Consider the following 56314-nt stretch of genomic DNA (forward strand, 5'->3'; position numbering starts at 1 on the left):
GCGGCGGCCCGGCACCCGCGGCGGACTCTGCCGGATCCGGTCGTCCCCGTCAAGCCCGTTCACCCGGGCCGACGCCCCCGCATACGCTCCGAGTGGCCGCGATCGGCTGAGCGAGGGCCAGCAGCGGCGGCCGGAACGGATGCGAGATGACACTGACGACCACGGACGCAATCGACGAGCGCGCAGGCCGGCCGGCTCACGGCTTCGCCGAGCCGCCCTTCCACGCCCGCGGCCCGGTGAGCGCGCAGCTGCTCACGGCGCTGCGCCGGCCGATCGCCGAGGCGGGCGACACCCTGTCGGGGTTCGCCGACGCCGTCACCGCGGCGGTCGCGGAGTGCCAGGACATCGTCCGCGACGACGACCTGCAGCTCACCCTGCTGATCCTGCACGGCCTGCACTACGGCGGGGTGGTGGACGCAGACGAGGACTGGGAGTGGCACCCGGTGACGGTCGCCGCACGCGTCGAGATCGAGCGGGCCTTCGAGCAGCACCTGCGGGAGCAGATCGGCGAGGTGCCGCTGCCCGACGCGGACGCCGAGTCGGTGGCATCCGCTCTGTTCGAGCTCACCAAGCCCACGCCCGGGCCGAGCGTGTCGCGCTTCGTGGCGAAGAAGGCGACCGACGAGCAGGTGCGCGAGTACGTCGTGCTGCGCTCGGTCTACACCCTGAAGGAGGCCGATGCGCAGACGTGGAGCATCCCGCGCCTCGAGGGCCGCGCGAAGGCCGCCATGGTCGAGATCCAGGCCGACGAGTACGGCGGCGGCCGCCCCGACCGCATGCACTCGGCGATCTTCGCGCGCACCATGCGCGAGCTCGGTCTCGACGACACCTACGGCGCGTACCTCGACGCCGTCCCCGCCCTCACGATCGCGTCGTTCACGATGATGACCATGTTCGGGCTGAACCGGCGGTTGCGCGGCGCGAGCGCCGGTCACTACGCGGCGTACGAGATGACCTCGTCGATCCCGAACAAGTTCCTCGGCGACGGGTTCCGGCGCCTGGGCTATGGACCCGAGGTGACCGACTACTTCGACGAGCACGTCGAGGCGGACGCCGTGCACGAGCAGATCGCCGGCCGCGACCTCGCCGGCGGCATCGCCGAGCAGGAGCCCTCGCTGCTGGCGGACGTCATCTTCGGCGCCCGCGCGTCGATGCTCGTCGACGGCTGGGCGGCCGACCACACCCTCGAGGAGTGGACCGCCGGCCGGTCCGCCCTCCGCACCCCGATCGCAGCGGTCGGCGAGACGGGACTGCGCTGATGGGCGACACGCAGATCGTGGCCTGCACGGACGGGCCGCTGCTGGTGCGAGGCGACTTCGACCTGGTCTCGGCGACCGGTGAGCCGGTCGAGCGCACCCGCCGCACCGTGGCGCTCTGCCGGTGCGGGGTCTCGGCGATCAAGCCCTTCTGCGACGGCACCCACAAGCTGGTCGGGTTCCGCACCGGCTGACTGCGGCGCGTCCGCCCCCGGCCGTACGATGAGCGCATGAGCACGGCGTACCGGCGGTGGTTCGCATCGCTGCATCCGTCACTGCAGCTGGTGCTGCTGCAGCTGTGGATGCCGTTGTTCTTCATCGTGATGTTCTGCGTCTGCTACATCGCGGCGTTCCACGCCCCGGCTCCGCACGACGTCCCGATCGGCGTCGTGGGGGACGCCCCGCAGGCAGACGAGGCGATCGATCAGGCCATCGGCGGGTCGGCGGTGGTCACCCGCTTCGACGACGCCGACGACGCGCGCCGGGCCGTGCTGCGCGGCGACGTCGCAGCGGCGTACGACCCGGCCGAGCCCGCGCTTCTCGTCGCCACCGCGCACCAGGCGCAGGCGGGCGACGCTGCTGCAGCGGATGCTGCTGCCCGCACTCACCGTCGACGGCGAGGCACCAGCGGTGCAGGAGCTCGCCCCACTCCCGCCGCACGACGCTTTCGGGATGACCCCGATGTACCTCATGCTCGCGTGGTGCATCGGCGGCTACATGACGGCCATGTTCATCGGCCTGATGGGCGGCCCGCTCGGCCACCGCACCCGTCTCGCCGTCATCATCAGCCTCGGGCTCGGCATCTCGCTGGTCACCAACCTGCTCGCCGGACCTGTCATCGGCGCGGTCTCCGGGCATTTCTGGCCTCTCATGCTGATGGCGTGGGGATGGATCGTCGCCATCGGTCTCGCCGTGAATGGGCTCAGCTACTTCTTCGGACGCTTCATCGCACTGCCGTCCATGGTGATCTTCGTGTTCCTGTCCGTGCCGGCCTCCGGCGCGGCCTACCCGCCATGGATGATGCCGGAGCCGTTCGCCTGGCTGAATCACGTCGTGGTCGGCAGCGGCATCACCGAGATGATCAAGCACGAGGTGTACGCGGTCGGCCCCAGCCACAGCCGGGGGCTGATCATGATGGCCTGCTACGCCGTGGCCGGTCTGTTGCTCATGCTGATCGGCAAGCCGTACTGGGAGACGCGCCGAGCGCGCCGGGTCGTCGCGGGCCGCACCACGATGTTCATCGACGCGCAGAAGGCGAACCGCGACTTCCTCACGGCGGAGCGCAGCAGGATCCTCGCCCAGCACTCCCTGGAGGCCACCGAGACCGGCACGATCCGCCCCCTCGACCTGGAGGCCGAGGAACGGCGGGAGAACGCCCGTCGAGCTTTCGAGAACGAAACGGATGGCGGGGAGGCGGTGCTCGGAGCGCCCGGCGGCATCGAGCACAACGGCATCGACGACATCGACCCCCGGTTCGGCGATGAACGTCGTGACCGCCGCGACGGGCCCGACCGGTGAGTCAGCCGCGCGCCCTCGCCACGACGATCCCACGCTGCGAGGTGGGGAACCGGTCCAGCATGGCGCGCAGCTCGGCGGCATCCACGTCGGCGCCGAACGCCTCCGCGCCCGGCTCGAGCATGATGCCGGATGCCAGTGGCCCCGCCACCACCGGATCGAAGCCCAGATCGTCGACCAGTCGCGCGACGGCGGCCAGCGCATCAGGGTCGTCGCCGGCTATCGCGATCGCCTTGCGCCCCGGCGCGGCGTGCGGGCGCGCCTCGTCCTCGAGATCCTGATAGCCCATGTGGTTGAACGCCTTCACCACTCGCGACTGCGGCAGGAACCGCTGCACGAGCTCGCTGGTCGACGTGCGCGGATCGTCGAACTCGGGACGGATGCCGTCGGCCGCCCACCAGTAGTTCATCGCGTCGATCACGATCCGGCCGCGGAGCTGCTCCACGGGGATCTCGCGGTGTCGGCTCAGCGGGAGGGCCAGCAGCACGGCATCCGACCGCTCGGCGGCCTCCACGGCGCTCACCGCGATGCCGCCGACCGCGGCGACTCGCCGCGAGATCGGCGCCGGATCGCCGGAACGCGCGACGAACACCCGGTACCCCGCTTCGGCGGCGAGCCGCGCCAGCACGAGGCCCGCTCGCCCCGCCCCGAGGATGCCGAGGGTGCGGATGCGATCCGCCGAGTCGGTCACCACGCCCCCTCGCGCAGCTCGCGCTCGATCGCCGCGTGGATCGGCGGCTCCCTGGCGACCAGTCGCACCTCGGCGACGTCGGTGTCCGCCGCGAGAATCGTGCGCACGGCGGTCGCGATCGCGTCGTCCAGCGGCCACGCGTAGATGCCGGCGCTGATCAACGGGAACGCGATGCTGCGGGCGCCCAGCTCGTCGGCCACCTGCAGGGAGCGCCGGTAGCAGGACTCCAGCAGGCTCCTGACGCGCTCGCCGGCGGCGTGGTTCGGTCCCACGGTGTGGATCACCCACCGTGCGGGAAGGTCGCCGGCGGTGGTCCAGCCCGCGTCGCCGGTGGCGAGCCCGTCCGGGAAGCGGCGGATGCAGTCCGCGAGCACCTCGGGGCCGCCGACCCGGTGGATCGCACCGTCGACGCCACCACCACCGCGCATCCGGCGGTTCGCGGCATTGACGACGGCGTCCACCTCCTGCGCGGTGATGTCGCCGAGAACCGCGTGCACGACAGCCATCCCGCCATTCTGACCGCAGCACAGAAATCCCGCATCCCCCTGGCTTTCGGTGGGGAGGTGCGGGTATACCAGAGGACATCCGACCAGAAAGGAACCCCTCATGCCCCACCGCATCGGATACCTCGTCGGGAGTCTCGCCAGCGACTCCATCAACCGGGTCCTGGCGAACGCGCTCGTTCACCTCGCGCCCGACAGCCTCGAGCTGCAGGATCTCGATCCGCGAACTTCCGCTGTACAACCGCGATGACGAGATGTCGCCGGTGCCGGCGGTGACGGCGTTCAAACAGGCCGTGGAGCAGTCCGACGGGCTGCTGTTCGTGTCGCCGGAGTACAACCGGTCGATCCCCGGAGCGCTCAAGAACGCCATCGACTGGGGATCCCGCCCCTGGGGCCAGAACTCGTTCGCGCGCAAGCCCACCGGCATCATCGGAGCGTCGGTCGGCGCGATCGGCACCGCCGTCATGCAGTCGTCGATGCGCAGCGTGCTCAGCTTCCTCGACGCGCCGCAGCTGAACGCGCCCGAGGCGTACATCACGTTCAAGCCGGAGATCTACGGCGAGGACGGCTCGGTCAAGGACCCGAGCACCGAGAAGTTCCTGCGCCACTACATGGACGAGTACGCCGCGTTCGTGGAGCGCGTGCTCTCGGCCACGCTGCCGGGCCACATGGGTGACTCCGACCCGGACACCATGCACTGACGACATGGACCGGCCCGGCGCGCAGCAGTGGGTCCCCGAGGCCGGGGGCCTGCGCGCCCTGCGGGACGCGGCACAACGAGTGCCGCGGGTGCGAGCTGTGGCAGGACGCCACTCAAGTGGTGTTCTCCCGCGGCTCCCGCCGGGCTCGGCTCATGCTCGTCGGCGAGCAGCCCGGCGACAAGGAGGACCTCGCCGGCGAACCCTTCGTCGGGCCCGCCGGGCGGGTGCTCGCCGACGCCATGGACCGAGCCGGCATTCCGAGGGACGACGTCTACCTCACCAACGCCGTCAAGCACTTCCGCTTCGAGCGGCGCGGCAAGCGCCGCATCCACGAGAAGCCGGGCGTGGCGCACATCGAGGCGTGCCACCCCTGGTTGGACGCCGAACTGGCGCTCGTCCGCCCGCGGGTGATCGTGGCGCTCGGCGCGACCGCCGCACGCGCCGTGCTCGGCCGCACCGTGAAGATCGGCGAGGTGCGCGACGACGTGCTGGAGTCGCCCGACCCGTCGGGTGCGCCGGTGGTCGTGACCGTGCACCCCTCGAGTCTGTTGCGGATCCCCGACGAGGCGGACCGTGCGGACGCGCTCCAGAGGTTCACCGCCGACCTCCGCCGGGCAGGGCAGCTGGCGCACGCGCGATGATGGAGGCGTGACCACCGCACTGCTGCTGCTCGCCGACACGCACGTCCCGGCGCGTGCCCGCCGCCTTCCCGACGCCGTGCTGGATGCCGTGGATGCAGCCGACCTCGTCGTGCACGCCGGCGACTGGATCGATCTGGCCACACTCGACGTGCTCGAGGCGCGTGCGCGCCGGCTGGTGGGCGTACACGGCAACAACGACGGGACGGATCTGCGCGGCCGACTGCCGGAGGTCGCACGGCTGACGGTGGAAGGACTGCGGATGGCGGTCGTCCACGAGACCGGACCCGCCCGTGGCCGGGAACAGCGCATGGATGCCGCGTTCCCTGATACCGACGTCCTGGTGTTCGGGCATTCGCACATCCCGTGGGACTCGGTGACTCCGGCGGGGATGCGGTTGCTGAATCCGGGTTCGCCGACGGACCGGCGGCGCCAGCCCGTCTGCACGATGATGACCGTGACCGTCGACGGGAGGCGCATCGTGCCGCGGCTGATCCCGGTCGAACGCTGACGCCGGGCCTGGCGGGCGGATGCCGGCGGCGACGCGTCAGTGATCGCGGAGCATCTTGATCAGCTCGGCCTTCCGCTTGCCCGAATATCCTTCCAGACCGAGCTCCTTGGCGCGCTTGCGCAGCTCGTCGACCGTCCAGTCGTCGTAGGAGCCGGACTCGCCTCCGCGCTTGCCCACTTTCGAGCGTCCGTCGCGGGCGGCGGCGTTCGAGATGCGGGCGGCCTTCTCCTTGGACGCGCCCTCATCGCGCAGCTTCTCGTACAGCTTCTCGTCCTTCAACTCCGGCTGCGGCATGGTGACCTCCTCAGGAAACCCTGGCGGCGCGCCGGGCGCGCCGCACTTCCCGCACAGTACGTCCGTTCACCGCCGACGGTGGACGGCCTTGACAGGCCGCGCCCGCCCTCCTATGCGCGGGGATACGTCACCGAGCCGTCCGCGCCGAACGTCGCCTCGGGCGTCGGGGTGGCCGGGACGACCCTTCCTCCCGGCATGAGGTGCAGCACCTCCTCGCCGGCTGCCAGCAGGTGGTCGGCGATGATCCGCCGGTGGCAGCGCCACCACACGGCCTCCGCGCACATGATCGCTGTGCGTCGGCCCTTCCCGCCCTCGCGCAGCGCCGTCACGCCGGCGCGGAACTCGCCCGACAGCGCGTAGTCGGCGTAGTTATGGAAGCTGCGGTTGCGCCAGGCGCCGTTGACAGCGGGGTCGACTTCGACGGCGCGCCCGCGCAGCCCGCCCAGCTCTGCGATCCGCTCGTACTGCACCCCGGCGTCCGGCAGCTCGACCGACAGCACGGTGTCGTCGAACTGCGGATTCCTGCGCGATCCGGGCATCTTGCGCACGTCCACGAGGCGGTCCACCCCGGCATCCGTCAGCAGCGTCACGAACTCCGCCAGCGCGTGGTCCGAGTGCCCCACGGTGAGGAAGGTCATGTGCTCGGTCCGCCCTCCGGCATCCGCGCCCGCTCCCAGGATTCGATGGGGCCGGGCACCACGTGGAACAGCGGATGCGGGGTCGGCACGTCGAGCCGCCACCGCTCGGCGACGTCAGGGCTGCGGACCGCGAGCCGCGCACCGAGGTGGGCCCATTCCAGGGCGAGCTGGCCCTCGGTGACCGCGAGCTCGGCGGCGGACGTCCCGGGCCGGATCACGCGCGTGCGATCGAAGCGATAACCGCGCGCGTCGGCTTCGTCGGCCAGTGCGCTCAGATACGCGCCGATCGCGGCGACGGGATCCGGCTGCGCACGGAAGCGCTCCAGCTGCGGGTGATGCCGGTAGCCCCGGGTGCGCTCGGCGAGCACGGCCTGCGCGAGCAGGCTCTCGCGCCAGCAGGCGACCAGACCGATCCGGTCGAGCTGGCCGGGGTGCAGCGACCAGATCCTCATCGCTCGTCCCGTCGTGCCAGCGTCGACGGCCACCAGATCGCGCGTCCGATGTCGTAGGCCAGCGCCGGAACGAGCAGCGACCGCACCACGAAGGTGTCGAGCAGCACCCCGAGAGCGACGATGAACGCGATCTGCACGAGGAACAGGATCGGGATGACCGAGAGGGCGGCGAACGTCGCCGCCAGCACCAGGCCCGCCGAGGTGATCACCCCGCCGGTGACCGCGAGTCCGCGCAGCACGCCCTCGCGGGTGCCGTGCCGCAGCGACTCCTCGCGCACCCGGGTCATCAGGAAGATGTTGTAGTCGATGCCGAGGGCGACGAGGAACACGAACCCGAACAGCGGGACGGCCGGGTCGGCACCGGGAAAGCGGAACAGCCCGTTGAAAACGAGGGCGGAGATGCCCATCGCCGACCCGAACGACAGCACGGTGGTGAGGATCAGCAGCACCGGCGCCACGACGGCGCGCAGCAGCAGCATGAGGATGACGAGGATGACGCCGAGGATGACGGGGATGATCACCGTGCGGTCATGGATCGACGCCGCGTTCGTGTCGACGGCCGTCGCGGTGACGCCGCCGACCAGGGCGCCGGTCGGCTCGAGATCCGCGCGCAGCGCGACGACGGTGCGTTCGGCGGCCGCCGAGTCCGCGGCATCGGTCAGGGTTCCCTGCAGCAGCACCCGGCCGTCGATGACCTTCGGTTCGGGCGCCGGCGTCCCGGGCGGTCCGAACGCGGCCACGCCGTCCTCGGTCACCGGGGCGCTGCCGGACGGGGAATCGGATGCCGTCACCGCGACGGACTCCACGCCTCCCTCGGCGAGCAGCACGTCGGCGGCCTCCTGCAGGCGCGTTTCGTCGACGAGGACGTAGACCGGGCTGCCCGAGCCGCCGGGGAAGTGCTCGCCGAGCACCGCCTGCCCGTCGCGGGCCTCCGACTCGCCGAGCACCAGCTCGGACTGCGGCACCCCGCGGGCGTCGAGCTGGACCACGCCGATGGCTGCGATCCCGAGCGCCACCGCGGTCGCGATCCACGTGACACGGTGTCGCCGGCGCACGGCGCGGGCGAGCCGTGGCCACAGCCCGGGCCCGGCGAGCGGATCCTCATCCGCGACGCGCTGCGGCTCGAACGCTGGACGACGCGGCCAGAACGCCGCCCGCCCGCACACGCCGAGCAACGCGGGCAGCAGTGTGAGCGCCGCCAGCATGGCGAACACGATGCCGATGGCGGCCACGGGACCCAGTGTGCTGTTGGATTTCAGGTCGCTCAGCAGCAGGCAGAGCAGCCCGGCGATGACCGTGCCGCCCGAAGCGAGGATCGGCTCGACCGCACCCTTCCACGCACCGCGGACGGCCGCCCACCGATCCCGGGTTCCGCGCAACTCCTCACGGAACCGGGCGACCAGCAGCAGGGAGTAGTCGGTGGCCGCGCCGATCACCAGGATGAACAGGATGCCCTGGGTCTGACCACTGAGCAGCAGGATGCCGAGCTTCGCCGCCCACCACACCACCAGCAGCGCCACGCACAGCGCGAACAGGCTGGTGCTCAGCACCACGACCGGCAGCAGCACCGAGCGGTACACGACGACCAGGATCACCAGCACCGCCAGCAGCGCGACGAGCAGCAGGATGCCGTCGATCCCGGCGAACCCGGCGACGAGGTCGGCGGTGAACCCGGCGGGCCCCGTGACGTACACGTCGACGCCGTCCGGCACCGCCGCGCGCAGATCGGAGGAGAGCCCGGCGGACACGTCGCCGACGTCGGCATCCGTGTCGACCGGCACGAAGGCCTGTGCCGCTCGGCCGTCGTCGGAGACGATCACGGGGGAGGAGCCGTCCCGCACGCCCTCGGCGTCGGTCGCGGACATCAGGGCGTCGTCGAGCCGTTCCCGCAGCGAGTCGTCGATAGCCCGGTCCGCTTCGAAGACGACGACGGCCGGAATGGCATCCGAGCCGAGGAATTCGTCGAGGGCATGCTGCACGGTCGTGGCGGCGGCGGACTCCGGCAGGTAGGTGGTGCGATCGTTCGAGGAGACCTCGTCCACCTTGCCGAACAGGGGGCCGCCGAACGAGGCGCCGGCGAGCCACAGCAGAATGACCATGGCCGAGAGCAGCTCGCGCAGGACGCGGCGGGGCGTGCGGCGGCGGAGCTCGGCTCTCGTCGTCATCCGCACCCTCCCGTCCGTGTCTTCGACGCTAGCACCGGCCGCACGCGCCCGCTCCGCCGCGGAACACAGAGCCGGCCGCCCGTGCGCGGCCTAGAGTGAGTCCATGGAGAGAACGCTGGTCGTGGCGGCCTCCGCACCCGTTCCGCGCGGCAACCGGGTGGAGGTCACCGAGGTGCGCGCGGGCGAGACGGATGCCGGCCAGATCGTCGCCGTGCACGACCTCGACCGCGGCATCCGCTACCGCCTCCGCGAGGTTCCCCGTCAGCGGGTCGACGTGTGGCGGGCGCAGGTGCGCGAGTGCACCGTCGAGGACACCGCGGGCGGGCCGCGAACGACCCTGTCGGTCACCACCGGTGACCCGGCCGAGTCCGCCGCGGAGGCGCTGCGCGAGGCGGATGCCGCGGCGGCCGCGGCAAAGGCGGAGTCGGACCGCTGGGGCGGCGCGGACCGCCCGCCGGCGGAGGTGCCGGAACGGTTCTGGTGACCGTCGCGTCATCCGATCGGATGGTCGGATGACGACCGCACGGCCGATGCCGGCCTCGCGCAGCAGGGGCAGACTCGGAGCATGACATCGCGCCCGCTCGCCCTCCTCGCCGTGGTCGCCACCGCCCTCGCGCTGGTCGCCTGCGCACCGGCATCCGCCCCGCCGGCAGCGGACGAGCCGTCGGCCGGGCAGCAGGACCTGGACGCGCAGCTGCGCGACGCGGCCTGGGCCGACGACGTCGACGGTGCCGCCGAGCTCATCGCCCGCGGCGCCGACGTGAACGCCAAGGACGACACCCAGCAGTCGGCGTACCTGATCGCGACCAGCGAGGGACACCTCGAGCTGCTGCGGCTCACGCTCGCGCACGGCGCCCGCGTGGACGACAAGGACAGCTGGAACGGCACCGGCCTCATCCGCGCCGCCGAGCGCGGACACGGGCACGTCGTCGGCGAGCTGCTGCGCGCCGGCATCGACCGGGACCACGTCAACCGGATCGGCTACCAGGCCATCCACGAGGCGGTGATCTTCGGGGAGGACACCCCGGAGTACGCCACCACGGTCCGCGCGCTCATCGCCGGCGGCGTCGAACTGGACCGCCCGTCGGGGAACGAAGGGCGCACTCCGCTGCAGATGGCGGAGGATCGTGGGCTGGACGGGCTCCGCACCATCCTCGCCTTCGCGCGGGATGCCGAGGTGCCCGCCGATCCGGACGCGGCGCTGCGCGCCGCCGCCCGCGCGGGGGACGCGGATGCCTCGGCCGTCGCGCTGCGCGCTGGCGCGGCGATCGACGTACCCGACCCGGAGTCCGGGCGGACGCCGCTGCAGGATGCCGTCTCCGGCGGCCACGACGCGGTGGCGGACCTGCTCGTGGCGATGGGGGCGGACCGGGGCTGACGGCGGGCCGGGCCCTGTCAGCGGAAGTCCCGGGACCGGTGCGCCAGCCCGGTACGCAGGTCCTCGAACGCGTCGGCGAGCACGTTGGACACACCCTCGGGGGAGCGCTCCAGGATGCCGCGCACGATGAGCGCCGGCGAATCCCTGGCCACCCGGCGGTAGCGTGCCCACACGCCGGTGGAGCAGACCACGTTCACCAGCCCGTGCTCATCCTCCAGGTTGAGGAAGGTGACCCCGGCGGCGGTCGCCGGGCGCTGCCGGTGGGTCACGATCCCGGCGACCTCGATGCGCCGCCCCGCCTCGTGCGTGCGCAATCGGGCGGAGGTCAGCACGCCGCGCTCGTCGAGCTGCGCCCGGAAGTGCGCCATGGGGTGGTCGTCGGTGGAGATCCCGGTCGCCCACAGGTCGGCCGCCAGGCGTTCGTAGCCGGTCTGGTCGGCGAACAGCGGCGGCTGCACCGCGACGACCGTGCCGGGCAGGAAGCGGGCCCTGTCCTCGGCGGCCGCCCCCGCCATCCAGATCGCCTCCCGCCTGCTCAGGCCCAGGCACTCGAAGGCGCCGGCGGTGGCCAGCGCCTCCAGCTGCGCGGCGGTGGCGTCGGTCCTGCGGACGAGGTCGTGCAGATCCCGGAACGGCCCGTCCTGCTCCCTGGTCTCGACGATCCGCTCGGCCAGGGCCGTGCCGATGCCCCGGATGCCGGAGAACCCGAGCCGCACCGCGTACCCTCCGTCGCGGCGGTGCGCGGCCGACTCGTCGGGGGCGTCACGGTCGAACAGGCCGGGCGCCGGCTGATCGGGGCTCAGGCAGGAGTCCATCCCGGTCGGCCCGGCATCCGCGCCGATCCGCTCCAGGCCGTCGGTCGCGGCGGAGGCGTGCAGGTCGGGGCGCAGCACCCGCACCCCGTGATGGCGGGCGTCGGCGGTCAGCGACGAGGGGGAGTAGAAGCCCATCGGCTGTGCCCGCAGCAGACCGGCCAGGAACGCGGCCGGGTAGTGCAGCTTCACCCACGAGCTGGCGTACACCAGCAGCGCGAACGACAGGGAATGCGATTCGGCGAAGCCGAAGTTCGAGAACGCCTGGATCTGCGCGTAGATGCGGTCGGCAGCCTCGCCGGTCAGCCCGTGCCGGGCCATGCCGGAGTACAGCGACTCCCGGATGCGGTCGATCCTCTCCAGTCCGCGCTTGGAGCCCATCGCCCGGCGCAGCAGGTCGGCCTCGTCGGCGGTGCAGTCGCCGAGCACCGTGGCCATCTGGATCAGCTGCTCCTGGAACACCGGCACGCCCAGGGTGCGCTCCAGGACCGGCTTCAGAGCAGGGTGAGCGTAGGTCACCGGGTCGTGCCCGAGCTTGCGGCGCACGAACGGGTGCACCGCCCCGCCCTGGATGGGGCCGGGCCGGATCAGCGCGATCTGGATCACCAGCTCGTAGAACGCCCGCGGCTGCAGACGCGGCAGCAGTCCCATCTGCGCGCGCGACTCGACCTGGAACACCCCGATCGAGTCCGCCCGGCAGAGCATGTCGTACACAGCCGGCTCCTCCTTCGGCAGTGACTGCAGGGTCCAGCGCTCCCCGGTGGTCTCGGCGATGAGATCGAAGCTGTGCTGCAGCGCCGACAGCATCCCGAGCCCCAGCAGGTCGAACTTCACCAGGCCCATCCAGGCGGCGTCGTCCTTGTCCCACTGGATGACCGTACGCCCAGGCATCCGCGCGTGCTCGACCGGCACCACTTCGCCCACAGGGCGGGCGGTGAGCACCATCCCGCCGGAGTGGATGCCGAGGTGCCGCGGCGCCTTGAGCAGCTCGTCGGCGTAGCGGAGCACGTCCTCGGGGATGTCGTGCCCCTCGGCGGGGGCGAGCCCCGAACTCCACCCGTCCACCTGCTTCGACCAGGCGTCCTGCTGGCCGGGGGAGTGCCCGAGCGCCCTGGCCATGTCGCGGACGGCGTTCTTCGGCCGGTACTGGATGACGTTCGCCACCTGCGCGGCGCGCTCGCGGCCATACTGCTCGTACACCCACTGGATGATCTCCTCCCGCCGGTCGGAGTCGAAGTCCACGTCGATGTCGGGCTCCTCCTCGCGGGTGGTGGCGAGGAAGCGCTCGAACGGCAGGCGGTACAGGATCGGGTCGACGGCGGTGATGCCGAGCAGGTAGCACACTGCGCTCGCCGCGGCGGAGCCACGACCCTGACACAGGATGCCGCGCCGCCGCGCCTCCTCGACGATGCCGTGCACGATCAGGAAGTAGCCGGGGAAGTCCTTCTCCTCGATGACGTTCAGCTCGCGTTCGATCCGCGACCGGCCCTCATCGTCGAGGCGCGGGTACAGTCGGGGAACCGCCTCCCACACCAGGGCGCGCAGGTGGCTCATCGGAGTACGGCCCGCCGGCACGTCCGTCTGCGGCAGGGCGGGCTTGGCGCGCCGCAGCGGGAACGCGCACTCGGCGGCGATCCGCAGCCCGTTCTCGATCGCCCCCGGATAGCGGCGGAACCGGCGGGTCATCTCGGCACCGCTGCGCAGATGGGCGCTGCCGTGCGCGGGCAGCCAGCCGTCCAGCTCGTCCATGCTGCGGGTGGCGCGCACGGCGGCGACCGCCTCGGCCAGCCGGGCACGCTCGGGCGCGGCGTAGTGCACGTTGTTCGTGGCGACGACGGGCAGGTGCAGCCGTGCCGCGAGATCGGCGAGGGTGTCGTTGCGGCGGGTGTCGAGCGGATCGCCGTGGTCGATGAGCTCGACCGCCACCTGATCGGCGCCGAACAGGTCGACCAGGCGCCGGAGCGGGGTCTCCGCGTCGCCCTGGGCGAGGCCGCGCCGCACGCCGCCCTTGCGGCATCCGGTGAGGATCGTCCAGTGCCCGTCCGCGCTGGCCACCAGGTCGTCGAGGTCGTACCGCGGGCGGCCCTTCTCGCCGCCGCGCAGCTGCGCGCGGGTGATCGCCCCCGACAGCCGGTGGTAGCCCTCCACGCCGCGGGCGAGCACGAGCAGGTGATCGCCGAGCGGGTCGGGGGTGCCGGTGCGGGCGGGGCTCTTCGATCCCCACGCCCCACTCCGGCCGTCGCTTCGCGACGCCCGGAGCCTCTGGGGCGCGTGGGCCCGGCTCAGGGACCCATCGAATGTATCGGCGCCCAACGTGAGCTCGGCGCCGAAGACGGTCTGCACGCCGGTGAGCTCGGCGGCCTCGGCGAAGCGCGCCGCGCCGTAGAAGCCGTCATGGTCGGTGATGGCGAGGGCGGTGAGCCCCAGCGCCTCCGCCTCGGCGAGCAGCTCGTCGGGAGAGGAGGCGCCGTCGAGGAAGGAGTACGAGGTGTGTGCGTGCAGTTCCGCGTACGGCACCGCGTCCACCGGTCGCGCCGACGGGGGCGGCTCGGCCGGCGGACGGTGCCTGCTGAGCGGGCCGGGGTCGACCCGCGGCCCCTCCGGCTCCGCCGACGCGGGGACGGGGTCGGTCGGCGCGCTCAGCGTGCGCTCCAGATCCGACCAGCTCAGCCGCGGCTTGTTGTCCCATCCCATCAGCGGTACCTCCCCTCTGCCCACCAGTCGCCTCCGGAGTGGAACACCAGCCAGGCGCGGTGCCGGGCGTCCAGCAGCTGGAAGCGGTGCCCGTCGCGCGCCCGTTCGGCATCCCACCGGTGTTCGCGGACCGGCCACGGTCCCGCCCAGCCGATCACCTCCTGATCGTCGATGGATGTCGGAGGACACGACACCTCCCCGCGGGGGTCCACCCGCACCTCCGCCCCCTCCGGACCCCGCACCCGCACCGGTCGGGCGGGGTCGAACACCTCGGCCGGCAGCGGGCCGGGCAGGCTCCCCGGCCAGGGGCGGGACGGGTCGCGCTCCATCACGGGGCGCTCGCCCCACGGGGTGAGCACCTGCCGTTCGGCGAGCATGCGCCCTCCGGACACCGCGGCGGTGACGACGCCGCGGTGCCCCAGCAGCGTCTGCACGCGGGAGACGGCGTGGTGCAGGCGCTCGTCGGTTCCCGACCCGAACAGTCCTGGCTGATGGTGGGCGGCGTCGTCGACGGCGACGGGCACGATCCGCACCCCGACGATGCCGCGGAAGGAGTGCGCGGCGTCGGCGTCCTCCGGGACGTCCGCGACCAGGGACTCCAGCTGCCAGCGCACCCGGTCGACGAGGTCGCCGGCCTCGAAGCAGGTCGGGTGCAGCCAGGTGCGCGAGGACACCCCGCCGTCATCGTCGGTGAGGTCGATGCGCACCTCCGTGCACACCACCGACGCGTCGGCGAGGGCGAGCAGCACGGCATCCGCCGTCTGCCGCACCGCGAACGCGATCTGGTCGGACTGTCCGAGCGGCGTGTCGAACTCGATCTCCCTCGCCAGCTCCGGATCCGGCGGTCGCGGCGACAGCGGGCGGGAGTCCGCGCCGCGGGCGAGAGCGTGCAGCCGCGCGCCGTGCTCGCCGAGGCGGTCGCGCACCTCGAGGGCACCCAGGGCGGCGAACGCGCCGAGGGTGGACACGCCCAGCCGCTGCAGTAGGCCGGTCAGCTCCTCGTCGCCGAGCACAGCCACGGGAAGGGGAGCGAGGAAGGCGGCCGATCCGCCCGGCGGCACCACTGACCAGCCGTCACCGGCAGCCTCCGCCGCCTTGGCCGCCAACTCGGCGGTGAACACCCCGTCCGCCACGCCGACCCGCACCTCGGGGCAGCCGGCGTCGGCGAGGACCCGGCGCAGCGCCGCGGCCGCCTCGCCCTCGCCGCCGTGGTAGCGGGAGATGCCCCGGGAGCGCAGGGCGGCGAGGCCGGGACGGATCAGGTGCACCCCCGGGGCGTGCGCCTCGATCAGGCGCAGCATCGGCAGGAAGGCGCGCTCGTCCCTGGAGGAGTCGTGCGGCAGCATCCGCAGCGACGGCAGCCGGCCCTGCGCGAGCCGCCGCCGTTGCCCCACCCGCACGCCGTGCTCGCGCGCCGACGCCGTGCACGCCACGACGTGGTTGCCGTGCACGAGCGCGGTGGGGGGATGCGGGGGAGCGGTGCCGAGCACGGCGCGCAGCGGCCAGTCAGGGAACCACAGCACGTGCATGCGGGTGGGCTGCGGGGCGTCCATCACGCCACCGCCCAACTCGGATGGGTCGGCAGGGCCTGGGATGCGGTCGGCGCGGCCTCGACGGCGCCCAGGCTGCCTGGTAGCCGCACCCGCACGCTCTGCGGCCGCGGGGAGGAGCGGGTCTGCGCGGTCAGGGTGACCGTGCGGTCGGAGAGCAGCCCCCACCCCTCGCCCAGACCCTCCCAGTGCGGGTCGTGCAGGGTGATCAGGCCCTCGCCCTGCGGCCAGTGCGCGGTGGTCAGCAGCGTGCAGCCGCGGTCGCGCAGACGGGCGGCGAGACGCGCGGCATCCGCATCCCGCACCGGGGTGGCGGGGTTCATCGCGATCAGCGGCACCACCTCGGCCAGCGCCGAGACCACCGCCAGCCACCGCTCGCCCGGCGAGGGGACCAGGATGAGCCGGTTCAGGTCGACACCGGACGCGGCGGCCGCCTCGAGACCCAGCGTCGGCATGCCCACCGCCGCGCACCAGCTCCCGCGTCGCGAGGCGGCGCTCATCAGGGCGAAGATCAGGCTGGGCGAGGGGGAGATCGAGTACACCGTGCCGGTCTGCAGGCCACCTTCCGGCAGCAGCCCCTGCAGGGCGGGATCCAGCGGCAGCACCGGGTCGTTGCTGCGGCGCCGCTGCATCCGTCCGATTTCGCGGCGCAGGCGGAGGATCTCTCCCGCGCGCCGGTCGGCGGGAGAGGGCGTCGACAGGGCGCTCACTCCGTTCGGCATATATCCATCCTCGAAGAGATATTCGAATAGTTCAAGTGCACTTCGGACACTAGTTCGCACATCCGACATCACCCTTCGCGTGTGGGAAGGGGCTACGCTGAACGGCATGCGGATCGAGTTCGACAGCGTCGTCACCCGCTGGAATTCCCGGGTCGACTCCTGGTTCTTCGCGACCCTTCCCGAGGAGCTGTCGCTCGACATCCGCGAACTCCCATCGCCCCCGCGCGGCTTCGGCTCTCTGCGGGTGCGGGCGAGCATCGGCGCAACCGAGTGGACCACGTCGATCTTCTTCAGCGGATCCGCCTTCGTGCTGCCACTGAAGAAGCAGGTCCGTCAGGCGGAGTCCATCGAAGAAGGCGACGTCGTCACCGTGGAGCTCGACATCCTGGACGTCTGACCGGCTTATCCACAGCCGCGGAAGACTTCCCGGCGAACGGCAAGGCATCAGAGATGCCTACGGCCCCCGTGTCAGCTTGATGAATGCGGGGTGTGTACGGTGGAACGACAGGCCGAGTGAGTTCAGCCCACGTAACGCGCGGCGAGTGCTTCAGTGCCGCGGGCGAGCACGGTCACGTCGGCTGCGACAGTGACGAAGTCGGCCCCGGCCTCGATGTAATCGTCGGCGACCGCCGGGTCGAAGGCGTTCACTCCGACCTTCTTACCGGCAGCCTGCACGTCTGCGAAGACGCGATGAACGGCGGCGATCACGTCGGGGTGAGTCTGCTGCCCGCCATATCCCATCGACACCGCGAGGTCGGCGGGTCCGACCAGCACTCCGTCCACGCCATCGACGGCTGCGATCGCTCTCGCCGATTCGACGCCCTCGGGCGATTCGACCTGCACGAGCAGCGACACGAGGTCATCGGCGTCCTGGAGATAGTGGGGAAGGCGCCCCCAGCGGGCGCTGCGTGCGAGCGCCGATCCGACGCCGCGAACGCCGTGAGGCGGATAACGCACTGCTCGCACTGCCGCTTCGGCCTCCGCAACGGAGCCGATCATGGGCGCGAGCAGATTCTCGGCACCGATGTCGAGCACCCGCTTGATCATCACAGGGTCGGAAGCGGGCACCCGAACGACGGCGGTGACGGGATACACGGCCATGACCTGGAGCTGGAGCATGACCGATTCCAGAGTGGCGGCCGAGTGCTCCATGTCCACGAAGATGAGGTCCAGCCCTGAACCGGCGCAGATCTCCGTTGCCGTCATGCTGCCAGAACTCACCCACATTCCCGCGAGAGCGCGGCGGGCGCCCCTGAAGGCACCGCGGAACGTCGAGCCGGGACGGGGGATCATGCGACCTCCATGGTCGTCGTGCGCCGAGGCGAGAGGTCGCCCCGGCAGCGGCGGTCAACGGGCGGCGAGCTCGCGCACGCCGGTCAGCAGCCTCTCGACATCGTCGATCGTGGTGTACGGCGCAAGCCCGACCCGGATACCGCCGTCGCCGAGATCGGCCCACTTCGCGGCCTCGTGGGCGTAGAACAGCCCGCCGCCCACGGCGATATCCCTGTCGCCGAGACGCCGGCACGCCTCATCGATCCGGATGCCGTCGATCGTGAGCAGGACGGTGGGCGTGCTGGCCGCAGGCGAACCGACCCGACGCACGCCCGGGATGTCGCCGAGCCCGGTCAGGAGGACGCCGAGCAGTTCGCTCTCGTGCAGGTGAAGTGCGTCGTACGACCGCGCCAGGCGCTCGCGCCGTGTGCCTGCGGACGGGACCAGATCGGCGAGGAAGTCGACGGTGGCGGTGAGCCCGGCGAGCAGCTCGTACGGCAGGGTTCCGAGTTCGAATCGCTCGGGCACCTGGTCGGATGACGGGCGCAGCTTGCGGGGATGCAGACGTTCGAGCGTCTCGGGGCGCGCACCCAGGATGCCGAGGTGAGGACCGCAGAACTTGTAGCTGGAGCAGACCACGAAGTCGGCACCCATCTGCTCGAAGTCGACGAGGTGGTGCGCGGCGTAGGCCACGGCGTCGACGTAGAACAGCGCGCCTGCACCGTGCACCAACTCGGCGACAGCGGCGATGTCGGGGCGGGTGCCGAACAGGTTGGATGCCGCGGTGAGCGCCACGAGTCGTGTCCGCGACGTGAGCACACGGGCGACATCCTCGGTGAGGATGTCGCCCGTGCCCCGATCGAAGTCGATCCACCTGATCTCGGCGCCTCTGAGCGCGGCGACCTCGATCCAGGGCGCGACGTTCGCATCGTGATCGAGGCGGGAGAGCACGATCTCATCGCCGGGCTGCAGCAGGTCGCCGATCGCGGTCGCGAAATCGAACGTGATCTGTGTGGCACTGCGCCCGAACACGACGCCCTCGGGGGCGACATTGAGGAAGTCGCCCATGGCAGCCCGTGCGGCGTTCACGATGCGGTCAGCACCGCGGGAGAAGAAGTTGTGCGTTCCCCGTTGTGAGACCGGGGCCACGAGTGCGTCGCGGATCGCGCGCGCTACCCGTTGAGGGACCTGTGTCCCTCCGGGGCCGTCGAAGAGTGCGCTTCCCTCACGAAGCGAAGGAAACTGCGCTCTGATAGTGGAGACCGGGTAGCTACCCATCGTGTCCAACCTCTCTGGTCGCTGGTGAATGCCGTCGCACGTCATCGGTCGTCGACGGAAGCCGGCCAGCTCGTCACGAGTTCCACCAGGGTCCTCACGCCGTAACCGGTCGCAACCGGTCCGCCGTCCTGCATCCTGACCGCGGGACCGGCGAAGTCGACGTGCGCGAACGGGATGCCGGGATCCAGGAACTCGCCCAGCAGCAGGGCCGCCGTGAGAGCGCGACCGGTGTCGGCACGCGGGTGATTGCGATAAACGGCACCAGGTGCGTTCGAGCGGATCTGGGCGATGTATCGGTCAGCCCAGGGCAGCGGCCACAGTGCCTCGTCCGCCCGGTCGGCGGCGTCCAGCAACCGCTGGGTCAGTGCCGCATCCCGGCCGAGGAGCGCCGCGATCTCGGGGCCCAGAGCGACAACGGCCTGGTACGTCAGCGTCGCCATCGTGATCACCGCCTGCGGCTGCGATTCGCTCAGCAGCGCGACGGCGTCCGCGAGGACCACCCTGCCCTCGAAATCTGTGTCGATGATCTCGAGGCCGACTCCGCTGCGCATGGTGACGACATCGCCGGGGCGGATCGCCTCGGGCCCGGGCATGTTCTCGGCCAGGGGCAGCGCCGCATACACCGGGACGGTGCAACCCAGCTCCGCGAGGGCGACCAGCGCACCGAGCACGGTTGCCGCGCCTGCGCAGTCGGTGTGCATGCTGTACATCGCCGAGGGATCCTTCAGCGACAGGCCTCCGCTGTCGAAGGTGATCCCCTTGCCGGCGAGGGCGATCGCCCCGTGAGGCGGCTCCTCGCCGAGAGGCCCTTCGCCGGGCAGCCACAACTCGACGAGTGAAGGAGGATGGGAGGACCCGGAGCCGATCGCGATGATGCCCCCGAAGCCCTCTTCAGCGAGTTGCACGGCATCCGTCACCCGGACGCCGAGCCCGAGCTCGGCGGCGAGGGCGCACGCGATCTGTGTGAAGCGTCTCGGATCCAGCTGATTCGCGCGCGCGTTCGTGAGCGACACTGCCACGTCCACACCGCGGGCGATCGCTGCGCCGGTATCGCCACCGGCTGCGCGTCCGGGAATTTCGACGAGAGGCATCCGATCACTCCAGCACAGTCGCGATGGCGACGATCTCGAAGCGGAAGTCCTGCACCAGCTCGCCGCCGTGGGTGAACCGTGGCGGCACCGGATCGGGAATCATGTCCCTGTAGATCGCGTCGAACTCCGCGAAGTGACTCATGTCGCTGAGAATGCAATGAACCTGGAGCAGGCCGGTCAGGTCCGACCCGTACTCCGTCAGGGTCTTCTCGAGGTCGGCGATCGCAGCCCTCACCTCATCCGCGAAAGCCGCCGGCCGCTGCCCGTCGGCATCGAGGCCGACCTTCCCGGAAGTGAAGACGATTCCGTTCGCGACCCGGGCGGACCCGTACGTACCCAAACTGGTTTCTGCCGTCATGGCTTCACCGTAGAAGCCGACACGAGTACCACATGTGCAAGGTGCACTTTTGCGAGCCCGCCATGGGGGCAATGTGACCAAGTCGGCCATCCGTGTTCGTCTATCGTCTTCCCATCGCCCGAACGCCAAAGGAGGCAGTTCTTGAGCACGTACAGGGTGTCGATGGACATCGGTGGCACGTTCACCGACATTGTGACCTACGACGAGAAGACAAAGCAGTACCGCGCCACGAAAGCGTCGACCACACCGGGTGAGCTGAGCCGCGGTGTCATCTCAGGCATGGGCACTCTCATCGAGGATCTCTCCGCGATCGACTTCATCGTGCACGGCACGACTCAGGGGCTCAACGCCTTCCTCGAGCGGCGCGGTGTCGATGTGCTTCTGCTCGCGACCGCCGGAGTGGAGGACAGCTACCATATCGCGCGCGGACCGCGTTATGAGCTGTACAACGCGCAGTATCGGAAGCCGCGACCGCTCATCGAGCGCAAGGACGTCGTGGGCATCCGCGGTCGTCTTCAGTACGACGGCAGCGAGTTGACGCCTCTCGATGAGGACGCGGTGCGCGCCGCAGCCGTGCGCGCCAGGGAGAACGGCTATGGGGCCGTCGCCGTGGGGTTCCTCTTCAGCTACAAGAACCCCGCGCACGAGCTGCGCGCGCGGGAGATCCTGCTGGAGGAGCTCGGTGAGGACTTCACCGTCGCGCTCTCGCACGAGTCGGCCAAAGAGTGGCGGGAGTACGAGCGCACGTCATCGGCAGTGGTCGAGGCGTACACGGGACCCGTCGTGCGCAACTATCTGCTGGATCTCGAGGAGCAGCTGGGCGATCGCGGGGTAGACGTCCCGCTGCACATCATGCAGTCCTCGGGTGGCGTTCTCACGGCGCGGTCCGCCCGCGCACGCCCGCTGCAGACACTGCTGTCCGGTCCGGTCGGCGGTGCGATCGGCTGCGAGAAACTCACCGAAACGCTCTCCACGAACAACCTCATCGGTGTCGACATGGGCGGGACCTCCTTCGACGTGTCCCTCGTCATCGACGGAGTCCCTGACGTCTCCACCGAGGCGACGCTCGAAGGACAGCCGATGCTGATGAGTGTGGTCAACATCCACACCATCGGTGCCGGCGGCGGATCGGTGGCCTGGATCGAAGCGGGCGGACTGCGGGTCGGACCGCGCTCGGCCGGGGCATCCCCCGGACCCGCCTGCTACGGTCGCGGCGGTGTCGAGCCGACCGTGACCGACGCGAACCTCGTACTCGGGCGGGTCGACGCCGACACCTTCGCAGGAGGGCAGATCCGTCTCGATCGCACGGCAGCGGAGACGGCCCTGGCGACGGTCGGCGACAGGCTGGGCCTCAGCGTGATCGACATCGCCGAGGGCATCTGTGACGTCGCGAACTCGCAGATGGCGCAGGCCATCCGCACGATCACAATCGCGCGCGGAATCGAGCCGCGGGACTTCGCCCTGGTGGCATTCGGCGGCGCAGGAGCCATGCACGCGGCGTTCCTCGCTAGGGAACTGGGTATCGCGGAGACGGTCGTGCCGCGATTCCCGGGCGCCTTCTCCGCCTGGGGGATGCTGCAGAGCAATGTGCGCAAGGACTTCACGGAGCCTTACTTCTTTCTGGACGAAGACCTCGATCTCGCCGACATGAGCCGCACCCTTCGCGAGATGGAGGAGTCGGCGGTCGAATCGCTCGCGCACGAAGGCATCCCCGCCGATCGTCGCATCGCGGAGCACTCGGTCGACGTGCGGTACCAGCTTCAGGAGTTCTTCCTCACGGTGCCGCTGGCCTCGGCCGACGAGCCGCTCGAAGAAGGCTTCATGGACACGCTGGCGCGGCGTTTCTCGGCGCAGTACGAGGAGCGCTACGGCCACGCGAACTACGGCGCACCCATCGAGGTCGTCACGCTTCGCACTCGTGTGATCGGTGAGTTGGACAGCACGGACACGAGGAGGATCGCGGAGGCCACTTCGGCTGAGTTCCCGCACGAGATCCGGCAGGTCATCTTCGACAGGGAGCCGCGCGACACGATCATCGTGGAACGCGAGAGTCTGGGCGCCGGCCACACCCTGTCGGGCCCGGCGATCATCCTCGAGGCTACGGCCACGACAGTCGTCCCGCCCGGGTTCACCGTGGCGGTCGACCCGCACGGCGCACTCATCATCCGCAACCTCGACATCGAAGGTGAATCTTGACATGACCATCACCGTCACGGACATGAAGACCGCAGTCGACGGCAGGGTCGACCCGGTCGTGGTCGAGATCATCCGCAACGCTCTGACCAGCGCGGCGGATGACATGAACGCCACGCTCATCCGCTCGGCGTACTCGCCCATCCTCTACGAAGGCGGCGACTGCGTCGTCGCGCTCCTCGACGCCAACCATCAGGTCCTCGGACAGTCCGCAGGTCTGCCACTCTTCCTCGGCAACCTGGAGACCTGCTCGCTCGCCGTGGAGGAGAAGTACGGCCGCGACGTATGGAAGGAGGGAGACGTCTGGATCCTGAACGACTCCTACCTGGGCGGGACGCACCTCAACGACGTCACCATCTTCGCGCCCATCTTCGTGGACGAATCGCTCGTGGGGTTCTCCGCGACTCGGGCGCACTGGATGGACATGGGCTCGAAGGATGTCGGAGGCTCGATGGACTCCGTCGACATCTTCCAGGAGGGGTTCCGCATGGGCCCGGTACGGCTGCACGAAGCGGGCCAGGAGACGCAGGTGGTCGACCTCATCAAGACGAACGTGCGCTTCCCATATCAGACCATCGGTGACATGAACGCGATGGTCGCCGCGATGCGCATGGGGGCGATCCGAATGCAGGAAATCGTCTCCCGGTACGGCATCCAGACGGTCGAGGCGGCGCGCGACGAGATCTTCCGCCAGACGGAGGAACTCGAGCGTGAGACCGTCGCAGGCATCCCCGATGGCGTCTATTCCGCCGAGGGCGTGCTCGACAACGACGGCATCGACCTTGACACGCCGATCCCGATTAGGCTCACCGTGACCGTGTCCGGCGGCATGATCGACTTCGACGTCACGGATTCTGCCGACCAGACGCGAGGACCGGTCAACTGCGGCGTGGCGCAGGCGGTCTCCGCGTTGCGCGTCGCGTACAAGCTGCTGGTCAGCCCGGACAGCAACTCGAACGGCGGATCGTTCCGTCCACTGACTACCCAGGTTCGGGAAGGGTCCGTGCTCGGAGCGGTTGCGCCCGCGGCCTGCCAGTGGTACTTCTCGCATCTGGGCCTGCTTATCGACCTCGTGTCGAAGGCGCTGGCCCCGGCGATGCCGGACCGCGTGGTCGCGGCGTCGCACGGTGACTCGATGGTCATCAACACCTTCGGCTTCGACCCGCGTTACGGCCGCAACTGGGTCTCGCAGGAGGCCACGCTCGGCGGATGGGGTGCGTGGAACGGATCCGACGGCGAATCGGCGCTCATCAACAGCGTCAACGGTTCGATCAAGGATCTGCCCATCGAGATGGTGGAGACGAAGTTCCCGTTCCGCATCACCGAGTACCGCATCACGCAAGACTCCGGCGCACCGGGGAAGTGGCGGGGCGGCAACGGCGTGACCCGTGAGTACGAGTTCCTTACGGACTGCACCATCGGACTGTGGTTCGAGCGTTCCAAGACGCCGCCGTGGGGGCTGTTCGGCGGCCGGTCGGCTGGAGGGCCCGAGGTGATCATCAACCCCGGGCGCGACGACGAACGGCGGATGCTCAAAGCCAACGCCCTGCCGGTGAAGAAGGGCGACATCGTCCGTCTCACGGCCAGCGGGGGCGGAGGGTACGGCGAGCCGGCGGAGCGCGACCCGGAGGCGATTCGTTACGACATCGAGAACGGCTACATCTCTGCGGAGCATGCTCGCGCACAGTACGGCTTTCAAAGCTGACCGCCAAGGCTGTCAGGACCCGAACACCACAACCCGAAATGAGTACAGCATGAGAATTCAGATCACGAAGCGACTCTTCGCCGGCATCGCGGCGGGCGCGGTCGGCCTCCTCGCCCTGAGCGGTTGCGCCGCAGGCAACGGAAACGGCACCGGAGCAGAGCCGGACGGCGGCGACAAGGCCGTCAAGGTCGGCTTCTTCGGCTACGCGGCCTCGAACTCCTACACCCAGGGAATCTTCAAGGGCGTCGAGGCGAAGACCGAGGAACTGGGCGGCACCGCCACCCTCGTCGATGGCCAGTTCGACGGTCAGCTGCAGGTGCAACAGATCAACGACGCCATCACCTCGAAGAAGTTCGACGTGATCATCATCACGGCCAACGACAACCTGGCGGTGCAGGAGCCATTGCAGCGCGCCGTCGACGCCGGCATCACGGTCGTCGTCTCGTCGACTCCCGTCGGCCCGGATTTCACCACGATCGAGCCGCAGATCGACGGTGCCATCAGCGTCGTCTACTCCCCGGTCGCCAACGGCGAGGATCTCGCCGAGCTCGGCGGCATGGCCTGCGAGGAGATCGAGGGCGAATGCCAGGTGGCCTACATGGAGGGCTCACCCTCGCTGCCTCTCGACAAGGCCCGTACCGAAGCGGTGATCGATGGGCTCAAGGCACTCGGCGGCGATGTGAAGGTGCTGCCGACCGCGACCGGCGGATACTCGCAGGATGAGGGTCGCACCGCATACCAGGACATCACGCAGGCCAACCCCGACGTGGACGTCATCATCGGCTCGACCCAGGCGATCGCCGGCGCATGGCTCGCCGGCGGAGATCAGACCGACATCAAGTTCATCGGCAACGGCAGCCCTCAGTCCGCGGTGGAGCACGTCCTCAACGGCGATTGGTTCGCGATCTGGGCGATCGACGGCGTGAACACGGGCGCAACCGCGGCAGAGTACGGCATCAAACATCACAACGGCGAGGATGTCCCCATGGCCACCGACGAGCGCTCGCTGTCGCCCAACAACGCGATGGGCACCCGGGAGGCCCTCGAGGAGAGCGGCTTCACTTCGGGTTACGACGAGTAAATCGACCCCTGCTCCGGGTGGGGCCCCTCCGGCCCCACCCGGTTCCACATCCTCCATCGAGACGAAGGCCCCGCATGACCCTGACCCCCGACGCACAGGCGCCGCACGTCGTCGCGCCCACCATGGTGCTCGAGAACGTCGGCAAGAGCTATGGCAGCACCTCGGTCCTGCGCGACATCACACTCTCGATCGCCCCCGGCGAGATCCACGGGCTCCTCGGCGAGAACGGGGCAGGCAAGTCCACCCTGCTGAAGATCCTCGGGGGCGCGATCACCGCCGACACGGGCACCGTCTCTATGGACGGCGAGCAGGTACGGCTCGGCAGTCCGCGGGACGCCATCGACCTTGGCGTCTCGCTGATCGCGCAGGAGCTCGCGCTCGTGCCGCAGAGATCCGTGCTCGAGAACATCTTCCTCGGCCGGTGGGCCCACCGCGGCGGCTTCGCCCGGACGCGGGCCGATCGTGGGTTCGCCGAACGACTGATCTCGGAGGTCGGCTTCGCCCTCGACCTGGACGCACCGGTGGCGAGCCTGTCGCTCGGGCAGGCGCAGCAGGTCGAGATCGTGAAGGCGCTCGCCCGCGGGTCCAAGGTGCTCTGTCTGGACGAGCCGACCGCGGCTCTGGGGGAGGCCGACACCGAGAACCTGCTCCGCGTGCTGCGCCAACTCGCGGCCAGGGGCACCACGGTCATCATCGTGTCGCACTTCCTCGAAGAGATCCTCGGTCTCGCCGACCGGATCACCGTGCTCCGAGACGGCAATCAGATCGTGACGGATGACGCGGCCGGCTACACCGCGGACAGCCTGGTCAGCCTGATGGTGGGGCGCCAGATGGAAGCCTTGGAGCGAACGCCCGAGCCGGTGGCTGCGGACGCCGAGGTCGCGATCCGCGTCAGCGGCCTCAGCAATCAGCGCATCTCGGACATCTCCTTCGAAGTGCGACGCGGCGAGGTCCTCGGCCTGGCCGGCCTGATGGGCAGCGGACGCAGCGAGACGCTGAACGCCGTGTTCGGGGCCGACCGCGTCACAGCGGGAGAGGTCTGGATCCAGGGTCGGCGAGTGCGGCGCAATTCTGTGAGAGCCAGCATCCGCAATCGCGTCGCCCTCGTCCCGGAGTCACGCAAGGACCAGGGTCTCGTGCTCGGCAGGTCGGCATCCGACAACATCGCCCTGCCATCGCTGGGCCGCCGTCAGCACGCCGGATTCATCCGTCCTGCCCTCGAGCGCGCCGTCGTCGACCGTGCCGTGGCCGACGTCGACATCCGGGGTCGCGTGCAGCAGGTCAATGTCGGAGATCTCTCGGGTGGCAACCAGCAAAAGGTGCTCTTCGCGAAGTGGCTGGTTGACCCACCCGCCGTCTTCCTGATCGATGAGCCGACCCGCGGTGTCGACGTCGCCGCCAAAGCCAACATCCACAGCCTCATCCTGGACCTCGCTGCGGCGGGGACCGCTGTCATCGTCGCGAGCTCCGAACTCGAGGAGGTCCTATCACTCTCGCACCGGGTCGCGGTGATGAAGAAAGGTCGGATCGTCGCGGAGTTCGACCGCTCAGTGTCTGCCGACGAGGTCATGACCGCCGCTTTCCTCTAAGAGAAGAGAATCACCATGAAGACCGAGACCTTCGCCGTCCAGCCGGCGGCCGTCCCGACGACCGCCCGGCGCGTCGATCTGAAGAACTATGGCGTGCTCGCCGGCCTCGTGCTGATCGTGATCTATCTGAGCCTCGCGACCAGCACCTTCCTCACCGCGGGGAACATCGTAAATCTGCTCGATCAGACCGTGGTGGTCGGCCTTCTCGCCGTCGGGGCGACGCTGTGCATCATCAGCGGCGTGTTCGATCTCTCCGCGAGCGCGAACCTCGCGATGTCCGCGATCGCCGGCGTGTACTTCACACAAGCGTTCGGCGTGACCACGGGATTCATTCTGGCGCTGCTCACCGGAACGGTCCTCGGTACCCTCACCGGCCTGCTCATCGTCGTCACGCGAGTGCACTCGTTCATCGGCTCGCTCGCCATGAGCATCATCTACCGTGGCATCGCCGTCGTGCTCACCGGCGGTGCGATCCTGTCGCCTCTGCCCGACCAGCTCGACGCCTTCCGCGTCTGGACCAGGCCGACGTTCGGCGGGATCACGATGGCGACCGTCCTCGTCGTGCTCGCCGTCGTCGTCTTCGGAATCGTGCTGTGGGGTACCACCTTCGGCCGCCGCATATACGCGGTCGGCGGCAACGAGGAGGCAGCTCGTCTCAGCGGCGTCCGCACGCCCCTGATCCACATCTCGGTGTTCGCGATCAGCGGGCTGTGCGCGGCCGCGGCAGGAATGGTGCTCGCCTCGCGGGCCGGATCCGCCCAGCCTGCGATGGCGACCGGCATCGAGCTCACCGCGATCGCGGCCGTCGTGATCGGCGGAACCAGCATCATGGGCGGCGCGGGTGCCGTGTGGCGGACGGCCGTCGGCGTGCTCATCCTCACGGTCATCGCCAACGGCTTCAACCTGATGGGCTGGGACACCACCTACCAGCAGGTCGTGACAGGAGTGCTGATCCTGGTCGCCGTCGCGGCCGATAGCCTGCTGTTGCAGCGATTGCGGCGGAAGTGACGTCGCGGCGATCCGGCACCGAGCAGGGTCTGCTGCTCGACAGGCGATCGGGGGCACCATGCACGTCGGGGTACGCATCACCGAGTCGGTGATGGCCGGGGTGTACGTGCGGTCGGACGGCCGGCGCGGAATGCAGCAGATTCGCGTCGCCGACGATGCCGTCCCTTCGGCATTCGACAGGCTGCTGTCCCGGCTGATCAGCGAGGCGCGCAAGGACGCCGCAGCGGAGGCGGATGCCGCGCCGGGCGCTGATGGCGCCGCGGCGGGCGGCGGATCCGAGCAGATCTCGACGCTCACCGTGGACGTGAGCGCACTGCTGACGCCGAAGCCGGAACCGGTGACCGTCGTGCGGATCGCCCCCAGGCCGCCGGTGGACCGCGCGCACGAGCTCCGCGACGGGGAGGCGGCGCTCTCCCGGGCTCGCATCCTGCACGTCGCGGGCGGGCACACCACCCTCGGCGAGGAGCTCGTGCCGTTCGATGCCGAAGGGCTGCGCAGGATCGTGGCCGACGTCGCGCCAGGTGGCCGCTACGCGGTGACCAGCGTCGGGTCGCTCATCGATTCGTCGCACGAGATCGAGGCCGGCAAAATCCTGCTCGAGCACGCGGCGCCCGCCAGCGTCGGCTATTCACACCACTTCGACAGCGGATCCTTCGGGACCCGCGAGCGCACCGCGGTGATCAACAGCTCGTTGATACCCGAAGCGGAGTCGCTGGTGACGTCGTTGGTGCTCGTGGCCAGCACCCGCCTGCCGCACGCCCGACTGTATGTGACCACCAACGACGGCGGCTGCGTGCCGCTGGCTCGTCTCTCGGTGACCCCGGTGCACTCCATGGCCGCCGCCCGCGCCAGCGAACTCATCGGCGCGGCCGTCGTGTGCGGGATCGACGCTGGCCGACTCGCGGTCGCCGGACCGGACGGGGCGTATCTCGGCGAGATGATCGACGGGGTCGCCGCGGTGCGCGCGAAGCTCGCAGGTCCTGAAGGGGCGATCGCGACCAAGGCTGCTCATCTGGTGCCGCTGCCCGCAGCAGCATCCGACCGGCCCCGCTCCCACCCCGTCGTCGCCGAGCCCGGGCACACCGCCGAGATCCCGGACGCGCACCCGGCCGTCGTCGACCTGTGCGCGCTCGGGGCCGCGTCGAGCGCACTGACCGAGTGGACCCACCGCGTCGTCATCATCTCGAACGCCGAGGACATCCGCCAGGCGCTCGTCGCCGCCGAAGCACGCGTGCGGACCCGCCTCGTCGCGCTCGGAGCGTCGCCATCGCACGTGCGCGTCATCGACTCCCGCGTCGTCGCGACGACCTATCAGGAGCCGCGCGTGGTCGCCGTGCGGGTCCGCGCGGTCGCCTCCGGCGCCGGCGCCGACGGAGGATGGCGGGGAGGGGAGAGCCATGCGCCTCACGGCTGAGGACATCCGCCACCTGCGCACCGGGTCGATCTTCAACGCGTGCACCGCGGATCCGGATTGGTGCGACGAGGAGACCCAGCGGATCCTCGCCCACATGGAGGCGCACTCCACCGCACCGGAGCTGTGCGACGTGACAGAGCTCGACGAGGACGCGCTCGTCGTCTCGGTCGGGTTCGTGAACAACGGCATCCCGATGTCCGATCTGCGACCGGTGGGGGACGAGTTCGTCACATCGCTCCGGCTCATCGAGGAGGCGCTGGGCCGCCCCGTCGCCGGCCTCATCCCGCTGGCGGCGGGCAGCGCCAACGCTCTCCTGCCGCTGCTGGTCGGGATGCAGACCGGCCTGCCCGTCGTGGACGCCGACCCGATGGGGCGCATCCTCCCGCTGGTGAACCAGACGGTGTTCACGCTTGCGGGCCTGCCCGTCGGGCCGGTCGCGGCGTCGGGAGCGACCGGCGAGTCCGCCCTCATCCAGGTCTCCGCTCCGCTGCGGGCCGAGCGCCTGCTGCGCGCCCTCGCTGCGGAGTACGGCGGATGGGCGGCCACCGCCACCTACCCGATGGATGCCGGCACGCTGGCCCGCACGGGCGTGCTCGGCAGCATCACGCGCCTGATGAAGATGGGTCAGATCCTCGACTCGCCGCTGGCCACGGAGCAGAAGCACAATGCGCTGCGTCAATCCGTGGGGGTGCAGCAGATCCTCAGGGCTCGCGTAGGCGACGCCGCCTGGCTCTCCCGCCCGGCCCCGCCGGGGGAGATCCAGCGGCCGGCGAGCGTGGTGCTGATCGAGGAGTCGCAGGGGCGGCTGGTGCAGCTCGAGGTGAAGAACGAGCTGCTCATGATGATGGTCGACGGAGCGGTGCGCGCCGTGGTGCCCGACGTGATCACGATGATGCGTCCGATCGACGGGTGCGTCGCCACTCTCGACGATCTGTGGACCGGCAACGTGGTCGACATCGTCGTGATGCCTGCGGCGGACCCCTGGTACACGCCGGAGGGGCTGCGCCTCGGCGGCCCGACGGCATTCAATCTGTTCGGAGTCGGGACCTGGGGGCGGAGATCATGAGCCGGAACCTGAGCGGGCCGGTCGAACTGCGCGATCTTCTCGAGGCGAGCAGTCTGCGCGATCTCGACGTCCTGCATCTCTCGGCCACGACCGTGCGGGTCCAGGACCTCGCGCTCATCGCCGACATCGAGGAGATCACGTCGGTGGGACCGGACACCGTGATCGTGCTCTCGGATCGCGCGGCGATGGGCGGGTGGATGATCTCGGCGGCCCTGCGCTACGCCTGGGAGCGCCGGGCGAGTGCGCTGATCGTGCCGGATCCGTCGATCACCGACACCGCCGTGGAACTGGCGAGACGTCTCGACGTCACACTGCTGGGAACGAGACAGGACTCCACCCGTCTGGCGCTCGACGTCGGCCTGCAGATCGGGCTCGCGCGCGCCGGATCCATCGCCCGGATCCAGGCGTTCACGGAGCGCATCGCGCACGCGGAGACGTTGACGTCGGCGATGGAGACGATCTCGCGGGAGCTCTCCGGTCGCGCCGTGCGGATCGAATCGTCGGGGACGGTCACCTTCAGCGCCGAAGCGGATGCCGGATCAGCCTCACGCACCGCCGCCGCGCGCGGCGCCGGCCCCGCGGTGCGCGTCTCCGTTCCGATTTACCTCCGCGACCGGAGCCCGGATGCCCTGGTCGTCGACACCGGCGATCACGAGCGGGACTACGCCTCACAGGTGCTGCACGCGGCGGTGCCGTCGGTGCGCGCGCTGCTGAACGAGTCGCGACTGGACTCCATCCTCGACTCGCTCCCGCCGCTCACGGTCACCTCACTCGCCGGCGTTCCGAAGACCGGCTTCCTGGATGCGCCCGGCCAGGAGGCCTTCGAGCGGCTGCTGCGATGGCCCCTCAGCGGCCCCTATGTCGCGGTGTGCATTCTGACCGGCGACGGAGAGCGGCTCGGCCCGGCGGTGCACCAGCTCTGGCAGGGCAGCTTCCCCGACATGCCGCTCGCGCGCGTCACCGACGGCTGGCTGGCGTTCGCTCAGCTCGCCGACGGCGGCCAGCAGCAGCGCTCGATCGCCGAGATGCGGACGCGCTTCGAGGCGGTGCGCGGTCTGGACATCAGGGTCGGCGTCTCGCGCCGTCACAGCAGCCAGGCGAAGATCGTCGACAGCGTGCGAGAAGCCTGGATCTCGGCGCGACTCGCCGGCGACGACTCGCCGGATGCGCCGGCAGGCGCGGGCAGCGGTCTGCTCGTCTTCAGCGAGATCCCCTCCCGCCTCCTCGACCGGCTGCTTCCCGGCGAGCTCGCCGAGCAGCTCGCGAGCGTGATGATGCCGGAGCTGCTCGCGGATCCGGCGGCGGACGAGGTGATCGAGACCGTCGTCGCGTACCTGGCGTGCCGCGGATCCGTCTCGGGTGCGGCCAAGACGCTGGGCCTGCACCGCAACACCGTGCAGGCCCGCATCCGCAGGGCCGAGGTGCTCGGCCTGTCGCTCGCGGATCCTGCGGAGGTGCTCCCGACGCACATGCTGCTCGCGGCGCTTGCCGGTCGCCGCGCTGTCGCCGCGAGCGCCAACCGCCCAGCGGCACCGTCGCGCGCGCTGTGATTGTGCACCTTGCATAATCGGCCGTGAAGGCCGGGGGATACCGTCGCAGCAGTCGAGCAGTCTCGGCTCACGCACACACCCCGATCGATGGAGACCGGATACCCATGTACCGCTCAGTCCTCACGCTCCGCGCCAACGCCGAGCACGTCGAGCGCATCCTCGAGCTCTACCGCAGGGAACAGATCCTGCAGGAGTCGATGAACCTCACCCGGCAGGTCAGCTCGGACATCGCCGTCGCTGCCGACGGCTCAGGAGAAGTCGTCGTGACCGCGGAGTGGCCGGATGAGAACGGCTACCAGGAGTGGCTCGACCACCCCCTCCGCAACCGGACCGCGCCGGAGCTGGCCGAACTGCTCGCCGACGCGGAGATCGGCATCGGGCGTCTCTACCGCGTCGACCACCGAATCACCCGGGACTGACGGACTCATCCGTCCCCGGCCTCACAGACCACGAGATATCCCAGGAGGAAGAACTCCATGTCAGAAAACGTCCGAATCGCCATCGACGTGGGCGGCACGTTCACCGATGTCGTCAAGCTGGTGCCAGCGACCGGAGAGCTGCGGTTCGAGAAGGTGCCGACCACGCCCAAGGAGCCGACGAGCGGCGTGCTCGCCGCCTTCGACAAGGCCGAGGCGGAACCGGCTCAGGTGTCGATGTTCAATCACGGCAGCACTCTCGGCCTGAACGCGCTCCTCACGCGCACCGGAGCACGCATCGCGACGATCGCGACGCGGGGTTTCCGTGATGTGTACCTGCTGGGGCGCACCAACCGTAACGTGATGTACGACATCTCCTACCGCAAGCCGGCCGCGCTGCTCGAGCGCTATGACACCTTCGAGGTCACCGAGCGCAGCTACTTCGACGGCAGCATCCTGACGCCCTTCGACGAGGATGATGCGCGTGCAGTGGCACGTGAGATCGCCAAGCGCGGCTACGACGCCGTCGCCGTGGCGTTCCTGCACTCCTATGTGGCACCGGCCCACGAGCTGCGCATGCGCGAGATCCTGAACGAGGAGGCACCGGGAGTCGAGGTCACGCTCTCGCACGAGCTCTCCCGCGAGTACCGGGAGTACGAGCGCACGAGCACGGCCGTGCTCGACGCGTACATCAAGCCGATCATGCGCAGCTACCTCAAAGCGCTCGAGGGCGAGCTCGAGCGGCGCGGCTTCGACGGCCAGTTCCTGCTTTCCCGCTCGGGCGGCGGGGCGATGACGGCGTCGGCGGCGCGCGAGCAGCCGGTCAACCTCATCCTCTCCGGCCCGGCGGGCGGTGTGGTCGGCGCGGCGGGCTTCGCGAAGCTCATCGGCCGCCCCAACCTCATCACCATCGACATGGGCGGTACGAGCCTCGACGCCTCTCTCGTGCTCGGCGGCGAGCCGGTGCTGTATCACGGCGCCGAGTTCGAGGGTCTGCCGATCAACACCCCCTCGCTGTACATCCACACGATCGGTGCGGGCGGCGGTTCGCTCGGCTACCTCGACGCGGGCGGTGCGCTGCAGGTGGGTCCGAAGAGCGCCGGAGCTGTTCCCGGCCCCGCGGCCTACGGGCGCGGCGGCACGGAGCCCACCTTCACGGACGCCGCGCTGGCGATCGGCTACCTGGGCACCGACACTCCGCTCGGCGGCGAGCTGACGCTGGATCGTGAGAAGGCCGTCGACGCTCTCACACCGATCGCTGGGGAGCTCGGCATCTCCGTCACGCAGCTCGCGCGCGGAATGGTGCAGATCTCGAACACGAAGATCATGGGAGCCGTGCGAGCGATCTCGATCGAACTCGGACACGACCCCAAGGACTTCTCGCTGCTCTCCTTCGGCGGCGGCGGAGGTCTCGTCGCCGTGGACGTGGCGCGCGAGCTCGGCATCCCGGAGGTGATCGTGCCGCCCGGCCAGGGCGCGTTCTCCGCGCTCGGCATGCTGATGGCGGACGTGCAGCACGATTTCGCACGCACCAGCGTGCAGCTGCTCGACAGCCTCGACCCGGAGACCGCGGACTCCGTGTTCTCCGAGATGGAGGAGGAGGCGGCGCGTCTGCTCGAGGACGAGGGCTTCGGTGCCGGATCCCGTCTGTTCCATCGAGCACTCGACGTGCGATACCAGGGGCAGGAGCATTCGGTCGCCGTCGGATACCGAGCCGGCGGCGACGACGGCGAGGACCCGCGAGCGGCCATCCGCAAGGAGTTCGACGAGCTGCACGAGCGCCAGTACGGCCACGTCATGGACGACGCCGTGGAGGTGACGACGTTGCGTCTGACTGCCGTGGGCGTGGTCGACAAGCCAGACCTGCCCGGCATCGCCGCCCGCGAGGACGGATCGACTTTCGAACGACGCACGCGCACGGTCGTCCTTCCCGACGACGAGCTCCAGGAGTACGCCCTCGTCGCCCGTGAGGACCTGCTGGCGGGCGATGCGCTCGAAGGTCCTGCCATCGTCACCGAGCACACCGCCACCACGGTGCTCCACGACGGCGACCGGCTCTCGGTCGGCGCCTACGGCGAACTCGTCATCTCCATCAACAACGCAGTGAAAGGCTCTTGATCATGGTCGACGCGATCACCATCGAGATCATCCGGCACGGACTCCTCGCCGCAGCCGAGGAGATCGCCCGCAATCTCTGCCGCACGGCGTACAACACCGTCGTCTACGAGATCCACGACTACGGAATCGGCATCCACGACGCTGAAGGCAACGTGGTCGCCGACACTCCCGGCGTCGCGGTGTTCACCAGGGGCAATGATTTCGGGCTGAAGCGCTCCATCGAGTTCCTCGGGAAGGAGGCGATGGAACCCGGCGACGTCTTCATCGTGAACTACCCGTACTGGTCCAGCGCGCACGTGCTCGATCCCCTCGTCTTCGCCCCGGTGCACCACGACGACGAGCTCATCGGCTTCGTCACGTGCCGGATCCACGTCGTGGATCTCAACCAGAAAGACCCGGGCTACGTGCTCGACTCGACCGACATCTCGCAAGAGGGCCTCATCCTCCCGGTGTCGAAGCTGTACCGCCGCGGAGTGCTGAACGACGACGTCATCAACATCATCAAGTTCAACAGCCGACGTCCGCGCGCCACGATCGGAGACATCCAGGCGCAGGTCTCGGCCTGCTTCACCGGCGTGAAGCGCACCAGGGAGCTCGCCGAGAAGTACGGGGCGGAGACGCTCACCGCGGCGATGGCGGCGATCAACGAACACGGTGAGCGCCTGGCGCGCCTCGCGGTGGCCCAGCTGCCGAAGGGCACCTGGACCGCGGTCGACTACGTGGACGAGGACGGCGTCGACGTCGGCCAGCTCGTGAAGCTCCAGTGCACGGTCACGGTGACCGACGAGGAGATGATCATCGACTGGACCGGCAGTGCGAAGGGCGTGAAGGGCCCGGTGAACGTGCCGCTCGGCATGACCGAGGCGGCCTGCTGCCTCATCTTCAAGTCGATCACCACGCCGGACTCTCCCGTCGTCGCCGGGAACTTCGCGCCGATGCGCGTGGTGACGGAGCCCGGCTCAGTGGTGCACGCGCTGCCGCCGATGCCGACCTTCACGCTGTGGACCGGCATCCTCGCCGGGGAGGTCATCCTGAAGGCGCTCGCACAGGGAATGCCCGATCGCATCCCGGCCTGCTCCGGCGGCGACGTCGGCGCATTCATCGGCCTCGGCACCAACCCGCGCACCGGAGAACTGTGGCAGGACGGCAGCAACGAAGCCGTCGGCTTCGGAGGCACGGCGTCCCACGACGGGCAGGACGGCATCATGCACCTGTCCGAGCCCGGGTGCCGGAACACCCCGGTCGAGGTGTTCGAGATGCGCACGCCGCTGCTGCTCGAGCACTACGGCTACCGTCCGGACAGCGGCGGCATCGGCCGGCACCGCGGTGGCGTCGGGATCTCGCGGTCGTATCGTTTCACCGCGCCCGGTACCGGCATCATGATCGCCTACAAGACGCAGACGAAGCCGTGGGGGATCGCCGGAGGCGGAGAAGGGATGCCGAACGCCGTCATCCTCAACCCCGGCACGGCGGACGAGGTCTGGCAGGGCGGCAGCTACAACCGGCTCGAGGCCGGCGAGGTGCTGGTCAACGCGACCGGCGGCGGCGGTGGCTACGGCGACCCGAGCGAGCGGGATCCGGAGGCGATCGTCCGAGACGTGCGCAACGGGTTCGTGTCGCGTGAGGCGGCCGCACGGGACTACCGACTCGTCGTCACCGACGATTTCGTCGTCGACGAACGCGCGACAGCAGCCCTGAGGGCGGGCTGACAGCCGGCCCTCAGGGGCCCAAGAGGACAAGGACAGGGAATGGTACAGACAGCATCACTGGTGATCGCCGGTGCGCGAGTGTGGCAGGGCCTCGGCAAGGGGTTCGCCGAGCGCGACCTCGTCATCGTGGATGGCCGGGTCTCGGATCGTGCCGGTGTCGAGACCGACGTCATCGACGCCACGGGCAAGTGGATCGTCCCCGGGCTGATCGACGCGCACTTCCATGCGTACGCCTATGGCGTCGACCAGTTTCAGAACGAACGCGGGCCGCTGAGCTACGCGGCCGTGAAGGGGGCCGAACGCCTCGGAGCCGCGCTGCGCCGCGGCTTCACGACCGTGCGCGACGTCGCCGGCGGCGACATCGGGCTGAAGCGGGCCGTCGACCGTGACGTCTTCGCGTCGCCCCGGTACCTCTTCACCGGACCTGCGCTCAGCCAGACCGGTGGACATGGCGACCCGCGTTCGGAGCACGTCGACGTCTGCTTCGGGCACGGTCACATGTGCGACGTCGTCGACGGTGTCGACGCGCTGAGACTCGCGGTGCGGAACCGCCTGCGGACGGGCGCGCACGCGATCAAGGTGATGACGTCGGGTGGAGTCTTCTCGCTGACGGATCCGGTGCGGGTGCCGCAGTACTCGGCCGACGAACTTCGTGCGGTCTGCGACGAGGCCGCTCGGCGCGGCACGTACGTCACGGCGCATTCCTACTCCTCCGAATCGGTCATGCACTCCATCGAGAACGGAGTGCGATGCATCGAGCACGGCAACCTCATCGATGCGGAGACGGCAGCAGAGATGGCCCGACGCGGGGTGTCCCTGGTGCCGACGCTGGTCACGTACGACGCGATGGGCAGACGGGGCGCGGAGCTCGGGCTCAACAGCATCTCACTCGCGAAGAACCAGGAGGTGCTCACGAAGGGCAAGGAGGCTGCGGCCACTGCGCTCGCCGCTGGTGTCCGGGTCGGCTTCGGCACCGACCTCATGGGCGACATGGAGGACGAGCAGCTGCACGGGGTCCGGCTGCAGGTCGACTCGCTCGGCGCAGAGCAGGCGCTGCACTCGATGACGATGGCCAACGCCGAGATCCTCGGCGACACTGCGATCGGGCACCTCGGGATCGGCGCGCACGGTGATGCCGTGATCCTCGACGGGAATCCTCTCGAGGATTTCTCGGTCGTCTGGGCGGAGGATGCGCAGCGGACGGTTGTGCAGGGTGGCGCGGTCATCGGCTGAACCATGGGAGGCGCGTCGCAGCTCGGGTACGTCGACGTCGAGGCTGCGACCCGGCGCATCCGCGGATGCGTGCGCCGGGTCGCGGTGGCCCGCGTGCACTCGGGAGAGGCCTTCTCCCTGCACCTGGCGCTGGAGTTCATGCAGTTCACAGGGTCGTTCAAGGCGCGCGGGGCGCAGAATCATCTGCGCGCGCATGCCGAGTCGCAGGCGCTCCCGCAGTCCGGTGTCGCCATAGCGTCCGGTGGCAACGGCGGGATGGCGTTCGCGTGGGCGGCACGGTCACAGGGTGTCCCGGCGACCGTGTTCGTTCCGGCGGCCACTCCGGCGGTGAAGGTGGCGCGACTGCGAAGCTACGGGGCCGACGTCCGCGTCGGCGGCTCGGAGTTCCAGGAGGCGGTGGGTGCCGCGCGTGTCTTCGCGGAGGACACTGGGGCTCTGCTCGCCCACGCATACGACGACGTGCTCATGGCGGCCGGAGCAGGGACGCTGCTGGATGAGCTGCACACGCAGCTCCCCGAGCTGGACACCGTCGTCGTCTCCGTGGGTGGGGGAGGTCTCTTCGCCGGCGTGACGACGGCGGCACGGCATCGCGGAGTGCGCACGGTATCGGTCGAACCGGTACGGTGTCGCGCGCTCTACGCCGCGATCGAGGCGGGCGCGCCCGTCGACGTCGACGTGGACTCGATCGCCGCCGACTCTCTCGGCGCGCGGAGGGTGTCGGAGATGGCGTGGCAGGCCGCACAGCATCCGCTGGTGGATTCGGTTCTCGTGACCGACGACGAGATCGTGCACGCGCGGCAATCCCTCTGGGATGATCATCGGCTCGCCGTCGAGCACGGTGCTGCAGCCGCTCTGGCGGGTATTCGCGGCCGCAACGGTTACCGCCCAGGGGCGGGAGAGAGCGTCTGCGTGGTGCTGTGCGGGGCCAACACGGACGTGTCGTCGCTGGCGCCGACGCGCTGAGCGAGGTCAGGCCGGGGGCATCCCGCGGCCGGCGAGCTGCGCGAGCGCCTGAACGCCGAGCGCGACGAGGACCACTGCACCGGCCACCTGAAACAGCGACGTCGCCAGCGGGAACACGGAGACCAAACCGCCGAGGCCGAACAGCGAGAGGAGGACCCGGCGGGTGTTACCCGTCATGATCCCGAGAACGGCGAACAGCGCAGATCGAGAGCGGTTCCGTTCCTGCCCGGCGGTGACGGGTCACCCCGCGAGCGCGTTCCTGATCCGGTCGAGCGACGCGCGCGTGGCGCCGTGCCCGAGGAGGAAGCCCTCCACCGTGCCATATTCGTCGGTGACGCGCTGCAGCGACGCGGACATCAGGGAGGCCGGGGCGCGTGTAGGGCTCGCCGCCATGCTCGCCGGGAACCCGTTCCTGCGATAGTGCTCCTCGATGCGCTTGACGAACGCCGGGCCGAGGAACAACTCGGTGGCGGCGAAGTCGTCCACGATCCATTGAAGCGGCACATCGAGCGCGCCGAGCAGCATGGCGACCACGACTCCTGTCCGGTCCTTTCCGGCCGTGCAGTGCACGACCGCCGGGAAGCGCCCCTCCGGTGCTCCAAGGGTTTCCACGGCGGTGGCCAACTGCCGTGCACGAACCGTGAGCATCTCGTCGTACAGCCCTTCGAGGGTCATCGGTTCCGTGAGGTGCTCGTAGCTCCCCGCGAACAGCGAGTCCTCGAACACCGGCACGTGCACCTCGAGGATCGCCAGGCCGTCGAGCCGATCCGGGTACGACGCGATCTCCGCACTCTCGCGGAGATCGATCACTGTCTGGACTCCGAGGTCGGACAGCACACCGCGGTCTGACTCGGTGAGGTCGCCGAGGGCATCGGAGCGGTACAGCGCGCCGGCGCGAAGGCTGCCGAGTCGTTCGCTCGGGTACCCGCCGACATCGCGGAAGTTGAAGGTGCCGTCCAGCGGAATCCTCCGCGACGGGTGCCCTGGCGGCAGCATGCGCAGCTCGTCCGGGGTCGCGGGGGTGGGCGTCGGGTGAGTCATGAGAGGAACTCTTCGTCCTTTCCGAGGAACTTGAACAAGATGAGGATGGGCGCCAGGCTGACCAGGATGAGCAGCGTTCCGATGACGGAGGCCGCTCCGAAGTCTCCGCGCAGGATCTGCCGGAAGATCTCGACGGACATCGTCCCGGTGCTGCTGCCGTACAGGATGACCGTGGCGTTGAACTCCCGTACCAGGGTCGCCCAGGTCAGCAGTCCGCCGGAGAGGATCGCCGGGAGGATCATGGGGACCGTGATGCGCAGGAACGTCCTGCTCGGCGGTACTCCGAGGTTGACGGATGCCTCCTCCGCCTGGCTTCCGGTCTGCCCGAGCATCGCCGCGGAGGAGCGCACCGAGAACGGCAGCCTGCGCACGACGTAGACGATGACGAGGATCAGGAAGGTGCCGGCGAGGTAGAAGGGCGCGCCACCGAAGGTCACGCTGATGGCGATGGCGAGGACGACGCCGGCCACGGCGTACGGGACCATCGACAGGAAGTCGATGAACCCGGTGGTGCGGCCCGGGCGACGAACGATGAGGTAGGCGATCAGCGGTCCGACGATGACGCAGACCGCGGTGGCCGTCGTCGCCAGGAACATGGTGTTGCCGAGGGATTCCCAGAGCCGTGGCGTGTTCTGCCAGCCTTCGAGGCTGAACTCGAGGATGAACCTGCTGCCCTGCGTTCTGAGCAGGGAACTCGCGACGACCGTGAAGAGCGGCAGTGCCGTGACGAGCAGGATGCCGTACACCGCGACGTTGACCAGGAGGCGGTGGGCGCGTGTGCTTTGGCGAACTCCCAGGGGGATGTTGCAGGAGTTGCCGTAGGAGTGGCGGCGGGCGTAGAAGCGCTGGAAAGTGAGCGCACCGATCGTGAACAGGAGCAGGACGACCGAGAGGGCGCTGGCCACCTGGTAGTCGCTGCCGGTCTCGCTGACGAACTCGGAGTAGATCAGCCGTGGCAGGACGCGCAGGTTCTGTCCGATGATCGCCGGTGTGCCGAAGTCCGTGAACGCCGTCACCGCGGCGAGCAGTGCCCCCGTCGAGATGGCAGGGCGCATCAGTGGGAGCGTGGTGCTCCAGAACACCTTCGCATGCGACGAGCCCAGGTTGATCGCGGCATCCTCGATGCTCTGGTCGATCGTCTTGAAGCCGGAGCTGACCATCAGGTACACGAGCGGCGTGGATTGCAGTCCGAGCACGAGAATGGTGCCCGCCCAGCCGTAGATGCTTGGGAGCGTCATGCCCCATCCGGCGAACCATTCCGTGACGAAACCGCTGCGCCCGAAGAGAAGGATCCAGGAGTAGGCGCCGATGAACGGCGGCGACACGAACGTGAGCACGATCAGGGCCCGCACGAACAGTTTGCCCCGGATCCGGTAGCGGCTGATCAGGTAGGCGAGGGTCGTGCCGAGCATTGTGGCGATCACCGTCGCACAAGCCGTGAGTATCAGACTGTTCAGCAACGCGTCCCGGTAGTAGGCCTTCGTCACGAGATCGCTGTACGCCTGGAGAATGCGGTTCGGATCGTCTGCGAGCAGGCTCGAGCCGATCAGCCGCACGAGCGGGAAGATGAGAAAGAGCAGCAGGAACCCGAGGACGACGATGGAGACGATCGTCCAGAATCCGAGCGGCGCGCGCTGTCGTCGCTCCTTCGCGATCGGCGCGCTCACAGCTCCGCGTCCACGTCATCGTGTGCGAAGCTCATGATCGCATCCGGACCGACCGCCAGGCCCACGCTCGAGCCGACCTCGGGAACGGCGCCACCCTCGCCGATGTCCACCTGGACGCGCTGTCCGAGCCCGCAATCGACCTCGCATCGAGTGAGCGTGCCGAGATAGATGGTCTCGGCGACGCTCCCCGAGAAGACCGCATCAACGGATCCGTGGCCGACCAGCCGGACGTTGTGCGGACGGAAGCCGATCTCGACCTTTCCGGACGCGGCCTCGAGTCCTGCGACGGGGATCCGCGAACCGTTCTCGAGGATCGCTTCTGACCCGGCGGCCTTGGCGACGAAGAAGTTGCCTTCACCGACGAACTTCGCGACTGCGACGGTGGCGGGTGCACGGAAGATCTCGTGAGGGGTGCCCACCTGCAGCAGATCGCCCCGGCTCATGACGCCGATGCGATCCGATAGGGACAGCGCCTCGTCTTGGTCGTGCGTCACGTATATCGTGGTGATGCCGAGTTCCTGCTGCAGCCGGCGGATGTCGAGACGCAGCCGGTTGCGCAGCTTGGCGTCCAGATTCGCGAGCGGTTCGTCCATGAGGAGCACGCGCGGCCTGGTCGCGATGGCGCGCGCGATCACGACGCGCTGCTGCTGCCCGCCTGACATGCTGCGGGGGAGCCGGTCCTCATATCCTTCGAGATCGACCATGTGCAGGGTCTCCCGTACCCTGGCTCGGGCCTCGTCGCCGTGCAGCCCGCGGGATTTCAGCCCGTAGGCGACGTTCTGCGCGACCGTGAGGTGCGGAAAGATCGCGTAGTTCTGGAAGACCATGGCCGTGTCCCGCTGGTGCGGGGGAAAGTGATCGACGGCCTGGCCACCGATGCGGATGGATCCGGCGGTCTGCCGGATGAAGCCGGCGAGCGTCCTCAGCAGAGTCGTCTTGCCGCATCCGCTGGGACCGAGCAGGGTGAAGAACTCGCCGTCCCCCACCTCGAGGTTCGCGGCGTTGACGGCGCGGTGATCGTTGCCGAACATCACTGTGACGTCGGAGATGCTGATAGTCGCCGAGGCGGACATGTCAAACCTTTCGTAGTGCGCGCAACGATGCGCGGCGTGACGCGAGCCGTGACGAGGATCCGGGCGGCGGATGCGGCGATGCCCCTCAGCCGCCCGGATCCGGGCGTTCACAGCGAGGTGATGATCTCCTGCCAGCGCTCGACCCACTCGTCGTGCTTGGCCGTCGCGTCGCCGTCCTGTTCGATGACCTCCACGTCGGAGAGGGCGGGAACCCCACTCGCATCCAGCCCGTCGATGACCGGACGCGCGCCGGGCTGTGTCTCGGTCATCAGGGTCTGAGCGTCCTCGGAGACCAGCCATTCGATGAAGGTCTCGGCGTTGTCGGGGTTCGGGCCGTCTTTGATCTTCAGCAGCGCCTGTTTGGTGATGCCGGCGCCATCCGAGGGGTTGACGAATTCCACGTTGTCCGTTTCGAGGTACGCCAGGAAGCCCTCGTTGGCGATCCCGATGGCCGCTTCGCCTCCGGTGACGGCCTGGAACGGCGCGAAGGTGCCCTCCACCACGACGATGTTCTTCGCGATGTCCTCGACGAGGTCCCAGCCGCCGACGGTGACCCAGTCGGACATCGCGGAGTAGCCGCTGCCGGACGACGTCGGGTTCGCGAGGTAGATCTTGCCCTGCCACTGGGGGTCCGCGAGGTCCGCCCAGGACTGTGGAGCGTCGTCTTCATCGACCAGATCGGTGTTGTAGACGAACGCGTTCAGGAAGCCGTTGAAGGGCACGCCATAGCCGGATTCCAGCCGGAACTCCTCCAGGATGCCGTCTTGGAATCTTCCGGGCAGCTTCTCGAACAGCTCGGGGTTGGTGAGGCCAGGGTCTCCGCCCGCCCAGTAGACATCCCCCTGCGGCTTGCCCGCCTCGGACTGTACGCGGCTGAGCAGCTCGCCCGTGTTGCCGGTGATCAGGTCCACTTTGATGTCGGGATGCTCCTCGTTGAACGCCGCGATGTATGCGTCTGCGTTGGCATCGCCGGAGTACACGACCAGTGCGCCCTCGCCGGGTGAGCCACTGACCGGCTCGGAAGAGGATGCGCATCCGGAGATCGCAGCGATCGACACCAGACCGGCGATCGCGGCGCCGCGACGCAGAACGGTCCTGGATGTGGAGCGGATAGTTTGCTTCATTGCATTTCTCTCTCTACTCGGGTTCGCGCGAGTCTCGGGGTGTCGGTGATGCATTGCCGCTGTGTCGGGCGAACCTCGAGGCGCTGGACTCACCTTAGAAGTGAGCATGAAGCGGCCATCGGCGGTATGCACCTGCCGCTCCTGCCGTGCTGTGCAGAATGCCCTTGAGCCGGGGGCGGCGGGACGCTGCTTATCCACAGCCCCGCCACGCCCACCGCCGGCATCCTCTAACCTGCCTGCATGCCTGCGCTCAGCCCGCACGACGTCGCGGTGATCGTCGTGCACGCCGCGCTCGCCGCGGTCGGCGGATGGCTGGTCGTGATCGACGCCCGCGAGCACCGGCTGCCGAACCGGATCGTGCTGCCCGCACTGGGCGCGCTGGTGACGCTGGCGATCGTCGACGGGCTGGCCACCGGCGACACGGGACGGATGCTGCGCGCCCTCACCGGGGGTCTCGCCCTCGGGGTGTTCTACGCGGTGATGCACCTGGCGTCCCGGCAGGGGTTGGGCGGCGGCGACGTGAAGCTCGCCGCGGCGCTCGGCGTGCTGCTGGCGTGGCACGGCTGGACGACGCTGCTCCTCGGCGCGGCCGGGGCGTTCCTGCTCGGCGCGCTGTTCGCCCTGATGCTCATGGCGCTGCGCCGCGCCGACCGGCGCACCCGCATCGCCTTCGGTCCGTGGATGATCCTCGGCGCGGCGCTCGCGATCACGGCATCCTGACCGATCCGGCGCGCACCGGCGCCGATGCCTGCGGCGGCGGCTAGGGTGAGGCTATGGCACTCGCACGACTTCACGGCGGCCCGCTCGACGGGCAGATCCTCCCGCTCGACGACGTCGAGCTCGACTCCCTGACCCTCCCGTACAGCGAGACGCAGCTGACCTATCGCCGCGACGGAGACGCGACCCGCACCGGCGACAGCGACGGCCCCACCGAGGTGCCGTTCCGCTTCGTCGAGTCCGGCGACGACATCGTCCCCGGTGACGACTGAGCCGCAGCGGTCGTTCGAGGTCGAGCGCAAGTTCGACGCGGACGCCGACACGCCCCTGCCGGACTGGGCGCGTCTGCCCGGCGTGACGAGCGTGTCGGCCGGTGAGCTGCGCGACCTCGACGCCCGCTACTTCGACACGGCCGACGCCGCACTCGCCCGTCGCGGTGTCGCGCTTCGGCGGCGCACCGGCGGTCCGGATGCGGGCTGGCACGTCAAAGGGCCACGGCAGGGCGACGGACGCCTCGAGCTCGGGTGGCCGCTCGACGAGGACGGACGGATGCCGGAGGCGGTGGCCACGCTGGTGGCGCAGTGGACGGCCGACGAGCTGCAGCCGCTCGCCCGCATCGAGAACACCCGCACCGCCTACCACCTCACCGGACCCGACGGGGTGGTGGCGGAGTTCGTGGACGACCAGGTGCGCGCCACCGACCTGCGCACCGGCACCCGGCGCCAATGGCGGGAGTGGGAGATGGAGCTCGGTCCCGCCGCGCCATCTGGCGACGACGAGCGCGCGGCGTTCTTCGACGCCGTGGAGCAGGCGGTGCTGGCCGTCGGCGGTCGCCCGCCGTCCTCCGGGTCGAAGCTCGCCAGGGCGCTCGGGGTCTGACCGGCGGGGGTGCGACGCATGCACAGAGCGACGCGCGATGCGCAACCCCCTGCATCCCACCCACACGTCGTGATTCGGTAGCGATATGACGGCCGCCATCCTCCGCTCCCTGCAGACGATCGTTCCCGACACCCCGCTTCACCAGGACGAGGTGCGGGACGTGTTCGCCGCGCAGCCCGGCCTCGGGCGGCTGGCCAAGCGCCTGGTGACGACCGCGTTCGACGGATCGGGCGTGCGCACCCGGCACACCGTGTTGCGCGAGCTCGACCTGACCGCGGAGCCGGAGGGCACGCACTTCTACGACCGCGCCACCGGCGAACTCCGCGAGCCCGGCACCCGCCTGCGCAACGACCTGTACGCGGTGGAGGCCGAGCGGCTGTTCGTCGCCGCCGCCCGGCGGGCTCTTGACACCGATCCGCAGTTCGGCCCCGAGGACGTCACGCACGTCATCACGGTGTCGTGCACCGGCTTCCACGCCCCGGGGCCGGACTACGCGATCGTGCGAGCGCTCGGGCTCTCCGACGCCGTGCAGCGCTACCACCTGGGGTTCATGGGCTGCTACGCCTCGATGCCGGCGCTGCGGTGCGCCGCGCAGTTCTGCGCGGCCGATCCCGATGCGGTGGTGCTGGTCGTCAGCGTCGAGCTGTGCACCCTGCACCTGCGCTCCTCCGAGGACCCGGATGCCATCATCGCGTCGTCCCTGTTCGCCGACGGCGCGGCCGCCGGGATCGTCTCCGCACACCCGGCACAGGGAAGGGGGCTCGCACTGGACCGCTTCCACACCGCGATCGCCCCGCAGGGGGAGAAGGACATGGCCTGGACCATCGGCGACACCGGGTTCGAGATGGTGCTGTCCACGGCGGTGCCGCAGATCATCGGCGACAGCATCCACGAGGCGCTGCGTCCTCTGTTCGCGGCGGAGGCCGACCTCGGTGCGGCGTTCGACGATGAGCGGATCGGCGACGTCGTGCAGCACTGGGCGATCCACCCCGGCGGGCGCAGCATCCTCGATCATGTGCAGAGCGGCCTCGCCCTCGCCGACGAGCAGCTGACGCCGGCCCGCGACGTGCTGCGCGACTACGGGAACATGTCCAGCGCGACCGTGCTGTTCGTCCTGCGCGCGCTGCTCGACGACGACCGGGTGCTTGAGGGCGAGCGGGTCTCGGCGATGGCGTTCGGGCCGGGCCTCACCGCCGAGAGCGCGCTGCTCACGGTCACCGGTCCGGCGGGCGATGCCTGACCTGTCGGTGCGGGCGTCCGCGGCGCGCGAGCTCATGGACGATCCGGCCGCGGACCTCCGCATGCTGCAGCGCACCTACCAGCGCTTCGCGCTGGTCAACGCCGTCGTCTCGCGGTGGCGGACGCTGTACCGCCGCGAGATCCGCCCGCGCGCGCAGCGACGTCCGGTGCGCATCCTCGACATCGGCGCCGGCGGCGGCGACATCTCCCGGGCCCTCTCCGCACGGCTGCGCCGCGACGGCATCCCGGGAGAGGTGACCGCCGTCGACCTCGATGCGCGGGCCATCGCGTGGGCGCGGGCGCAGGATGCCGGCTCCGGCGTGCGATACCGCTGCGCGCCGGCGGGAGAGCTGGCCGACGAGGGCGAGCGTTTCGACGTGGTGCTGTCGAACCACGTGCTGCACCACCTCGCCCCCGAGGAGCTGTCCGGCGTGCTCGCCGACTCCCGGCGGCTGGTGGCACCGGGAGGGGTGGTGTGTCATCACGACATCGCCCGCAGCCGCACCGCGTACGTCCTGTTCGCCGTGGCGACCGCACCGCTGGCGCCCACCCTCTTCGCCGGATCGTTCATCCGCACCGACGGCCTCATCAGCATCCGTCGTTCGTACACCCCGGACGAACTGGCCGCCGTCGTCCCGGAGGGATGGCGGGTGCGCACCGGCATCCCAGCCCGGCTCGAACTGCGGTGGGAGGAAGCGGATGCCGGACCGTGACGTCATCGTCGCCGGCGCCGGTCCGGTCGGCGCGCTGCTCGCCTGCCTGCTGGCAGCGCAGGGCTTCGACGTGCTGGTCTGCGAACGGCACAGCGGACCTGACGCGCGCAGCAGAGCGATCGGCATCCATCCTCCCGGCCTCGCCGCCCTCGACGCCGCCGGTGTCGGCGACGCAGTCCGCCGCGAAGGGCTGACCCTCGACGGGGGAGAGGTGCAATCCCGAGGCCGGACGCTCGCTCGCGTGGACTTCGGTCGGCAGCGCCCGGTGCTGACACTGGCGCAGCACCGCACCCAGGCGCTGCTGGCCGGGCGCCTGGCGGAGTCCGGGGCGACCGTGCTGCGAGGTGCGGAAGTCACCGGGTTCGAGGACCGCGGCGACCGCGTCGGTGTGCTCATCGCCCGGCACGGGACGGAGCACGACATCACCGCCGCGCTCCTCGTCGCGGCCGACGGGGTGCGCAGCCGCCTGCGCCATGCGGCGGGGATCGGGTGGCGCAGCCGTCGCGGCCGTGCGCGTTACGCCATGGCCGACCTCCCGGGCCGGGGAGACGACGCGATCGCGCGGGTGCACTGCGAACCCGCCGGACTCGTGGAGTCGTTCCCGCTTCCCGGCGGAGCCCGGCGGTGGGTCGTGCGGGAGCGCGCCGGCGCGCCGCTGCGGTCGGCCGCCGCCTTCCAGGCGGAGATCCTCGCACGTCTCGGCGCGGCGCCCGCGATGCCGAGCAACGCCCGCCCCTCGCGGTTCGGTGTCAGCCAGCACACCGCCGCGCGGATGGTGCAGGGCCGCCTGGTGCTGATCGGGGATGCCGCGCACGAGACCAGCCCGATCGGAGGCCAGGGCATGAACCTCGGGTGGGTCGACGCGCTGCGACTCGCGGAGGCGCTGGGGACTCAGACGTTGCACCGGCCCGGCGCGCTGCAGCGCTTTCAGGGCGAACGGCTCGCGGCGGCGCGGGTGGCGCAGCGGCGGGCGGCCTTCTACATGAGTATGGGAGCGCCGGCGACGGGCGCGGCTCTCTCCGGCCGCGACGCGCTGATCCGCCTCCTGGGGTCGCCGGTGCTGCGCGGCAGGAGTGCGGACCTGGTCACGATGCGAGGGCTGTGACGAGGAAGGCCCCCGGAACGGTCATCGCGTTCCGGGGGCCTGTGGTCTGGTCCCGGGTCAGGGACCCAGGAGCCTACGTGTCAAAAATTGATCATGTGCCCCGCGAGGCCGTGGAAGCCCTCCTGCAGCGCCTCCGACAGCGTCGGGTGGGTGTGCACGTTGCGGGCCAGCTCCAGAGCGGTGAGGTCCCACTTCTGCGCGAGGGTCAGCTCGGGCAGCAGCTCCGATACATCGGGGCCGATCATGTGGGCGCCGATGAGCTCGAGGTGCTCGGCGTCGGCGATCAGCTTGACGAAGCCGACCGGCTCGCCCAGACCGTGCGCCTTGCCGTTGGCCATGAACGGGAAGGTCGCGACCTTGATCTCGCGGCCCTCGTCCTTGGCCTGCTGCTCGGTGAGACCGAACGACGCGACCTGCGGCGAGCAGAACGTGGCGCGCGGCATCATGCGGTAGTCGCCCAGCGTCATGGTCTCGGCGTTACCGATGGTCTCGGCCGCCACGACGGCCTGCGCCTCTGCGACGTGGGCCAGTTGCAGCTTCGCGGTCACGTCGCCGATGGCGTAGATGCCCTCGACGTTCGTGCGCATGTGGTCGTCGATCTCGATCGCACCGCGTTCGGTGAGCTTGACGCCGGTGTTCTCCAGCCCGAAGCCGTTCACGTTCGGGGCGAAGCCGACCGACATGAGCACCTTGCCGGCCTCGATCGAGCCCTGCTGACCGTCCTTGCCGGTGTAGGTGACGGTGACGGACGAGCCGTTGTCGACGACCGACTCCACCTTCGTGGAGGTCAGGATGTCGATGCCGTAGTTCTTGTACTGCTTGGCGATCTCCTTCGACACGTCGGCGTCCTCGTTGGGGAGCGCGCGGTCGAGGAACTCGATGATGGTGACCTTCACACCGTAGTTCGACATGACGTAGCCGAACTCCATGCCGATGGCGCCGGCGCCGACGATGACGATCGACTCGGGCAGCTCACGGGAGAGGATCTGCTCCTCGTAGGTGACGACGTTGTCGCTGAGCTGCACACCGGGAAGCAGGCGGACCGTCGAGCCGGTCGCGATGATGACGTTGTCGAAGGTGACCTCTTCGGTGGAGCCATCGGACTTGGCGACCGAGATCGCCTTCGGGCCGGTGAAGGTGCCGCGGCCCTCGTACTCGGTGACCTTGTTCTTCTTCATCAGGAAGTGGATGCCCTTGACGCGACCGTCCGCGACGACGCGGCTGCGGTCCCACGCCTTGCCGTAGTCGATGGTGAACTCACCCGAGATGCCGAAGAAGTCGGCCTTGTGCTTCAGGGTGTGCGCGAGCTCCGCGTTCTTGAGAAGGGCCTTCGAGGGGATGCAGCCCACGTTCAGGCAGACACCACCCCAGTACTTCTCCTCGATGATGGCGGTGGACAGGCCGAGCTGCGCGCTGCGGACGGCGGCGACGTAGCCGCCAGGGCCCGCGCCGAGGATGACGACATCGTAGTGTGGCATGGCTCCAGCCTATCCCTCCGCAACCTGCGCGAGCGGGACGTGACGACCCACCGGGGTCGCCGTTGTCCCCCTCCCGCCGGGCCCTGGGCATCCGATAGGCTGGAAGGCCGGAGGAGGGATACCCGTGACACAGAGCGACAGCCCGATCGGCGCCGGAGGCGCGATTCACCGCAGCGGCGAGCAGCGGCACGACGTGACGCAGACGTTCGGCCACGACTCCGACCTGTCCTTCGTGCCCTTCGGCGTGGAACTGACCGACGCCGAGCAGGCCGCGATCGCGGCGCTCCCGTCCGGCTCTGCGCTGCTGCTGGTCCGCGCCGGTGCACTCGCCGGCGCCCGCTATCTGCTGGACTCCGACGTCACCACCGTGGGGCGCCACCCCGAGGCCGACATCTTCTTCGACGACGTGACGGTCTCGCGTCGTCACGCGGAGATCACCCGCGCCGGATCGGCCTTCGAGATCATCGACCAGCGTTCCCTGAACGGGACCTACGTCAACGGGGAGCGCGTCGACCGCAGCGAGCTCGCCAACGGCTACGAACTGCGCATCGGCAAGTTCCGCCTGAACTTCTTCGCGTCCCCCGTCGATCTCGCGGCGAACGCCTGATGGCGGCGGCCGGCGCCGCCCGTGAGCGCTCCGCGCCCGCGGGCCTTCTCAGCATCGGTCAGGTCCTGGCCCGGCTGACACCGGAGTTCCCGCAGCTGACTTCCAGCAAGCTGCGCTTCCTCGAGGTGCAGGGCATCGTCAACCCGTCGCGGACCGAGTCGGGGTACCGCAAGTTCTCCCCGGCGGACGTCGAGCGGCTGCGTACCGCACTGATCCTGCAGCGCGACCACTACCTGCCGCTCAGCGTCATCCGAGAGCAGCTGGACGAGGCGGAGGCGAAGGGGGACGGCCGCCGCGTCGTCGCGCCGCCGTCGATCGCGCCGCCGGCGCGCCGCTACCGCCGCGACGAACTGATCTCCGCCTCCGGTGCCACACCGCAGCTGCTCAACGAGGCGGTCAGCGCCGGCCTCATCACGGCATCCGACTCCTATCCCGAGCAGGTGCTCACGCTGCTGCGTGCCCTGGTGGCGCTCGTCCGGCACGGCATCGAACCGCGCCACCTGCGCAGCCTCCGGCAGAACGCGGAACGCGAGGCCGCGCTGATCGAGTCCGCCCTGTCGACGCTGCTGCGCCGGACGGATGCCGCCTCGCGAGGACGTGCAGGGGAGCTGGCGCCTGAACTGGCCGGCCGCATCGACGAGGTGCGTGGCCTTCTCGTCAGGCAGGCGCTCGAGCGGGTCCTTTCGTAACGAACCGGTTGCGACACACCTTCGCCGCGTGGCGGATGTCGTTGCCGGTGCGGGGTGGCTGCTCTAGCGTTGAGGTAATCGTTCAGGGAGGACAACTATGGATGCGGATGAGCGCGCGGGCGACCCGCGGTTCGTGACCGAGCTCCTCTTCACCGACGGCCTTCCCGCCATGGATGACGAGGTCGGCTACCGCGGCGCTGTGGCCGCGCGTGCCGCCGGGATCACCTACCGTCAGCTGGACTACTGGGCTCGCACCGAGCTGGTCGTCCCCACGGTGCGCGGGGCGAGCGGATCCGGTTCGCAGCGCCTGTACGGCTTCCGGGACATCCTGGTGCTCAAGCTCGTCAAGCGGCTGCTGGACACCGGCATCTCACTGCAGCAGATCCGCACCGCGGTCGAGCAGCTGCGCGCCGCCGGCATCCGCGACCTGGCCGGCACCACGCTGATGAGCGATGGTGCCTCGGTCTACCTGTGCACCTCGAACGACGAGGTCATCGACCTGGTCAGCCGCGGGCAGGGCGTGTTCGGCATCGCCGTCGGCAAGGTGCTGCGTGAGGTCGAGTCCACCCTCGTGGAGTTCGACCCCACCGCCCCCGACCCGGTCGACGAGCTCGCCGCGCGGCGCGCGAAGCGCACGGCGTAACCCTTCGAGGGGCGCTTCGTTCCCTTCGACAGGCTCAGGGACCCATCTTTCGGGACCCCGCCTGCCTTTCCCGGGCGGTCAGGCCTGCGGGCCGCCCTCGGGGACGGGGACGCGGCCGGTGCGGATGATCCGGTCCAGCAGCGAGTCGAAGTCGGCCGCCAGCTCCTGAGCGGAGTCGCCCGGCCAGATGTGCAGCGGCTTCGCCGCGCCCTGCGCCTGCTGCAGCGAGGTGCGCTCCGGCAGCTGCGGTGCGAGCACGAGCGGACCGAACATGTCGCGCAGCTCCTTGATGCGGAACTGGTGCTCGATGGACTGCGGGCGCACGCGGTTGACCACGATGCCGAGCGGCTGCAGACGGGGGGAGAGGCCGCGGCGGATCTCTTCGATCGCACGCAGCGCGCGGTCGGCGGCGGCCACCGAGAACAGGCCGGGCTCCGTGACGACCATGACCCGGTCGCTGGCAGCCCAGGCCGTGCGGGTGAGTGCGTTCAGCGAGGGCGCGCAGTCGATGAGGACGAGGTCGTACTCGCTCTCGACCGTGGCGAGGGCCTCCTCGAGCTTCCACACGTCACGGACGCTCGGATGCGGGCCGTCGAAATTGATCGCGGACGGGCTGCCGATCAGCACGTCGATCGTGCCGGGGTGCACCTTCGCCCAGCCGCTGGTGGTGATCGCCTGACGGACGACCTTCTCCTTGGGATTGGCCAGCACGTCGGCGACGTTCAGACGCCCGGCGATCTGGATGTCCATGCCCGTGGACACGTCCGACTGCGGATCGAGGTCGACCACCAGGGTGCGGATGCCGCGGGCGAAGGCGGCGGAGGCGAGACCGAGGGTCACGGTCGTCTTGCCTACGCCTCCCTTGAGGGAGCTGACGCTGAGTACGTGCACGGACTCCACGTTACCGTGCCCTAGTCTGGACAGACACTCAGCCCCCCGCCCATGTGCGCGGAACAGCGCACATCGAGCTCTCAGAGGTGTGCATGTTCCAGAAGATCCTGGTGGCCAACCGCGGCGAGATCGCGATCCGAGCCTTCCGCGCGGCTTTCGAAGTGGGGGCCAGAACCGTGGCCGTCTTCCCGTACGAGGACCGCGGTTCGCTGCATCGGCTCAAGGCCGACGAGGCGTACGAGATCGGCGAACGCGGACACCCCGTGCAGGCGTATCTCGACGTCGACGAGATCATCCGGGTCGCGAAGGACGCCGGCGCCGACGCCATCTACCCGGGCTACGGATTCCTGTCCGAGAACCCGGAACTTGCAGAGAAGGCCGCGGCGGCCGGCATCACGTTCGTCGGCCCGCCGGCATCCGTGCTGGAGATGGCGGGCAACAAGGTCGAGGCCAAACGTCACGCGATCGCCGCCGGTGTTCCGGTGTTGCGCTCCACCGAGGCGTCGGACGACGTCGACACGCTGGTAGCTCAGGCCGACGAGATCGGCTTCCCACTGTTTGCGAAGGCGGTCGCCGGTGGCGGCGGCCGCGGCATGCGTCGCGTCGAGAGCAAGGGCGAGCTCGCTCCTGCGCTGGCCGAGGCGATGCGGGAGGCCGGTGCCGCGTTCGGCGATGCGCGCATGTTCCTCGAGCAGGCGGTGCTGCGCCCGCGGCACATCGAGGTGCAGATCCTCGCCGACGCCCAGGGGAACACCGTCCACCTGTTCGAGCGCGACTGCTCCGTGCAGCGCCGGCACCAGAAGGTGATCGAGATCGCCCCGGCGCCGAATCTCGACGACGACGTGCGCCGCGCTCTGCATCGGCACGCGGTGGCGTTCGCCGAGTCGATCGGCTACCAGAACGCCGGGACGGTCGAGTTCCTCCTGGAGACCGCGGGTCCCCGTGCGGGCGAGGCGGTCTTCATCGAGATGAACCCGCGCATCCAGGTGGAGCACACCGTCACCGAGGAGGTCACCGATGTCGACCTCGTCCGCGCGCAGATGCAGATCGCGGACGGCGCGACGCTGGTGGAACTCGGACTCGAGCAGGACGACATCCAGCTGCGCGGCGCGGCGCTGCAGTGCCGCATCACCACGGAGGACCCCAGCCAGGGCTTCCGGCCCGACACCGGGAAGATCACCACCTACCGGTCGCCCGGCGGCGCCGGCATCCGCCTCGACGGCGGCACCACCGCGGCCGGCGCGCAGATCAGCCCCTATTTCGACTCGATGCTGTCCAAGCTCACCTGCCGCGGGCGCTCGTTCGACACCGCCGTCTCGCGGGCCAGGCGCGCCCTGGCGGAGTTCCGAATCCGCGGCGTGTCCACGAACATCCCGTTCCTGCAGGCCGTGCTGGACGATCCGGCGTTCGCCGCCGGAGACCTGTCCACCTCGTTCATCGACGAGCGGCCGGAGCTGGTCCGCGGACGGGTGTCCAAGGACCGCGGCACGAAGATCCTGCGCTGGCTGGTCGACGTGACGGTGAACAAGCCGAACGGGGAGCACCCGCTCACGCCGTCGCCGGCGCACAAGCTGCCGGCCATCGACGTGTCTGCGGCGCCGCCGGCCGGCTCCCGTCAACGTCTGCAGCAGCTCGGCCCGGCCGGGTTCGCCGCCGACCTGCGCGCCCAGACGGCGCTGGCAGTCACCGAGACCACATTCCGAGACGCGCACCAGTCGCTGCTGGCCACCCGCGTGCGCACCCGTGACCTGGTCGCGGTCGCGCCGTACGTTGCCAGGATGACCCCGCAGCTGCTGTCGGTGGAGGCGTGGGGCGGGGCCACCTACGACGTCGCGCTGCGCTTCCTCGCGGAGGATCCGTGGGAACGTCTGGCCGCGCTGCGGGAGGCGTTGCCGAACATCAACATCCAGATGCTGCTCCGAGGGCGCAACACCGTCGGGTACACGCCGTACCCGACCGAGGTCACCGACGCGTTCGTGCAGGTGGCCGCCGCGACCGGCGTGGACATCTTCCGCATCTTCGACGCGCTCAACGACGTGTCGCAGATGCGGCCCGCGATCGACGCGGTGCTCGGCACCGGCACGGCGGTCGCCGAGGCGGCGCTGTGCTACACCGGAGACCTGCTGAACCCGGCCGAGGATCTGTACACCCTCGACTACTACCTGCGCCTGGCGGAGCAGATCGTCGAGGCGGGCGCCCACGTCATCGGTATCAAGGACATGGCAGGGCTGCTGCGCCCTGCCGCCGCGGCCAGGCTGGTGCGGGCGCTGCGGGAGCGGTTCGACCAGCCGGTGCACGTGCACACGCACGACACCGCTGGAGGGCAGCTGGCGACGCTGCTCGCTGCGAGCGAGGCCGGCGCGGATGCCGTCGACGTGGCATCCGCGCCGATGGCGGGGACGACCAGCCAGCCGCCGCTGTCAGCCCTGGTCGCTGCGCTCGCTCACACCGAGCGCGATACGGGGATCGACCTGCAGGCGGCATCCGATCTGGAACCGTACTGGGAGGCGACCCGCCACCTGTACCGGCCGTTCGAGTCGGGGCTGCCCGGCCCCACCGGCCGGGTGTACCACCACGAGATCCCCGGCGGACAGCTGTCGAACCTGCGTCAGCAGGCCATCGCGCTCGGGCTCGCCGACGACTTCGAGCTCATCGAGGACATGTACGCCGCCGCGAACCGCATCCTCGGCCGGGTGCCGAAGGTGACGCCGTCGTCGAAGGTGGTGGGTGACCTCGCGCTGCACCTGGCGGCGGTCAGGGCCGACCCCGACGACTTCGAGCGGAACCCCGAGCGCTACGACATCCCGGATTCCGTGATCGGATTCATGGCGGGCGAACTGGGCGACCTGCCAGGCGGATGGCCCGAGCCGTTCCGCAGCAAGGTGCTCGCCGGCCGCGCGGCACGTACCGGCGTGACGCCGCTCACCGACGAGCAGCGCGACGCGCTGAACGGCACCCCGCAGCAGCGGCGCGACATGCTGAACCACCTGCTGTTCCCCGCACCGACCAAGGCGTTCCGTCAGAACCGCGAGGAGTACGGCGACCTGTCGGCCCTGGACACCGCCGACTACCTGTACGGGCTCGTACCGGGCGTCGAGCACGAGGTGGAGATCGAGCGCGGCGTCCGGCTGTACGTCGGCCTCGAGGCGATCGGGGAGGTCGATCCGAAAGGCATGCGTACGGTCATGACCACGCTGAACGGGCAGCTGCGACCCGTGTCTGTGCGCGACCGCTCGGTCGCGGTGGACACGCACGAGGTGGAGAAGGCCGACACGTCCAAGCCGGGTCAGATCGCCGCACCGTTCTCCGGGGCGGTCACGCTGAAGGTCGAGGCGGGTGCGAGCGTGCGCGCCGGTGACCCCGTCGCGTCGATCGAGGCGATGAAGATGGAGGCGGCCATCACCACCCCCGTGGACGGCGTGGTGGAGCGGCTCGCGATCTCCGAGACCCAGCAGGTCGACGCCGGTGATCTTTTGGTCGTGATCCGTCCGGAGCACTAACGTTGTGCGGGCCCGAAAACCGCCCGAGCTTGGAGTGAGATCGTGACACCGAAGAACATCCCCGAACCCGAAGGGGACGATTCGCTGGGTGTGCTCGATGACAGCCCGTCGTCGGACACCACCGGCATCGGCCTGGTCGGCACCGCGCAGGTGAACGTGAACCTGCCGGTCGAGGAGGACGACGAACTCGACGACGACGCCGTGGTGGACGGCGAGGTCATCTCCGATCTCGTCATCGACACGTCCGCGCTCGCGGACGATGACACGGTGGCCCGGATCACCCAGCCCACCCCCGACGTCGTCATCCAGCTGCCCGCCGAGGACGACGACCGGGCGGATGCCGAGGACGTCCCGGCTGACCAGGCAGGCGCCGGCCCGGCGGAC

53 protein-coding genes and 1 pseudogene (1 of these 54 only partly in view) are annotated in these 56314 nt (G+C 69.9%); 33 read left to right on the forward strand and 21 right to left on the reverse strand.

The genetic code is table 11. The features are described 5' to 3' along the window. Nucleotides 1-146: 146 nt before the first annotated feature. Together RIF65_RS05040 and RIF65_RS05045 are read left to right on the forward strand one after the other, a co-directional pair. Nucleotides 147-1259, forward strand: coding sequence for an iron-containing redox enzyme family protein (locus RIF65_RS05040; protein WP_309066805.1), 1113 nt, complete (start codon nucleotides 147-149; stop codon nucleotides 1257-1259). After that, complete coding sequence (locus tag RIF65_RS05045) at nucleotides 1259-1450, forward strand: CDGSH iron-sulfur domain-containing protein (protein ID WP_309066804.1); 192 nt, start codon at nucleotides 1259-1261, stop codon at nucleotides 1448-1450. Before RIF65_RS05040 ends, RIF65_RS05045 begins: the two co-directional genes overlap by 1 nt. Nucleotides 1451-1528: 78 nt before the next feature. Here RIF65_RS05045 and RIF65_RS05050 read toward each other — a convergent pair whose 3' ends face one another. After that, a complete protein-coding gene (locus RIF65_RS05050; protein WP_309066803.1) occupies nucleotides 1529-1864 on the reverse strand; it encodes a hypothetical protein in 336 nt (111 codons plus the stop codon). Between RIF65_RS05050 and RIF65_RS05055 the strand changes: the two genes are divergently transcribed. Further along, on the forward strand, nucleotides 1845-2774 hold the full coding sequence (locus tag RIF65_RS05055; RefSeq protein ID WP_309066802.1) for a hypothetical protein: 930 nt from the start codon (nucleotides 1845-1847) through the stop codon (nucleotides 2772-2774). The two genes, RIF65_RS05050 and RIF65_RS05055, sit on opposite strands and share 20 nt — an antisense overlap. Nucleotide 2775: 1 nt before the next feature. Here RIF65_RS05055 and RIF65_RS05060 read toward each other — a convergent pair whose 3' ends face one another. Next, nucleotides 2776-3462, reverse strand: coding sequence for an NADPH-dependent F420 reductase (locus RIF65_RS05060; RefSeq protein ID WP_309066801.1), 687 nt, complete (start codon nucleotides 3460-3462; stop codon nucleotides 2776-2778). Beyond that, nucleotides 3459-3968 carry an O-acetyl-ADP-ribose deacetylase gene (locus RIF65_RS05065; protein WP_309066800.1) on the reverse strand — a complete coding sequence of 170 codons (510 nt, stop codon included), beginning with the start codon at nucleotides 3966-3968 and terminating at the stop codon, nucleotides 3459-3461. The genes RIF65_RS05060 and RIF65_RS05065 overlap by 4 nt, the downstream gene beginning before the upstream one ends. Nucleotides 3969-4068: 100 nt before the next feature. On the opposite strand from RIF65_RS05065, the pseudogene RIF65_RS05070 reads away from it, so the two are divergent. The 3 genes and pseudogenes from RIF65_RS05070 (at nucleotide 4069) to RIF65_RS05080 (ending at nucleotide 5815) form a co-directional block, all read left to right on the forward strand. Next, nucleotides 4069-4666, forward strand: a pseudogene (locus RIF65_RS05070) (NADPH-dependent FMN reductase). Nucleotides 4667-4782: 116 nt separating this feature from the next. Then, the gene (locus RIF65_RS05075; protein ID WP_309066799.1) at nucleotides 4783-5307 is read left to right on the forward strand and encodes a UdgX family uracil-DNA binding protein; all 525 of its coding nucleotides are present in this window, start codon (nucleotides 4783-4785) and stop codon (nucleotides 5305-5307) included. Between the two features lie 7 nt (nucleotides 5308-5314). Beyond that, nucleotides 5315-5815, forward strand: a complete 501-nt coding sequence (locus RIF65_RS05080; protein ID WP_309066798.1) for a metallophosphoesterase family protein — start codon at nucleotides 5315-5317, stop codon at nucleotides 5813-5815. Nucleotides 5816-5851: 36 nt separating this feature from the next. On the opposite strand, the gene RIF65_RS05085 is transcribed toward RIF65_RS05080, so the two are convergent. The 4 genes from RIF65_RS05085 to RIF65_RS05100 form a co-directional block, all read right to left on the reverse strand. Next, nucleotides 5852-6109, reverse strand: a complete 258-nt coding sequence (locus RIF65_RS05085) for a DUF7218 family protein (protein WP_309066797.1) — start codon at nucleotides 6107-6109, stop codon at nucleotides 5852-5854. Nucleotides 6110-6219: 110 nt separating this feature from the next. Beyond that, a complete protein-coding gene (locus tag RIF65_RS05090; protein ID WP_309066796.1) occupies nucleotides 6220-6747 on the reverse strand; it encodes a DUF488 domain-containing protein in 528 nt (175 codons plus the stop codon). Continuing rightward, a complete protein-coding gene (locus RIF65_RS05095; RefSeq protein ID WP_309066795.1) occupies nucleotides 6744-7199 on the reverse strand; it encodes a pyrimidine dimer DNA glycosylase/endonuclease V in 456 nt (151 codons plus the stop codon). The genes RIF65_RS05090 and RIF65_RS05095 overlap by 4 nt, the downstream gene beginning before the upstream one ends. Next, nucleotides 7196-9364, reverse strand: coding sequence for an MMPL family transporter (locus tag RIF65_RS05100; protein WP_309066794.1), 2169 nt, complete (start codon nucleotides 9362-9364; stop codon nucleotides 7196-7198). Before RIF65_RS05100 ends, RIF65_RS05095 begins: the two co-directional genes overlap by 4 nt. A 103-nt stretch (nucleotides 9365-9467) precedes the next feature. On the opposite strand from RIF65_RS05100, the gene RIF65_RS05105 reads away from it, so the two are divergent. Continuing rightward, nucleotides 9468-9848, forward strand: a complete 381-nt coding sequence (locus RIF65_RS05105; protein ID WP_309066793.1) for a hypothetical protein — start codon at nucleotides 9468-9470, stop codon at nucleotides 9846-9848. Between the two features lie 81 nt (nucleotides 9849-9929). Then, nucleotides 9930-10742, forward strand: coding sequence for an ankyrin repeat domain-containing protein (locus RIF65_RS05110; RefSeq protein ID WP_309066792.1), 813 nt, complete (start codon nucleotides 9930-9932; stop codon nucleotides 10740-10742). Nucleotides 10743-10759: 17 nt separating this feature from the next. Here the strand turns inward: RIF65_RS05110 and RIF65_RS05115 are convergent, their stop codons facing one another. From RIF65_RS05115 to RIF65_RS05125, 3 genes are read right to left on the reverse strand one after another with little or no spacing between them, the layout of a single operon-like run. Next, entirely contained in the window at nucleotides 10760-14248 is a 3489-nt protein-coding gene (locus RIF65_RS05115) for an error-prone DNA polymerase (RefSeq protein WP_309066791.1), read from the reverse strand. Next, nucleotides 14248-15801, reverse strand: coding sequence for a DNA polymerase Y family protein (locus RIF65_RS05120; RefSeq protein ID WP_309066790.1), 1554 nt, complete (start codon nucleotides 15799-15801; stop codon nucleotides 14248-14250). The genes RIF65_RS05115 and RIF65_RS05120 overlap by 1 nt, the downstream gene beginning before the upstream one ends. Beyond that, nucleotides 15801-16520 carry a hypothetical protein gene (locus RIF65_RS05125; RefSeq protein ID WP_309066789.1) on the reverse strand — a complete coding sequence of 240 codons (720 nt, stop codon included), beginning with the start codon at nucleotides 16518-16520 and terminating at the stop codon, nucleotides 15801-15803. Before RIF65_RS05125 ends, RIF65_RS05120 begins: the two co-directional genes overlap by 1 nt. A gap of 106 nt (nucleotides 16521-16626) precedes the next feature. On the opposite strand from RIF65_RS05125, the gene RIF65_RS05130 reads away from it, so the two are divergent. Next, a complete protein-coding gene (locus tag RIF65_RS05130) occupies nucleotides 16627-16917 on the forward strand; it encodes a DUF1905 domain-containing protein (protein ID WP_309066788.1) in 291 nt (96 codons plus the stop codon). A gap of 122 nt (nucleotides 16918-17039) precedes the next feature. Here the strand turns inward: RIF65_RS05130 and RIF65_RS05135 are convergent, their stop codons facing one another. Genes RIF65_RS05135 through RIF65_RS05150 form a run of 4 tightly spaced genes read right to left on the reverse strand, consistent with a single transcriptional unit; the run spans nucleotide 17040 to nucleotide 20519 of the window. Then, nucleotides 17040-17813, reverse strand: a complete 774-nt coding sequence (locus tag RIF65_RS05135; protein ID WP_309066787.1) for an HpcH/HpaI aldolase family protein — start codon at nucleotides 17811-17813, stop codon at nucleotides 17040-17042. A 54-nt stretch (nucleotides 17814-17867) separates the two neighbouring features. Continuing rightward, nucleotides 17868-19115, reverse strand: a complete 1248-nt coding sequence (locus tag RIF65_RS05140) for a cysteine desulfurase-like protein (RefSeq protein WP_309082490.1) — start codon at nucleotides 19113-19115, stop codon at nucleotides 17868-17870. Further along, nucleotides 19112-20161 (reverse strand): M17 family metallopeptidase, encoded by a 1050-nt coding sequence (locus tag RIF65_RS05145; protein ID WP_309066785.1) that lies wholly within the window; start codon nucleotides 20159-20161, stop codon nucleotides 19112-19114. Before RIF65_RS05145 ends, RIF65_RS05140 begins: the two co-directional genes overlap by 4 nt. Before the next feature lie 4 nt (nucleotides 20162-20165). After that, entirely contained in the window at nucleotides 20166-20519 is a 354-nt protein-coding gene (locus RIF65_RS05150; RefSeq protein WP_309066784.1) for a RidA family protein, read from the reverse strand. 141 nt (nucleotides 20520-20660) lie between these two features. Between RIF65_RS05150 and RIF65_RS05155 the strand changes: the two genes are divergently transcribed. The 13 genes from RIF65_RS05155 (at nucleotide 20661) to RIF65_RS05215 (ending at nucleotide 38564) form a co-directional block, all read left to right on the forward strand. Beyond that, on the forward strand, nucleotides 20661-22715 hold the full coding sequence (locus tag RIF65_RS05155) for a hydantoinase/oxoprolinase family protein (RefSeq protein WP_309066783.1): 2055 nt from the start codon (nucleotides 20661-20663) through the stop codon (nucleotides 22713-22715). Nucleotide 22716: 1 nt separating this feature from the next. Further along, nucleotides 22717-24417, forward strand: coding sequence for a hydantoinase B/oxoprolinase family protein (locus RIF65_RS05160; RefSeq protein ID WP_309066782.1), 1701 nt, complete (start codon nucleotides 22717-22719; stop codon nucleotides 24415-24417). 49 nt (nucleotides 24418-24466) lie between these two features. Next, nucleotides 24467-25498, forward strand: coding sequence for a sugar ABC transporter substrate-binding protein (locus RIF65_RS05165; protein WP_309066781.1), 1032 nt, complete (start codon nucleotides 24467-24469; stop codon nucleotides 25496-25498). Nucleotides 25499-25572: 74 nt separating this feature from the next. Continuing rightward, entirely contained in the window at nucleotides 25573-27087 is a 1515-nt protein-coding gene (locus RIF65_RS05170; RefSeq protein WP_309066780.1) for a sugar ABC transporter ATP-binding protein, read from the forward strand. Between the two features lie 15 nt (nucleotides 27088-27102). Then, complete coding sequence (locus RIF65_RS05175; protein WP_309082491.1) at nucleotides 27103-28095, forward strand: ABC transporter permease; 993 nt, start codon at nucleotides 27103-27105, stop codon at nucleotides 28093-28095. Nucleotides 28096-28153: 58 nt separating this feature from the next. Continuing rightward, a complete protein-coding gene (locus RIF65_RS05180; RefSeq protein WP_309082492.1) occupies nucleotides 28154-29509 on the forward strand; it encodes a hypothetical protein in 1356 nt (451 codons plus the stop codon). Beyond that, a complete protein-coding gene (locus tag RIF65_RS05185; protein WP_309082493.1) occupies nucleotides 29493-30575 on the forward strand; it encodes a DUF917 domain-containing protein in 1083 nt (360 codons plus the stop codon). The genes RIF65_RS05180 and RIF65_RS05185 overlap by 17 nt, the downstream gene beginning before the upstream one ends. After that, nucleotides 30572-32125, forward strand: coding sequence for a PucR family transcriptional regulator (locus RIF65_RS05190; protein WP_309082494.1), 1554 nt, complete (start codon nucleotides 30572-30574; stop codon nucleotides 32123-32125). The genes RIF65_RS05185 and RIF65_RS05190 overlap by 4 nt, the downstream gene beginning before the upstream one ends. A 104-nt stretch (nucleotides 32126-32229) precedes the next feature. After that, nucleotides 32230-32544, forward strand: coding sequence for a hypothetical protein (locus RIF65_RS05195; protein WP_309082495.1), 315 nt, complete (start codon nucleotides 32230-32232; stop codon nucleotides 32542-32544). Nucleotides 32545-32601: 57 nt separating this feature from the next. After that, a complete protein-coding gene (locus RIF65_RS05200; protein ID WP_309082496.1) occupies nucleotides 32602-34659 on the forward strand; it encodes a hydantoinase/oxoprolinase family protein in 2058 nt (685 codons plus the stop codon). 2 nt (nucleotides 34660-34661) lie between these two features. After that, nucleotides 34662-36368, forward strand: a complete 1707-nt coding sequence (locus tag RIF65_RS05205) for a hydantoinase B/oxoprolinase family protein (RefSeq protein ID WP_309066380.1) — start codon at nucleotides 34662-34664, stop codon at nucleotides 36366-36368. A gap of 39 nt (nucleotides 36369-36407) precedes the next feature. Further along, nucleotides 36408-37601: a metal-dependent hydrolase family protein gene (locus RIF65_RS05210; RefSeq protein ID WP_309066379.1), complete on the forward strand. Its 1194-nt coding sequence runs from the start codon at nucleotides 36408-36410 to the stop codon at nucleotides 37599-37601. A gap of 3 nt (nucleotides 37602-37604) precedes the next feature. Then, on the forward strand, nucleotides 37605-38564 hold the full coding sequence (locus tag RIF65_RS05215; protein ID WP_309066378.1) for a serine/threonine dehydratase: 960 nt from the start codon (nucleotides 37605-37607) through the stop codon (nucleotides 38562-38564). A 6-nt stretch (nucleotides 38565-38570) separates the two neighbouring features. Here the strand turns inward: RIF65_RS05215 and RIF65_RS05220 are convergent, their stop codons facing one another. The 5 genes from RIF65_RS05220 to RIF65_RS05240 all read right to left on the reverse strand — a co-directional run bounded on the left by RIF65_RS05220 (nucleotide 38571) and on the right by RIF65_RS05240 (nucleotide 43469). Next, on the reverse strand, nucleotides 38571-38762 hold the full coding sequence (locus tag RIF65_RS05220) for a hypothetical protein (RefSeq protein WP_309066385.1): 192 nt from the start codon (nucleotides 38760-38762) through the stop codon (nucleotides 38571-38573). Nucleotides 38763-38804: 42 nt separating this feature from the next. Beyond that, nucleotides 38805-39605: a tyrosine-protein phosphatase gene (locus RIF65_RS05225; RefSeq protein WP_309066377.1), complete on the reverse strand. Its 801-nt coding sequence runs from the start codon at nucleotides 39603-39605 to the stop codon at nucleotides 38805-38807. Continuing rightward, on the reverse strand, nucleotides 39602-41272 hold the full coding sequence (locus tag RIF65_RS05230) for an ABC transporter permease (protein ID WP_309066376.1): 1671 nt from the start codon (nucleotides 41270-41272) through the stop codon (nucleotides 39602-39604). The genes RIF65_RS05225 and RIF65_RS05230 overlap by 4 nt, the downstream gene beginning before the upstream one ends. Next, on the reverse strand, nucleotides 41269-42345 hold the full coding sequence (locus RIF65_RS05235; RefSeq protein WP_309066375.1) for an ABC transporter ATP-binding protein: 1077 nt from the start codon (nucleotides 42343-42345) through the stop codon (nucleotides 41269-41271). Before RIF65_RS05235 ends, RIF65_RS05230 begins: the two co-directional genes overlap by 4 nt. A gap of 107 nt (nucleotides 42346-42452) precedes the next feature. Beyond that, entirely contained in the window at nucleotides 42453-43469 is a 1017-nt protein-coding gene (locus tag RIF65_RS05240; protein WP_309066374.1) for an ABC transporter substrate-binding protein, read from the reverse strand. 240 nt (nucleotides 43470-43709) lie between these two features. Here RIF65_RS05240 and RIF65_RS05245 point away from each other — a divergent pair, with 240 nt between their 5' ends. From RIF65_RS05245 to RIF65_RS05270, 6 genes are all read left to right on the forward strand, one after another. Continuing rightward, nucleotides 43710-44189 (forward strand): A24 family peptidase, encoded by a 480-nt coding sequence (locus RIF65_RS05245; protein ID WP_309066373.1) that lies wholly within the window; start codon nucleotides 43710-43712, stop codon nucleotides 44187-44189. A gap of 53 nt (nucleotides 44190-44242) precedes the next feature. Further along, nucleotides 44243-44458, forward strand: coding sequence for a response regulator (locus tag RIF65_RS05250; RefSeq protein WP_309066372.1), 216 nt, complete (start codon nucleotides 44243-44245; stop codon nucleotides 44456-44458). After that, nucleotides 44448-45065: a CYTH domain-containing protein gene (locus RIF65_RS05255; RefSeq protein ID WP_309066371.1), complete on the forward strand. Its 618-nt coding sequence runs from the start codon at nucleotides 44448-44450 to the stop codon at nucleotides 45063-45065. Before RIF65_RS05250 ends, RIF65_RS05255 begins: the two co-directional genes overlap by 11 nt. Before the next feature lie 85 nt (nucleotides 45066-45150). Continuing rightward, nucleotides 45151-46305 carry a type III polyketide synthase gene (locus RIF65_RS05260; protein ID WP_309066370.1) on the forward strand — a complete coding sequence of 385 codons (1155 nt, stop codon included), beginning with the start codon at nucleotides 45151-45153 and terminating at the stop codon, nucleotides 46303-46305. Next, on the forward strand, nucleotides 46298-47017 hold the full coding sequence (locus tag RIF65_RS05265) for a methyltransferase domain-containing protein (RefSeq protein WP_309066369.1): 720 nt from the start codon (nucleotides 46298-46300) through the stop codon (nucleotides 47015-47017). The genes RIF65_RS05260 and RIF65_RS05265 overlap by 8 nt, the downstream gene beginning before the upstream one ends. Beyond that, a complete protein-coding gene (locus RIF65_RS05270) occupies nucleotides 47004-48122 on the forward strand; it encodes an FAD-dependent oxidoreductase (protein WP_309066368.1) in 1119 nt (372 codons plus the stop codon). Before RIF65_RS05265 ends, RIF65_RS05270 begins: the two co-directional genes overlap by 14 nt. 80 nt (nucleotides 48123-48202) lie before the next feature. Here RIF65_RS05270 and lpdA read toward each other — a convergent pair whose 3' ends face one another. Further along, nucleotides 48203-49600, reverse strand: a complete 1398-nt coding sequence (lpdA, locus tag RIF65_RS05275; protein ID WP_309066367.1) for a dihydrolipoyl dehydrogenase — start codon at nucleotides 49598-49600, stop codon at nucleotides 48203-48205. 124 nt (nucleotides 49601-49724) lie between these two features. On the opposite strand from lpdA, the gene RIF65_RS05280 reads away from it, so the two are divergent. From RIF65_RS05280 to RIF65_RS05290, 3 genes are all read left to right on the forward strand, one after another. Next, nucleotides 49725-50207, forward strand: coding sequence for an FHA domain-containing protein (locus tag RIF65_RS05280; protein WP_375142128.1), 483 nt, complete (start codon nucleotides 49725-49727; stop codon nucleotides 50205-50207). Beyond that, entirely contained in the window at nucleotides 50207-50896 is a 690-nt protein-coding gene (gene ftsR / locus RIF65_RS05285) for a transcriptional regulator FtsR (RefSeq protein WP_309066366.1), read from the forward strand. The genes RIF65_RS05280 and ftsR overlap by 1 nt, the downstream gene beginning before the upstream one ends. Before the next feature lie 97 nt (nucleotides 50897-50993). Next, nucleotides 50994-51539 carry a MerR family transcriptional regulator gene (locus RIF65_RS05290; RefSeq protein WP_309066365.1) on the forward strand — a complete coding sequence of 182 codons (546 nt, stop codon included), beginning with the start codon at nucleotides 50994-50996 and terminating at the stop codon, nucleotides 51537-51539. 78 nt (nucleotides 51540-51617) lie between these two features. Here RIF65_RS05290 and RIF65_RS05295 read toward each other — a convergent pair whose 3' ends face one another. Next, on the reverse strand, nucleotides 51618-52430 hold the full coding sequence (locus RIF65_RS05295; RefSeq protein ID WP_309066364.1) for a ParA family protein: 813 nt from the start codon (nucleotides 52428-52430) through the stop codon (nucleotides 51618-51620). Between the two features lie 92 nt (nucleotides 52431-52522). Between RIF65_RS05295 and RIF65_RS05300 the strand changes: the two genes are divergently transcribed. After that, entirely contained in the window at nucleotides 52523-55930 is a 3408-nt protein-coding gene (locus RIF65_RS05300; RefSeq protein WP_309066363.1) for a pyruvate carboxylase, read from the forward strand. A gap of 42 nt (nucleotides 55931-55972) precedes the next feature. Further along, on the forward strand, nucleotides 55973-56314 hold the 5' portion of the coding sequence (locus RIF65_RS05305; protein WP_309066362.1) for a nucleotide-binding protein. The gene runs 1623 nt beyond the window's last position; the window shows 342 of its 1965 coding nt (coding positions 1-342); its start codon is at nucleotides 55973-55975; the stop codon falls past the right edge of the window.

This window comes from Microbacterium sp. (assembly GCF_031180975.1).
Classification (GTDB): Bacteria; Actinomycetota; Actinomycetes; order Actinomycetales; family Microbacteriaceae; genus Microbacterium.

Excerpts from the sequence above, each read along its gene's own strand:
- RIF65_RS05040 (WP_309066805.1), top strand. The coding sequence starts at position 147 with ATGACACTGACGACCACGGACGCAATCGACGAGCGCGCAGGCCGGCCG.
- RIF65_RS05045 (WP_309066804.1), top strand. The coding sequence starts at position 1,259 with ATGGGCGACACGCAGATCGTGGCCTGCACGGACGGGCCGCTGCTGGTG.
- RIF65_RS05055 (WP_309066802.1), top strand. The coding sequence starts at position 1,845 with ATGCTGCTGCCCGCACTCACCGTCGACGGCGAGGCACCAGCGGTGCAG.
- RIF65_RS05065 (WP_309066800.1), bottom strand. The coding sequence starts at position 3,968 with ATGGCTGTCGTGCACGCGGTTCTCGGCGACATCACCGCGCAGGAGGTG.
- RIF65_RS05085 (WP_309066797.1), bottom strand. The coding sequence starts at position 6,109 with ATGCCGCAGCCGGAGTTGAAGGACGAGAAGCTGTACGAGAAGCTGCGC.
- RIF65_RS05090 (WP_309066796.1), bottom strand. The coding sequence starts at position 6,747 with ATGACCTTCCTCACCGTGGGGCACTCGGACCACGCGCTGGCGGAGTTC.
- RIF65_RS05095 (WP_309066795.1), bottom strand. The coding sequence starts at position 7,199 with ATGAGGATCTGGTCGCTGCACCCCGGCCAGCTCGACCGGATCGGTCTG.
- RIF65_RS05100 (WP_309066794.1), bottom strand. The coding sequence starts at position 9,364 with ATGACGACGAGAGCCGAGCTCCGCCGCCGCACGCCCCGCCGCGTCCTG.
- RIF65_RS05105 (WP_309066793.1), top strand. The coding sequence starts at position 9,468 with ATGGAGAGAACGCTGGTCGTGGCGGCCTCCGCACCCGTTCCGCGCGGC.
- RIF65_RS05110 (WP_309066792.1), top strand. The coding sequence starts at position 9,930 with ATGACATCGCGCCCGCTCGCCCTCCTCGCCGTGGTCGCCACCGCCCTC.
- RIF65_RS05115 (WP_309066791.1), bottom strand. The coding sequence starts at position 14,248 with ATGGGATGGGACAACAAGCCGCGGCTGAGCTGGTCGGATCTGGAGCGC.
- RIF65_RS05120 (WP_309066790.1), bottom strand. The coding sequence starts at position 15,801 with ATGGACGCCCCGCAGCCCACCCGCATGCACGTGCTGTGGTTCCCTGAC.
- RIF65_RS05125 (WP_309066789.1), bottom strand. The coding sequence starts at position 16,520 with ATGCCGAACGGAGTGAGCGCCCTGTCGACGCCCTCTCCCGCCGACCGG.
- RIF65_RS05130 (WP_309066788.1), top strand. The coding sequence starts at position 16,627 with ATGCGGATCGAGTTCGACAGCGTCGTCACCCGCTGGAATTCCCGGGTC.
- RIF65_RS05135 (WP_309066787.1), bottom strand. The coding sequence starts at position 17,813 with ATGATCCCCCGTCCCGGCTCGACGTTCCGCGGTGCCTTCAGGGGCGCC.
- RIF65_RS05140 (WP_309082490.1), bottom strand. The coding sequence starts at position 19,115 with ATGACGTGCGACGGCATTCACCAGCGACCAGAGAGGTTGGACACGATG.
- RIF65_RS05145 (WP_309066785.1), bottom strand. The coding sequence starts at position 20,161 with ATGCCTCTCGTCGAAATTCCCGGACGCGCAGCCGGTGGCGATACCGGC.
- RIF65_RS05150 (WP_309066784.1), bottom strand. The coding sequence starts at position 20,519 with ATGACGGCAGAAACCAGTTTGGGTACGTACGGGTCCGCCCGGGTCGCG.
- RIF65_RS05160 (WP_309066782.1), top strand. The coding sequence starts at position 22,717 with ATGACCATCACCGTCACGGACATGAAGACCGCAGTCGACGGCAGGGTC.
- RIF65_RS05165 (WP_309066781.1), top strand. The coding sequence starts at position 24,467 with ATGAGAATTCAGATCACGAAGCGACTCTTCGCCGGCATCGCGGCGGGC.
- RIF65_RS05170 (WP_309066780.1), top strand. The coding sequence starts at position 25,573 with ATGACCCTGACCCCCGACGCACAGGCGCCGCACGTCGTCGCGCCCACC.
- RIF65_RS05175 (WP_309082491.1), top strand. The coding sequence starts at position 27,103 with ATGAAGACCGAGACCTTCGCCGTCCAGCCGGCGGCCGTCCCGACGACC.
- RIF65_RS05180 (WP_309082492.1), top strand. The coding sequence starts at position 28,154 with ATGCACGTCGGGGTACGCATCACCGAGTCGGTGATGGCCGGGGTGTAC.
- RIF65_RS05185 (WP_309082493.1), top strand. The coding sequence starts at position 29,493 with ATGCGCCTCACGGCTGAGGACATCCGCCACCTGCGCACCGGGTCGATC.
- RIF65_RS05190 (WP_309082494.1), top strand. The coding sequence starts at position 30,572 with ATGAGCCGGAACCTGAGCGGGCCGGTCGAACTGCGCGATCTTCTCGAG.
- RIF65_RS05195 (WP_309082495.1), top strand. The coding sequence starts at position 32,230 with ATGTACCGCTCAGTCCTCACGCTCCGCGCCAACGCCGAGCACGTCGAG.
- RIF65_RS05200 (WP_309082496.1), top strand. The coding sequence starts at position 32,602 with ATGTCAGAAAACGTCCGAATCGCCATCGACGTGGGCGGCACGTTCACC.
- RIF65_RS05205 (WP_309066380.1), top strand. The coding sequence starts at position 34,662 with ATGGTCGACGCGATCACCATCGAGATCATCCGGCACGGACTCCTCGCC.
- RIF65_RS05210 (WP_309066379.1), top strand. The coding sequence starts at position 36,408 with ATGGTACAGACAGCATCACTGGTGATCGCCGGTGCGCGAGTGTGGCAG.
- RIF65_RS05215 (WP_309066378.1), top strand. The coding sequence starts at position 37,605 with ATGGGAGGCGCGTCGCAGCTCGGGTACGTCGACGTCGAGGCTGCGACC.
- RIF65_RS05225 (WP_309066377.1), bottom strand. The coding sequence starts at position 39,605 with ATGACTCACCCGACGCCCACCCCCGCGACCCCGGACGAGCTGCGCATG.
- RIF65_RS05235 (WP_309066375.1), bottom strand. The coding sequence starts at position 42,345 with ATGTCCGCCTCGGCGACTATCAGCATCTCCGACGTCACAGTGATGTTC.
- RIF65_RS05240 (WP_309066374.1), bottom strand. The coding sequence starts at position 43,469 with ATGAAGCAAACTATCCGCTCCACATCCAGGACCGTTCTGCGTCGCGGC.
- RIF65_RS05245 (WP_309066373.1), top strand. The coding sequence starts at position 43,710 with ATGCCTGCGCTCAGCCCGCACGACGTCGCGGTGATCGTCGTGCACGCC.
- RIF65_RS05250 (WP_309066372.1), top strand. The coding sequence starts at position 44,243 with ATGGCACTCGCACGACTTCACGGCGGCCCGCTCGACGGGCAGATCCTC.
- RIF65_RS05260 (WP_309066370.1), top strand. The coding sequence starts at position 45,151 with ATGACGGCCGCCATCCTCCGCTCCCTGCAGACGATCGTTCCCGACACC.
- RIF65_RS05265 (WP_309066369.1), top strand. The coding sequence starts at position 46,298 with ATGCCTGACCTGTCGGTGCGGGCGTCCGCGGCGCGCGAGCTCATGGAC.
- RIF65_RS05270 (WP_309066368.1), top strand. The coding sequence starts at position 47,004 with ATGCCGGACCGTGACGTCATCGTCGCCGGCGCCGGTCCGGTCGGCGCG.
- lpdA (WP_309066367.1), bottom strand. The coding sequence starts at position 49,600 with ATGCCACACTACGATGTCGTCATCCTCGGCGCGGGCCCTGGCGGCTAC.
- ftsR (WP_309066366.1), top strand. The coding sequence starts at position 50,207 with ATGGCGGCGGCCGGCGCCGCCCGTGAGCGCTCCGCGCCCGCGGGCCTT.
- RIF65_RS05290 (WP_309066365.1), top strand. The coding sequence starts at position 50,994 with ATGGATGCGGATGAGCGCGCGGGCGACCCGCGGTTCGTGACCGAGCTC.
- RIF65_RS05300 (WP_309066363.1), top strand. The coding sequence starts at position 52,523 with ATGTTCCAGAAGATCCTGGTGGCCAACCGCGGCGAGATCGCGATCCGA.